General features: G+C 66.9%; 50 protein-coding genes and 1 pseudogene (2 of these 51 running past the window's edge). 14 read left to right on the top strand and 37 right to left on the bottom strand.

Annotated features, from left to right (window positions below):
- The 8 genes from IAG39_RS11105 to IAG39_RS11070 all read right to left on the bottom strand — a co-directional run.
- Nucleotides 1-683, bottom strand: partial view of an ATP-binding cassette domain-containing protein gene (locus tag IAG39_RS11105; protein ID WP_118932522.1) — the 5' portion only. Its footprint begins 4 nt before the window's first position; only the first 683 of its 687 coding nucleotides appear in the window; it begins with the start codon at nt 681-683; the stop codon falls past the left edge of the window.
- Nucleotides 680-1,366, bottom strand: a complete 687-nt coding sequence (modB, locus tag IAG39_RS11100; RefSeq protein ID WP_059372387.1) for a molybdate ABC transporter permease subunit — start codon at nt 1,364-1,366, stop codon at nt 680-682. Before modB ends, IAG39_RS11105 begins: the two co-directional genes overlap by 4 nt.
- Nucleotides 1,367-1,389: 23 nt before the next feature.
- On the bottom strand, nt 1,390-2,148 hold the full coding sequence (gene modA / locus IAG39_RS11095; protein ID WP_118932523.1) for a molybdate ABC transporter substrate-binding protein: 759 nt from the start codon (nt 2,146-2,148) through the stop codon (nt 1,390-1,392).
- Nucleotides 2,149-2,267: 119 nt separating this feature from the next.
- Nucleotides 2,268-2,618 (bottom strand): adenosylmethionine decarboxylase, encoded by a 351-nt coding sequence (gene speD, locus IAG39_RS11090; protein WP_118932524.1) that lies wholly within the window; start codon nt 2,616-2,618, stop codon nt 2,268-2,270.
- Entirely contained in the window at nt 2,615-2,779 is a 165-nt protein-coding gene (locus tag IAG39_RS11085) for a hypothetical protein (protein ID WP_165867829.1), read from the bottom strand. The genes speD and IAG39_RS11085 overlap by 4 nt, the downstream gene beginning before the upstream one ends.
- Nucleotides 2,780-2,783: 4 nt before the next feature.
- Entirely contained in the window at nt 2,784-4,253 is a 1,470-nt protein-coding gene (locus IAG39_RS11080; RefSeq protein WP_118932525.1) for a DUF4178 domain-containing protein, read from the bottom strand.
- Between the two features lie 6 nt (nt 4,254-4,259).
- A complete protein-coding gene (locus tag IAG39_RS11075; protein WP_059372377.1) occupies nt 4,260-5,291 on the bottom strand; it encodes an SPFH domain-containing protein in 1,032 nt (343 codons plus the stop codon).
- 41 nt (nt 5,292-5,332) lie between these two features.
- Nucleotides 5,333-5,719, bottom strand: a complete 387-nt coding sequence (locus tag IAG39_RS11070; RefSeq protein WP_054452914.1) for a DUF350 domain-containing protein — start codon at nt 5,717-5,719, stop codon at nt 5,333-5,335.
- An 89-nt stretch (nt 5,720-5,808) separates the two neighbouring features.
- Between IAG39_RS11070 and IAG39_RS11065 the strand changes: the two genes are divergently transcribed.
- The 3 genes from IAG39_RS11065 (at nt 5,809) to IAG39_RS11055 (ending at nt 10,298) form a co-directional block, all read left to right on the top strand.
- Nucleotides 5,809-7,320, top strand: a complete 1,512-nt coding sequence (locus IAG39_RS11065; protein WP_118932526.1) for a polyamine aminopropyltransferase — start codon at nt 5,809-5,811, stop codon at nt 7,318-7,320.
- The gene (locus tag IAG39_RS11060) at nt 7,320-8,954 is read left to right on the top strand and encodes an NAD(P)/FAD-dependent oxidoreductase (RefSeq protein ID WP_118932527.1); all 1,635 of its coding nucleotides are present in this window, start codon (nt 7,320-7,322) and stop codon (nt 8,952-8,954) included. The genes IAG39_RS11065 and IAG39_RS11060 overlap by 1 nt, the downstream gene beginning before the upstream one ends.
- A 96-nt stretch (nt 8,955-9,050) precedes the next feature.
- Nucleotides 9,051-10,298 (top strand): NAD(P)/FAD-dependent oxidoreductase, encoded by a 1,248-nt coding sequence (locus IAG39_RS11055; RefSeq protein ID WP_118932528.1) that lies wholly within the window; start codon nt 9,051-9,053, stop codon nt 10,296-10,298.
- Nucleotides 10,299-10,346: 48 nt separating this feature from the next.
- Here IAG39_RS11055 and IAG39_RS11050 read toward each other — a convergent pair whose 3' ends face one another.
- From IAG39_RS11050 to IAG39_RS11040, 3 genes are all read right to left on the bottom strand, one after another.
- On the bottom strand, nt 10,347-11,141 hold the full coding sequence (locus tag IAG39_RS11050; RefSeq protein WP_013395026.1) for an ABC transporter ATP-binding protein: 795 nt from the start codon (nt 11,139-11,141) through the stop codon (nt 10,347-10,349).
- Between the two features lie 2 nt (nt 11,142-11,143).
- Entirely contained in the window at nt 11,144-12,034 is an 891-nt protein-coding gene (locus IAG39_RS11045) for an ABC transporter permease (RefSeq protein WP_059372366.1), read from the bottom strand.
- 418 nt (nt 12,035-12,452) lie between these two features.
- Nucleotides 12,453-13,424 carry an ABC transporter substrate-binding protein gene (locus tag IAG39_RS11040; protein WP_059372365.1) on the bottom strand — a complete coding sequence of 324 codons (972 nt, stop codon included), beginning with the start codon at nt 13,422-13,424 and terminating at the stop codon, nt 12,453-12,455.
- Nucleotides 13,425-13,696: 272 nt separating this feature from the next.
- Here IAG39_RS11040 and IAG39_RS11035 point away from each other — a divergent pair, with 272 nt between their 5' ends.
- The gene (locus IAG39_RS11035) at nt 13,697-14,653 is read left to right on the top strand and encodes an aldo/keto reductase (protein ID WP_059372362.1); all 957 of its coding nucleotides are present in this window, start codon (nt 13,697-13,699) and stop codon (nt 14,651-14,653) included.
- A gap of 42 nt (nt 14,654-14,695) precedes the next feature.
- Here the strand turns inward: IAG39_RS11035 and IAG39_RS11030 are convergent, their stop codons facing one another.
- The 11 genes from IAG39_RS11030 to IAG39_RS10980 form a co-directional block, all read right to left on the bottom strand.
- Entirely contained in the window at nt 14,696-15,667 is a 972-nt protein-coding gene (locus IAG39_RS11030; RefSeq protein ID WP_118932529.1) for a Bug family tripartite tricarboxylate transporter substrate binding protein, read from the bottom strand.
- A gap of 184 nt (nt 15,668-15,851) precedes the next feature.
- Nucleotides 15,852-17,393 carry a malonate--CoA ligase gene (locus tag IAG39_RS11025; protein ID WP_118932530.1) on the bottom strand — a complete coding sequence of 514 codons (1,542 nt, stop codon included), beginning with the start codon at nt 17,391-17,393 and terminating at the stop codon, nt 15,852-15,854.
- Between the two features lie 5 nt (nt 17,394-17,398).
- Nucleotides 17,399-18,190, bottom strand: coding sequence for an enoyl-CoA hydratase/isomerase family protein (locus tag IAG39_RS11020; RefSeq protein ID WP_059372354.1), 792 nt, complete (start codon nt 18,188-18,190; stop codon nt 17,399-17,401).
- Between the two features lie 43 nt (nt 18,191-18,233).
- Nucleotides 18,234-19,550, bottom strand: coding sequence for a malonyl-CoA decarboxylase domain-containing protein (locus IAG39_RS11015; RefSeq protein ID WP_165867830.1), 1,317 nt, complete (start codon nt 19,548-19,550; stop codon nt 18,234-18,236).
- Nucleotides 19,501-20,253 (bottom strand): GntR family transcriptional regulator, encoded by a 753-nt coding sequence (locus IAG39_RS11010; protein ID WP_059372344.1) that lies wholly within the window; start codon nt 20,251-20,253, stop codon nt 19,501-19,503. The genes IAG39_RS11015 and IAG39_RS11010 overlap by 50 nt, the downstream gene beginning before the upstream one ends.
- Before the next feature lie 169 nt (nt 20,254-20,422).
- Nucleotides 20,423-21,193 (bottom strand): hypothetical protein, encoded by a 771-nt coding sequence (locus tag IAG39_RS11005; protein WP_059372341.1) that lies wholly within the window; start codon nt 21,191-21,193, stop codon nt 20,423-20,425.
- Nucleotides 21,194-21,226: 33 nt separating this feature from the next.
- Nucleotides 21,227-22,258, bottom strand: a complete 1,032-nt coding sequence (locus tag IAG39_RS11000) for an acyl-CoA dehydrogenase family protein (protein ID WP_118932531.1) — start codon at nt 22,256-22,258, stop codon at nt 21,227-21,229.
- 5 nt (nt 22,259-22,263) lie between these two features.
- Nucleotides 22,264-23,451: an acyl-CoA dehydrogenase family protein gene (locus IAG39_RS10995; RefSeq protein ID WP_118932532.1), complete on the bottom strand. Its 1,188-nt coding sequence runs from the start codon at nt 23,449-23,451 to the stop codon at nt 22,264-22,266.
- A gap of 4 nt (nt 23,452-23,455) precedes the next feature.
- Entirely contained in the window at nt 23,456-24,424 is a 969-nt protein-coding gene (locus IAG39_RS10990) for a Bug family tripartite tricarboxylate transporter substrate binding protein (protein ID WP_059372333.1), read from the bottom strand.
- A 29-nt stretch (nt 24,425-24,453) separates the two neighbouring features.
- Complete coding sequence (locus tag IAG39_RS10985) at nt 24,454-26,544, bottom strand: acetate--CoA ligase family protein (RefSeq protein ID WP_118932533.1); 2,091 nt, start codon at nt 26,542-26,544, stop codon at nt 24,454-24,456.
- Nucleotides 26,541-27,344: an enoyl-CoA hydratase gene (locus IAG39_RS10980; RefSeq protein ID WP_118932534.1), complete on the bottom strand. Its 804-nt coding sequence runs from the start codon at nt 27,342-27,344 to the stop codon at nt 26,541-26,543. Before IAG39_RS10980 ends, IAG39_RS10985 begins: the two co-directional genes overlap by 4 nt.
- 112 nt (nt 27,345-27,456) lie before the next feature.
- Between IAG39_RS10980 and IAG39_RS10975 the strand changes: the two genes are divergently transcribed.
- Nucleotides 27,457-28,227: an IclR family transcriptional regulator gene (locus IAG39_RS10975; protein WP_059372324.1), complete on the top strand. Its 771-nt coding sequence runs from the start codon at nt 27,457-27,459 to the stop codon at nt 28,225-28,227.
- Between the two features lie 62 nt (nt 28,228-28,289).
- Here the strand turns inward: IAG39_RS10975 and bktB are convergent, their stop codons facing one another.
- Nucleotides 28,290-29,471 (bottom strand): beta-ketothiolase BktB, encoded by a 1,182-nt coding sequence (bktB, locus tag IAG39_RS10970; RefSeq protein WP_054452951.1) that lies wholly within the window; start codon nt 29,469-29,471, stop codon nt 28,290-28,292.
- Between the two features lie 155 nt (nt 29,472-29,626).
- On the opposite strand from bktB, the gene IAG39_RS10965 reads away from it, so the two are divergent.
- On the top strand, nt 29,627-30,532 hold the full coding sequence (locus tag IAG39_RS10965; RefSeq protein ID WP_059372321.1) for a LysR family transcriptional regulator: 906 nt from the start codon (nt 29,627-29,629) through the stop codon (nt 30,530-30,532).
- Between the two features lie 81 nt (nt 30,533-30,613).
- Nucleotides 30,614-31,054, top strand: a complete 441-nt coding sequence (locus tag IAG39_RS10960; protein WP_059372318.1) for a CBS domain-containing protein — start codon at nt 30,614-30,616, stop codon at nt 31,052-31,054.
- 30 nt (nt 31,055-31,084) lie between these two features.
- On the opposite strand, the gene IAG39_RS10955 is transcribed toward IAG39_RS10960, so the two are convergent.
- Complete coding sequence (locus IAG39_RS10955) at nt 31,085-31,849, bottom strand: sulfite exporter TauE/SafE family protein (protein WP_059372315.1); 765 nt, start codon at nt 31,847-31,849, stop codon at nt 31,085-31,087.
- A 284-nt stretch (nt 31,850-32,133) separates the two neighbouring features.
- Here IAG39_RS10955 and IAG39_RS31575 point away from each other — a divergent pair, with 284 nt between their 5' ends.
- The 3 genes from IAG39_RS31575 to IAG39_RS10935 all read left to right on the top strand — a co-directional run bounded on the left by IAG39_RS31575 (nt 32,134) and on the right by IAG39_RS10935 (nt 37,357).
- Complete coding sequence (locus IAG39_RS31575) at nt 32,134-33,762, top strand: FxLYD domain-containing protein (protein ID WP_223283364.1); 1,629 nt, start codon at nt 32,134-32,136, stop codon at nt 33,760-33,762.
- Nucleotides 33,763-33,963: 201 nt separating this feature from the next.
- Nucleotides 33,964-36,555, top strand: a complete 2,592-nt coding sequence (acnB, locus tag IAG39_RS10940; protein WP_118932535.1) for a bifunctional aconitate hydratase 2/2-methylisocitrate dehydratase — start codon at nt 33,964-33,966, stop codon at nt 36,553-36,555.
- Between the two features lie 202 nt (nt 36,556-36,757).
- Entirely contained in the window at nt 36,758-37,357 is a 600-nt protein-coding gene (locus tag IAG39_RS10935; protein WP_054452962.1) for a hypothetical protein, read from the top strand.
- A gap of 16 nt (nt 37,358-37,373) precedes the next feature.
- Here IAG39_RS10935 and IAG39_RS10930 read toward each other — a convergent pair whose 3' ends face one another.
- From IAG39_RS10930 to IAG39_RS10895, 9 genes and pseudogenes are all read right to left on the bottom strand, one after another.
- Nucleotides 37,374-39,578, bottom strand: coding sequence for a TonB-dependent receptor (locus IAG39_RS10930; RefSeq protein ID WP_118932536.1), 2,205 nt, complete (start codon nt 39,576-39,578; stop codon nt 37,374-37,376).
- Nucleotides 39,579-39,830: 252 nt separating this feature from the next.
- The gene (locus IAG39_RS31570; protein ID WP_262422101.1) at nt 39,831-40,388 is read right to left on the bottom strand and encodes an MlrC C-terminal domain-containing protein; all 558 of its coding nucleotides are present in this window, start codon (nt 40,386-40,388) and stop codon (nt 39,831-39,833) included.
- Between the two features lie 156 nt (nt 40,389-40,544).
- Nucleotides 40,545-41,338 (bottom strand): annotated as a pseudogene (locus IAG39_RS31565) (M81 family metallopeptidase); the annotation flags it as partial.
- Nucleotides 41,335-42,618, bottom strand: a complete 1,284-nt coding sequence (locus IAG39_RS10920) for a Zn-dependent hydrolase (protein WP_118932537.1) — start codon at nt 42,616-42,618, stop codon at nt 41,335-41,337. The pseudogene IAG39_RS31565 and the gene IAG39_RS10920, both read right to left, overlap by 4 nt.
- A gap of 39 nt (nt 42,619-42,657) precedes the next feature.
- Nucleotides 42,658-43,356 (bottom strand): ABC transporter ATP-binding protein, encoded by a 699-nt coding sequence (locus IAG39_RS10915; protein ID WP_118932538.1) that lies wholly within the window; start codon nt 43,354-43,356, stop codon nt 42,658-42,660.
- On the bottom strand, nt 43,353-44,132 hold the full coding sequence (locus IAG39_RS10910) for an ABC transporter ATP-binding protein (protein WP_059372302.1): 780 nt from the start codon (nt 44,130-44,132) through the stop codon (nt 43,353-43,355). Before IAG39_RS10910 ends, IAG39_RS10915 begins: the two co-directional genes overlap by 4 nt.
- Nucleotides 44,129-45,118 carry a branched-chain amino acid ABC transporter permease gene (locus IAG39_RS10905; RefSeq protein WP_118932547.1) on the bottom strand — a complete coding sequence of 330 codons (990 nt, stop codon included), beginning with the start codon at nt 45,116-45,118 and terminating at the stop codon, nt 44,129-44,131. Before IAG39_RS10905 ends, IAG39_RS10910 begins: the two co-directional genes overlap by 4 nt.
- On the bottom strand, nt 45,118-45,975 hold the full coding sequence (locus IAG39_RS10900; RefSeq protein ID WP_059372296.1) for a branched-chain amino acid ABC transporter permease: 858 nt from the start codon (nt 45,973-45,975) through the stop codon (nt 45,118-45,120). Before IAG39_RS10900 ends, IAG39_RS10905 begins: the two co-directional genes overlap by 1 nt.
- Nucleotides 45,976-46,064: 89 nt before the next feature.
- Nucleotides 46,065-47,264 (bottom strand): ABC transporter substrate-binding protein, encoded by a 1,200-nt coding sequence (locus tag IAG39_RS10895; RefSeq protein ID WP_059372294.1) that lies wholly within the window; start codon nt 47,262-47,264, stop codon nt 46,065-46,067.
- 319 nt (nt 47,265-47,583) lie between these two features.
- On the opposite strand from IAG39_RS10895, the gene IAG39_RS10890 reads away from it, so the two are divergent.
- Entirely contained in the window at nt 47,584-48,417 is an 834-nt protein-coding gene (locus IAG39_RS10890) for a FadR/GntR family transcriptional regulator (RefSeq protein ID WP_054452979.1), read from the top strand.
- 45 nt (nt 48,418-48,462) lie between these two features.
- Here the strand turns inward: IAG39_RS10890 and IAG39_RS10885 are convergent, their stop codons facing one another.
- From IAG39_RS10885 to IAG39_RS10875, 3 genes are read right to left on the bottom strand one after another with little or no spacing between them, the layout of a single operon-like run.
- Nucleotides 48,463-49,449, bottom strand: a complete 987-nt coding sequence (locus tag IAG39_RS10885; RefSeq protein WP_059372289.1) for a Bug family tripartite tricarboxylate transporter substrate binding protein — start codon at nt 49,447-49,449, stop codon at nt 48,463-48,465.
- Between the two features lie 47 nt (nt 49,450-49,496).
- The gene (locus IAG39_RS10880; RefSeq protein ID WP_118932539.1) at nt 49,497-50,999 is read right to left on the bottom strand and encodes an AMP-binding protein; all 1,503 of its coding nucleotides are present in this window, start codon (nt 50,997-50,999) and stop codon (nt 49,497-49,499) included.
- A complete protein-coding gene (locus tag IAG39_RS10875; RefSeq protein WP_054453670.1) occupies nt 50,996-51,883 on the bottom strand; it encodes an SDR family oxidoreductase in 888 nt (295 codons plus the stop codon). Before IAG39_RS10875 ends, IAG39_RS10880 begins: the two co-directional genes overlap by 4 nt.
- Nucleotides 51,884-52,031: 148 nt before the next feature.
- Here IAG39_RS10875 and IAG39_RS10870 point away from each other — a divergent pair, with 148 nt between their 5' ends.
- Both IAG39_RS10870 and acnA read left to right on the top strand, forming a co-directional pair.
- Nucleotides 52,032-52,961, top strand: a complete 930-nt coding sequence (locus IAG39_RS10870) for a LysR family transcriptional regulator (protein WP_118932540.1) — start codon at nt 52,032-52,034, stop codon at nt 52,959-52,961.
- 268 nt (nt 52,962-53,229) lie between these two features.
- Entirely contained in the window at nt 53,230-55,935 is a 2,706-nt protein-coding gene (gene acnA, locus IAG39_RS10865) for an aconitate hydratase AcnA (RefSeq protein WP_059372277.1), read from the top strand.
- Between the two features lie 74 nt (nt 55,936-56,009).
- On the opposite strand, the gene IAG39_RS10860 is transcribed toward acnA, so the two are convergent.
- Entirely contained in the window at nt 56,010-56,786 is a 777-nt protein-coding gene (locus IAG39_RS10860) for a DODA-type extradiol aromatic ring-opening family dioxygenase (RefSeq protein WP_118932541.1), read from the bottom strand.
- Between the two features lie 209 nt (nt 56,787-56,995).
- On the opposite strand from IAG39_RS10860, the gene IAG39_RS10855 reads away from it, so the two are divergent.
- Nucleotides 56,996-57,091, top strand: the 5' end (the start) of a protein-coding gene (locus tag IAG39_RS10855) for a DUF2863 family protein (RefSeq protein WP_059372273.1). Its footprint extends 1,107 nt past the window's final position; 96 of the gene's 1,203 nt are visible here — the first part of the coding sequence; the start codon lies at nt 56,996-56,998; its stop codon lies beyond the right edge, outside the window.

Below are 57,091 nucleotides of genomic sequence, written 5' to 3'. Positions count from 1 at the left end.
ACGCCCACGTCCTCGTCGTGGCGCCGCACCCTGCCCTCGCGCACTTCGAACACTTCGTCGGCCAGCGCGTCCACATCCGCCGGGTCGTGCGTGATCAGCAGCATCGGCACGTCCAGCTGGCGTTGCAAGGCGTTGAGTTCCAGCCGCATCTTGCCGCGCAGCTGCGAATCCAGCGCTGAAAAAGGCTCGTCCAGCAGCAGGATGTCGGGCCGCAGCATGAGGGCTCGCGCCAGCGCCACCCGCTGCTTCTGGCCGCCGGAGATCTCGCTGGGATAGCTGCCCACGATGGAACCCAGCTCGAACGCGTCCACCCAGCGCTGCGCCTCGGGTCCGACCTCGCGCCGGGGCGGGTTGCGCCAGCCGCGGCGCAGCCCGAAAGCGATGTTCTGCGCCACGGTCAGGTGGGGAAACAGGGCATAGTCCTGGAACAGATAGGCGACGCGGCGCGATTGCGCGGGCAGGTTGATGCCAGCGTCGGTGTCGAACAGCACGCGGCCGTTGATCTCGATGCGGCCCGAGTCGGGGCGCAGCAGGCCCGCCACCGCGCGCAGGGTCAGGCTTTTGCCCGCGCCCGAGGGACCGAACAGCGCGATGCGCTTGGCGGACGAATCGAATGCGACGTCCAGCGCGAAGCGCCGCTCGCCGGACACCATCTGCTTGCGCACCTGGATGCTGACGCTCATAGCGCGCTCCCATTGCGCCGGCCGCTGCTGACGGGCACCAGCTTGCCGGCCAGCAGCAGGACCACCACGCAAGTCACCGAGGTGACCAGCACCAGCATATTGGCCGTGGCGTCGTCGCCCGCCTGTACGGCCTCGTAGATGGCGACCGACAGGGTCTGCGTGCGTCCCGGCAGGTTGCCGGCAATCATCAGCGTGGCGCCGAATTCGCCCAGCGCCCGCGCGAAGGCCAGCAGCACGCCGGCGGCGATGCCGCGCGCGGCCAGCGGCAAGGTGACGCGGAAGAAGATCCCCGCCTCGCACACGCCCAGCACGCGCGCCGCGCTTTCCAGCTGGCTGTCGACGTTCTCGAAGGCGGCGCGGGCGGACTTGAACACCAGCGGAAAGGCCACCACGGAAGCGGCGATCACCGCGCCCTGCCAGGTGAAGACCAGTTCGATGCCCCAGCCCGCCAGCGTCTCGCCGATGACGCCGCGGCGCCCCAGCAGCACCAGCAGGTAGTAGCCCAGCACCGTGGGCGGCAATACCAGCGGCAAGGTCAGCAGCGCGTCCAGCAGGTCGCGCCCCGGCCAGCGCCAGCGCGACAGGCCATAAGCCGCGGCCGTGCCCGCCACGGTCGCCAACAGCGTTGCCCAGCCCGCCACTTTCAGGGAAAGCAGCAGCGGCACCCAAACCGGATCACTCATCAATGCCTACGATTCAACAGGTATCAGGGCTTCTGGAAGCCGTAGCGCGACAGTATCGCCTGGCCTGCGGGAGACAGCACATAGGCAACAAAGCTTTCGGCTTCCTTGGCGGCGGTTTCACGCGTGGTGACGGCGATGGGATAGGTCACCGGCGTCTGCGAAGGCACGCGCACCGCGACCTTGACCTTGTCCGCCATGATGGCCGCGTCGGTCGCGAACACGAAGCCCGCGTCGACCTCGCCGCGCGCCACGTAGTCCAGGCTCTGGCGCACGTTCTGGGCCAGCACGCTCTTGGCCTGCACTTCCTTCCAGAGGCCGGCCGCTTCCAGCGCGCCCTGGGTGTAGCGGCCCACCGGCACCGATGCCGGGTTGCCGTAGGCGATGCGCTTGACGTCGTCGCGGGTCAGGTCCTTGAGCGCGGTGATGTTGGCCTTGCTGTCGGCCGGCACGATCAGCACCACCTGGTTGGCGGCGAAGTCCACGCGCGAGGCCGGCTTGACGGCCTTCTCCTCGACCGCCTTGTCCATGGCCTTCTGGTCCGCCGAGGCGAACACGTCGGCCGGGGCGCCCTTGACGATCTGCTGCAGCAGCACGTCGGACGCGCCGAAGTTCAGGATGACCTTGGTGCCGGCATGCTCTTTTTCGTAGCCTTGCGCGACTTCCTTGAAGGCGTTGGTCAGGCTGGCGGCGGCCGAAACCACCAGGTCGCCGGCGGTGGCGTTGGCGCTCCATGCGGCGGCCAGCGCCAAGGACAGCGCCACGATCGGACGGTTGCGGAACATGTTCTTCTCCCAGGGGAATTCGCTAAGTCGGTAACGAAATATATATAGGTATATAACGCCCGTCAATTTGGCCGCCCGAGGGAGGGTTGAGCAAAATCAAGGAGTGGCGGCCGCCGGCTTCAGCCGCGCGCCACCGTGGTCGCGTGCACCGCCTCGGGCGCCAGCCGCGCCCGCAGGTGCTCCAGCGCCAGCTCGGGCCGGGCCGCGCCGCACATGAAGATGTCCAGCGCCGCGAACGCGTGTTCGGGCCAGGTATGAATGCTGATGTGGGATTCGCTCAGCAGGACCACGCCGGTCACGCCCGCGCCTGCGCCGAAATGATGGAAGTGCGCGCTCAGCACGCGCGCGCCCGCCGCCTGCGCCGCGGCGATCAGGTCGCGTTCCAGCGCTTGCGCGTCGGTCAGGCGATCCGCCGGCACGCCGCGGAAATCGGCCAGCACGTGGCGGCCGGGTGTGGCATGCGGGATCACTTGTGGGATCCGCCCGAGGACCAGCCCGACCCGCCCGAGGAACTGCTGCCCCAGCTGCTGCTGGAGCCGCCGCCGCTGGACATGCGCGCGCCCGGGGTGTTGAACCCGGTGGCGAAGATCACCACCACGATGGCGTAGACGGTGTATAGAAGCTTGCCCATTCTGTCATTCGTCCTTGCCGGCCAGTTTGTCCGCCAGCGCCGCCGGGATCCAGAGAAACGCCGCGCCGATCAGCAGCGGGATGATGCCCCCGCTGAAAATGGTGTCGATATTCAGGAAGGCCAGCACGATCATGGCCGTCCAGGCGAACTTGCGATAGCCCCCGGGCTTGCCGCTGAGCGGCATGGCCTTCTGCTTGGCAAGTTCAGGATCGCCAAACCATTCCGCCAACTGCGCCGGCGCCACCGGCCCCGAGGCCGACCAGCCCAGCTCGGATTCGCTCAGCTCGCGGGTCAGCTTCAGGTTGCCGGCCTTGTAATCCGTGATCTTGGTGCTGTCGCCGACCTTGACGCGCCAGTTGAACGCGCCCAACGCCAGTTCCACGCGCGAGGTGTAGTCGTACAGCTTCTGATAGAGCTTGGAGCGCCAGCGCACGCTGCTGGCGTTGTTGTGGCTGGGCCAGGTATCGCATACCTGCACCCGCTCCCAGCCCTCTTCGGTTTCCACCAGCCAGATGAATCCCTTCGCGGGATTGAACAGCAGGTACTCGATCCAGTCGGACGGCTCCTCGGGGTCCGGATCGGCGCACTTCATCAGGCCGATGAGCGTGTAGGACGCGCCGTCGATCTTGGCCACCGCGCCCAGCGGCAACGTGGTCTTGATGGCTTTGACCTTGCGGGCCTTTTCGATGACCTCGGCCGTAGGTCCCGAGCAATCAACGGTGGCCGCACACGAGGGGCAGACCACTTGCGTGGCCATGGCGGCCACGAAGCTTATGGGCCCGCCGCAGTTGGGGCAGTCCAGCGCCTTGATCTGACCGCGGAAACGGCCGGCGGTTTCCTCGACCTGCTCGTTGGTCCGCAGCGATGCCGCCTGCATGGCGGACAGGTCGAATGCCTTGCCGATGTACAGCTCGGGCTCGGGTCCGTCGGAAAAGTCCAGCGTCAGGAACGCGTCCAGGCTGCGGTAATCGGCCACCTTGGCCAACCAGCCGTCGCCCGGCACGAAGGGCAGCTCGCCTTGCGTGCCGCCCGCCTGGCAGGCGCGCACGTCGGCGGCGGTGAAGCGCTGGCCGTCCAGCTTCAGTTCGTCGCCGGGCGCGATATCGTTGAACGCCGGCATGCCCTGCGTGGACTTGACCTTGCGCCGCCGGGTCACGGCGTACTGGCCCGAGGCGTCCGACAGCCAGCCGTCCGAGCCGTCCTCGAACCACAGATACCACTCGTTCCAGAAGCCGTCTTCGTAGCGCAGCTGGATGCGGCCGATCAGGTCGAAGCGCTTGCCTTCATGAGTGCCGGCCGCCCCCAGGCACAAGGGCGAGTAGTCCTCCAGGACCTCGGCGGCCTCGCCGATGCGCTTGACCGACTCGGCGTCCTTCAGCAAGGTGCTGCGGCAGGCGCCGCAGACCGCCATGACCGATGCCGCGGACGTGAACTTGACTGGGGCGCCGCACTGCGGACACAGAACCTGCTGCATGGAGCCTTAGCTGGTGAGTTTCTTCAGCACTTCGGCCTTGGCCGAATCGTAGTCCGCGGCCGTGATCAGGCCTTTGTCCAGCAGATCCTTGAGCTGCTGCAACCGCTGCGCCGGATCCGCGCCCGCGGCGGCGGGCGCCTGCTGGGCAGGTTGCTGCGCGGCCTGCTGCGGCTGCCCCTGGGCGCCGGCCAATCCTGCCGCCATGGTCTGGCCCAGCGCCGCGCCGGCCGCCAGGCCCGCGCCGATGCCGGCGATGCCGCCTTCGTTCTGCGCGGCCATCGGTATGGCCGTGGCGGTCTGGTACTGGGTGAACTTGCCCAGGTCGCCGGCCATGCCCATGGAAATCCGCGTGTCCAGCGCCTTCTGCAGTTCTTCCGGCAGCGAGACGTTCTCGACCGTGAAGTTGTCGAGCTTGACACCGTAGCGGTCGAACACCGGCGCCAGCTGTTCAGCGATGCTTTGCGACATCAGCCCCTGGTTGCCGGCCATGTCCAGGAACGGCACCTTGGAGCCGCCCAGCGCCGTCGTCATCGCCGCGACCACCATGTTGCGCAGCTGCGCTTCCAGGTCGTCGACGGTGTACTCGTCGCGCGTGCCGCTGATCTCGCGGTAGAACTTGGCGGGATCGGAAATCTGATAGGAATAAACGCCGAAGGCGCGCAGCCGCACCATGCCGAATTCGCTGTCGCGCAAGGTCACCGGCTGCGCCGTGCCCCAGCGCCGGCCCAGCTGCAGGCGCGTACTGAAGAAGATCACGTCCGACTTGAAGGGCGACTCGAACAGCTTGTCCCAGTTCTTCAGGTAGGTCAGGATCGGCAGCGTCTGCGTGGTCAGCTTGTACATGCCGGGACCGAACACGTCGGCGACCTTGCCTTCGTTGACGAACACCGCCATCTGCGATTCGCGCACGGTCAGGCTGGCGCCATACTGGATTTCGAAATCCTGCATGGGATGACGCCAGGCGAGCACGCCGTCGCGGTCCTCGTTCCATTGCAGGATGTCGATGAACTGCTTGCGGATGAATGAACCGAGACTCATGAGTCTTTCTCCTGTCAGATCAGGTGCGGCGCGAGCCCGCGTCAGGTCAGGCTGGCGGCGTTGACGATGCCGGCGGCGATGGAAATCGAGCCGATCAGCCCGCCCATGGCGATGTTGTTTTCTTCGATGGCCTCGTTCATGCCGCGCACCGTCTGGGACACGCCCACGTACACGACCAGCTGCACCAGCATGGCCACCAGGCCCCACAGCAGGAACATGGCATAGCTGGCATGGATCGCGATGCTGGAGCACAAGGTGAAGCTGAAGCCCACCAGCGCGCCGCCATACGACAGCGCGGCGGCGATATTGCCTTCGCGGATCAGCTCGAATTCCTTATAGCGCGTGACGGCCGTGTAGACCAAGGTGAAGACACCCAGCATGGCAAGCGCGGACGCCATATAGATAAGATAGGTCACCACCGGATGCATTGCTTCTCCCATTGCCACCCTCCTAATTGCGCGCAGTATATACGGCGCGTTCGATATACTGCGAACGCATTTTTCGTGTCGGACACCTCATGCGCGACCGCATTCTCATCCTTTCGGTATTGATCGTCGCCTCCTGCGGTTTGGGCTATGAGCTCATCAGCAGCGCGCTGGCCAGCTATTTGCTGGGGGATTCGATACTGCAGTTCTCTTCCGTCATCGGCTGTTATCTGTTCGCCATGGGCATAGGCTCGTGGTTGTCAAAATATGTAAGAGACGAAGACGTTTTGAATCGCTTCATCGATGTGGAGCTGCTGGTCGCGCTGTTGGGCGGCGTCTCCGCCGCGGTGCTGTTCCTGGTCTTCTCATGGATGCCCGCCCCCTTTCGCGCGGCGCTGTATGTGGGCGTGTTCCTCATTGGCCTGATGGTCGGCATGGAAATCCCGCTGGTGATGCGGGTGTTCAACCAGCGCAAGACCGAATTCCGCGAAATCGTCAGCCGCGTGCTGACCTTCGATTACCTGGGCGCGCTGGCTGTGTCGCTGGTGTTTCCCCTGTTGCTCGCGCCCAAGCTCGGATTGCTGCGCACCAGCTTCCTGTTCGGCATCCTGAACGCCAGCGTGGCGCTGTGGACCACCTGGCTGTTCCGCGCCGAGATCCCCCGCCCCAGCGAAAAGGCCATCCGCGCCAGCGTCGTGATCGGGTTCCTGGGCCTGGGCTTCATCTATTCCGGCAGCATGACGGCCTGGGCCGAGAAAGGCCTGTACGGCGACGACGTGGTGCACGCGGAAACCACGCAGTATCAGCGCCTGGTGGTCACGCGCTGGCACGACGACCTGCGCCTGTACATCAACGGCAACCTGCAGTTTTCGTCGCGCGACGAGCACCGCTACCACGAAGCGCTGGTGCATCCCGGCCTGCAAGCCCTGCCCTGGGCGCGCAACGTGCTGGTGCTGGGCGGCGGCGATGGCCTGGCGGTGCGCGAAATCCTCAAATACAAGAATATCGAACACGTGACGCTGGTGGATCTGGATCCGGCCATGACCGGCCTGTTTTCCCGCTCCGAGCCGCTGGTCAAGCTGAACCAGGGGTCGTTGAAGGATCCGCGGGTCACGGTCATCAACGACGACGCCGGCCGCTGGCTGGAAACCCATGCCGAGGTCTATGACTACATCGTGGTGGATTTTCCGGACCCGTCCAACTTCGGCCTGGGCCGGCTGTACTCGGTGCCGGTCTATCACCTGATGGCGCGCCACCTGGCCGAGAACGGCTACATGGTGGTGCAGTCCACCTCGCCCTACTTCGCGCCGCGCTCGTTCTGGAGCGTGGACGCCACCTTGAAGGAAGCCGGCCTGAACACCTGGCCGTACCACACCTACGTGCCGTCCTTCGGCGACTGGGGCTTCATTCTGGCCAGCAAGCGCCGCGACTACGAGCCGCCCGCCGCGATCACCGTGCCCACGCGCTACCTGGACCCGGTCACGACGCGCGAACTGTTCCACTTCCCTGCCGACATGCCCGCGCTGGCGATGCCTCCGAACCGTCTGAACGAGCAATCGCTGGTGCGCTACTTCGACGAGGACTGGCGCAAGGTCATCCGCTGATGCGGCGGCGCAGCTTCCTGTTGGGCGCGGCCACGGCCGCGGTCGCCGGCACCGCCGGGTACTACCGTTCGCGCATCGTCGAGACCACGCCGGAAATCCATTACCCGGGCATGCAGGCTGGCCACGCCTTGCGCGACGGGGCGGCCTGGCCGCAGCCCTCGGCCAACCACAAGCGCGACGTCGTGATACTGGGTTCGGGCGTGGCGGGCCTGTCCTGCGCCTGGAAGCTGGCGCGCGAAGGGCACACGGATTTCCTGGTGCTACAGGGTCCCGAACTCGACGGCAATGCAGCCGCCGGCCAGCGCGAGGGCCTGGACTACCCCTTGGGCGCGCACTACCTGCCCCTGCCCTCGATGGCCTCCACGCACATACGCCAAATGCTGGCCGACTTCGGCATCATCGAGCGCGGCGCAAGTACCCTCCGTCCCTACTACGACGAGACCGCGCTGGTGCACTCGCCCCAGGAGCGTCTGCTGCGCGGCGGCCATTGGGAAGAAAACCTGCTGCCCATGAACGGGCTGCCGGAAGCGGACCTGGCGCAGCACCGCAAATTCCTCGCGCTGATCAATCGCCTGCACACGCAGACCGGCAGCGACGGCCGCAAGGTCTTCAGCATCCCGCTCACGCTGTCGTCGCGGGATCCGGCCTGGCGCGCGCTGGACGCGATCACGTTCAAGCAATGGCTGGACCGCGAAGGCTACACCTCGCCCGCGCTGCACTGGTACCTGAACTACTGCTGCCGCGACGACTACGGCGCGCAATACGACGCGGTCTCGGCCTGGGCCGGCCTGCACTACTTCGCCAGCCGCGACGGCCATGCCGAAAATGCGGGCGAAGGCGCCGTGCTGACCTGGCCTGGCGGCCTGTCGACGCTGATGCAGCGCATGCGCGACGCGATCACCAAGAAGCTCGGCCATGCCGATTGGCTGGCCGCCGGCACGGCGGTCCGGGTACAGGAGACGCCCGCCGGCGCGCTGGTCACCTGCCTGGCCTCGTCCTCCGACGCCTACACGGTGCAGGCGCGCCGAGCCGTGTGCGCGATGCCGTTGTTCGTGGCCCAGCGCATCCTGCCCGACATCAGCGCCTATGGCTACGATCCGGCGGTGCACGCGCCGCCGCACGCGCCCTGGATGGTGTCGAACTTCGTCATGGAAGGCTACCCGGCCGAAGCCCCGGGCGAACCGCTGTCCTGGGACAACGTGGTCTATCAAGGCAAGGCGCTGGGCTACGTCGTCTCCACGCACCAGTTGCTGCGCGTGGCCCGCACGCCGCGCTGCGTCTTCACGGCGTATCACGCGCTCGGCGGACAGACGCCCCAGGCCGCGCGCGAATGGCTGACCCGGGCCACCCCGGAAGAGCTGCGGGCCGAGGCCGCATCCGACCTGGTCGCGGCCTACGGCAAGGAATTCTGGCGCCATGCGCGCCAGCTGGAAATCACGGTGCGCGGCCATGCCATGGCCTCGCCGCTGTGCGGCTACCTGTCCAATCCGGGACTGGCCGCGCTGCGCGACGTGGACGGTCCGATACTGTTCGCGCACTCGGACCTATCGGGCTATTCCGTGTTCGAGGAAGCCTCGTGGTGGGGCGTGGCCGCCGCGGGGCGCATCATGGGCCAAAAGCCGCCGCAGGCCTGAAGTTCGCGCGCCGCGTTTTCTCCGGCCGCCTGCAATACAATTCCGCGAGCTTGCCGGGCATCACGGCACCTCCTGACCGGACTCAGATAAAAAGACATGGGAAAACACGTCGTTGTCCTAGGCGCGGGTATCGTGGGCGTCTGCTGCGCCCTGGAACTGCAGCGCCGCGGCCTGTCCGTCACGCTGGTGGACCGGCAGGAGCCAGGCCTGGAAACCTCGCTGGGCAACGCCGGCGTGATTGCGCGCAGTTCGCTGATGCCATTCAACCACCCCGGCTTGTGGGCGCAGTTGCCGCGGCTACTGAAAAACGACACCGTGCAGTTCCGCTACAAGCTGAGCTATCTGGCGCAGAACCTGGGCTGGGCCGCCCGCTTCCTGCTCAACGCCCGGCCGGCGGTGTTCAGGCAGACCGTGGAGGCGCTGGACGGCCTGATCCGGCTTTCGGCGCCCGAGCATCTGCGGCTGCTGAACGAGTCGGGCGCGGCGCACCGGCTGCGCGATACCGGCTGGATTTTCCTGTACCGCTCGGAACAGGGCTGGAACAGCGGTGAACTGTCGCGTAAGACCTTTGCCCAGTACCAGGTGCCGACCCAGGTCCTGCAACCCGCGGAACTCGCGGAGATCGAACCCGCGCTTGCGCCCATCTTCCGCCGCGCCCTGTGGATCCAGGGCTCGTATTCCGTCAATGATCCGCACGAAGTGGTCGCGGCCTATGCCGGCCTGTTCCGCCGCTCGGGCGGCGCGTTCCAGCGCCTGGCCGCCAGCGCCATCCGCCGCGAAGGCCAGGGCTGGGTCGTGCAAGGCGCGCAGGGGTCGGAATCGATAGCGGCGGATCGATTGGTGGTCGCGCTGGGTCCCTGGTCGAAGGGACTCTTGAAGACGGCGGACATAGATCTGCCCATGGCGTTCGAGCGCGGCTACCACATGCATTACAGCGGCGCAGAAGGCGCCGGCCTGACGCGCCCGGTCTACGACACCGGCGGGGGCTACGTGCTGTCGCCCATGGCGCGCGGCCTGCGCCTGACCACGGGCGTGGAACTGGACGCCTGCGAGGCACCCGCCCGGCCGCTGCAGCTGGACCTGGCGGAAGCGCGGGCCCGCGAGGCGTTTCCGCTGGACCGGCGGCTGGATGCCGAGGCGTGGCTGGGGCGGCGCCCGACGCTGCCCGACAGCCGGCCGATGATAGGCGAAGCGCCGCGCCATCCCGGCCTGTGGTTGGCGCTGGGCCACCAGCACATCGGCTTCAGCACCGCGCCCGGCACGGCGAAGATACTGGGCGAATTGATGTGCGGCGACGGCGCGGTCTCGCGCCATGAGGCATTCCGGCCCGGCCGGTTCATCTAGAACGGCGGGAAGCCGCCGGCTGCGGTTCACGCGGCCGGCGCCTGGCGCTTATCCCAGCAACAGGGCGTCGTCCGAGATCTTCTCTCCGCGCACGCGCTCGAACATGGCCAGCAGATCCGGCACGTCCATGCCGCGGCGCTCGTCGCCCGACACGTCCAGCACCACTTGCCCCTGATGCAGCATGACGGTGCGGTCGCCCACGTCCAGCGCCTGGCGCATGCTGTGGGTCACCATCATCGTGGTGAGCTGGCTTTCGGCGACGATGCGGGCGGTCAGCTGCAGCACGAAGTCCGCGGTGCGCGGGTCCAGCGCCGCGGTGTGCTCGTCCAGCAGCAGGATGCGCGAAGGCTGCAAGGCCGCCATCAGCAGGCTGACCGCCTGGCGCTGGCCGCCCGACAGCAGGCCGATGCGGTCGGTCAGGCGGTTTTCCAGCCCCAGGCCCAGCGTGGCCAGGCGCTCGCGGAAGCCTTCCTTCATGGAGGCCTTGACCGCACGGCTGTAGCCGCGGCGCGCGCCGCGCATCTGCGCCAGCGCCATGTTCTCTTCGATGGTCAGGTCTTCGCAGGTGCCGGCCATGGGGTCCTGGAACACGCGGGCCACGCGGCCCGCGCGCGCCCACACAGGCTGGCGCGTGACGTCGACGCCGTTGATGTCGATGCGGCCGGAGTCGACCGGCAGGTCGCCCGAGACTGCATTCAGAAAGGTGGACTTGCCGGCGCCGTTGGAGCCGATGACGGTCACGAACTGGCCCGACGGGATCTCCAGCGACAGGCCGCGCAAGGCGCGCGTCTCGATGGGCGTGCCGGCGTTGAACGTGATCTTGAGGTCTTTTGCGGACAACATATTCAGCTCCCCTTCTTGCCGAGGAGGCGGCGCTTGAGCATGGGAATGACCAGGGCGAACGTGACCAGCACCGCGGTGACGAGGTTCAGGTCTTGCGCCTTCAGGCCGATGAAATCGCTGTTCAGCGCCAGCGCGATGAAGAAGCGGTAGACGATGGCGCCGATGATGACGGCCAGCGTGGCCAGCACCAGCTTGCGCGACGGCAGGATGCTTTCGCCCACGATTACGGCGGCCAGGCCGATCACGATGGTGCCGATGCCCATCGAAATGTCCGAACCGCCCTGGGTCTGGGCGAACAGCGCGCCCGCCAGCGCGACCAGCGCGTTGGACAGCGCCATGCCGCCCAGGATCATGCGGCCGGTGTTGACGCCCTGGGCGCGGGCCATGCGGCCGTTGGAGCCGGTGGCGCGCACCGCCAGGCCGGTCTGCGTGGCGAAGAACCAGTCCAGCGCCAGCTTGGCCAGGATCACGATGACGATCAGGATCAACGGACGGGCGACGTAGTCCGACAGCCATTCAGGCTGCAGGATGGTGAAGACGGTGGGTTCGGTGATCAGCGGAACGTTGGGCTTGCCCATGATGCGCAGGTTGACCGAGTACAGCGCGATCATCATCAGGATGCTGGCCAGCAGATCCATGATCTTGAGCTTGACGTTGAGCCAGCCGGTGACCAGCCCGGCCGCGGCGCCAGCGATCGTCGCGATGACGGTGGCCAGGAACGGGTCGGTGCCCGAGGCGATCAGCGTCGCACAGACCGCGCCGCCCAACGGGAAGCTGCCGTCAACGGTCAGGTCCGGGAAGCGCAACAGGCGGAACGAGATATACACGCCCAGAGCCACCAGGCTGAAGATCAGGCCGATCTCCAACGCACCTAACAACGAGAACAATGACATGGGTCAAATCCAATCAGTGAGAAGCGGGCATATTAAGAACTTGCACGAAGGCAAGAAACGAGCATATTAAAGAGTTGCCGCGTCGGATATCTTGCGTTTCGGGGTCAGTTTTACCCCAGCTTTCGCAAGAAACGTTTCCCCGCAGGGGATTTTCTCCGGTTTCCTGCCAAAGCCCTCCCGTGCCGGACGGCCGGGCCGCCAGCATGAGTCTGCAGGACCATTCAGGGAGCAAAAACGCCGGGCGGGCACAACGCCGTAAGGCGGGCCGCCGGCCATTCAAGACCAGCACATTGCGCCGGGCCGCGAGCATCTTGTGAATGCTGCCGCCCTGAAGACCATGGGGTAAGGCAAGACACCAGAACATAAAACAAGCCCCGCTCATGCCGGATAGGCATGGCGGGGCGGGTACGGCTGACTATTACTTCACGACCACCGCGGCCGACTTGATGATCGCATCGGACAGGGTCACGCCCTGCTTGGCGGCGGCGCCCGGGTTCACGTAGAGCTCGAGCTTGGAGATGGTTTCCGAGGGAATGGCGCCAGGCTTCTCGCCCTTCAGGATGCGCACCACCACCTTGCCCGTCTGCACGCCCAGGTCGCGGTAGTTGATGCCCAGGGCGGCGATGCCGCCGCGCTTGACGCTGTCGGTGTCGGACGCGATCAGCGGGATCTTGGCGTCGTTGCCGACCTTGACCAGCGACTCGTAGGCCGACACGACGTTGTTGTCGGTGTTGGTGTAGATGACGTCGACCTTGCCGATCAGGCTGCGGGCCGCGGATGCCACGTCCACCGAGCGCGGCGCGGCCGCTTCAACCAGGCTCATGCCCGACTTCGGCAGGATTTCCTGCAGCTTCTTCACGACCACGACCGAGTTGGCCTCGCCCGGGTTGTAGACGATGCCCACGCGCTTGGCGTTGGGGACGATTTTCTTGATCAGTTCGACCTGCTTGTCCAGGGCCAGCAGATCCGACACGCCGGTCACGTTGGTACCCGAGGCGTCCATGCTGGAGACCAGCTGGGCGGCGACGGGATCGGTCACGGCGGAATACACCACCGGTACGTCCTTGGTGGCGGCGACGACGGCCTGGGCCGACGGCGTGGCGATCGCGACGATGGCGTCAGGCTTGTCGCCGACGAACTTGCGCGCGATCTGGGCGGCGGTGCCGTTGTTGCCCTGGGCGCTCTGGTATTGCCACTTCAGGTTCTTGCCCGGTTCATAGCCGGCTTGCTTGAGGGCGTCCTGCACCCCGTCGCGCACGGCGTCCAGCGCCGGATGCTCGACGATGGCGGTGACCGCCACGGATTTCTGCTGCGCGGACACAGGCGCGGCGATAGCCATCGCCAGCGCCATGGCGCCAACCGTCAGAAAATGTTTTTTTCCGATCAGCATAGATAAGCTCCTTGAACCCTTGTTTTTGCTCATTATTACGGCGCCGCTGGCGGCTCCCCGCCGGCCGGACTAGCCATAAAGCCGTATAGTCTAACTTGCCGCCCACCCAAAGCGTTTCGGGGGAATCCCTGAAATGGTGCATGCCGCAATCGCATGCCCCGTAACTGGGCGCAGCGGCGTCAATATACTGAAAAGCCCGGAATCGCATCGGCCGGAACAGCAAAAACCGGACGTCTTCCGCGCCGCCAACCGCAGCATCCAGAGGCCTCACCATGATCAAACGCGCATTGGGCCGTTCCGGCCTGCAGATTCCTCCCCTCACCTTCGGCGGCAACGTCTTCGGCTGGACCGTGGACGAAGCCGGCACGTACTCGCTGCTGGACGCGCTGGTGGACGCCGGCCTGAACTTCATCGACACGGCGGATGTGTATTCGCGCTGGGTTCCGGGCAATCAGGGCGGCGAATCCGAGACCCTGATCGGCAAATGGCTAAAGCGCTCGGGCAAGCGCGACCGCGTGCTGATCGCCACCAAGGTCGGCATGGAAATGGGGCCCGACGCCAAGGGCCTGGCGCCGGCCTACATCCGCCGCTCGCTGGAAGCCTCGCTGGCCCGGCTGCAGACAGACCACATCGACCTCTACCAGTCGCACCAGGACGATCCCGACACGCCGCTGACCGACACCCTGGCCGAATACGCGAAGCACATCGAGTCCGGCAAGGTGCGCGCCATCGGCGCCTCCAACTACACCGCGGTGCGGCTGTCCGAAGCGCTGATCGCGAGCGAACGGCACAGCCTGCCGCGCTACGAGAGCATCCAGCCGGAATACAACCTGTACCGCCGCGAACCCTTCGAGTCCGGGCTGCAGAGCCTGGTGAAGACGCAGCAGATGGGCACCATCAACTATTACGCCCTGGCCAGCGGATTCCTCAGCGGCAAGTACCGCAGTCCCGCGGACGCGGGCAAGAGCCCGCGCGGACGCAAGATCGTCGACACTTATCTCAACGACCGCGGCTACCGCATCCTGAAAGCGCTGGACGAAGTGTCCGAGGACGCCGGCTGCACGCCCGCCCAGGCCGCGCTGGCCTGGCAGATCGCGCAGCCCGGCATCACCTCGCCCATCGTCAGCGCGACCTCGCTCGAACAACTGGACGAACTGGTCAAGGCGGCCAGCCTGACGCTGACGCATGATCAGCTGGCCAAGCTGAGCCAGGCGAGTGAATGGCGGTGAGGGAAGGCGCGCGCCACGTGGCGCACGCCTGACTCGCGGCCATCAATCCAGCTTCACCCCCGAGTCCTTCACCACCTTGGCCCAGCGCTGGACCTCGCTATCGACGAACTTGCCGAACTCAGGCCCGGTCAGCGTAGGCACCGCCGAACCGTTGCCCGCCCAGGTTTCCTTGATCTTCGGCGCATTCAGGGCCTTGGTGATCTCGGCGCTCATCTTGTCCACCGCTTCCTTGGGCGTGCCCGCGGGCGCCCAGATCGCGTACCAGGTCGACACCACGTAGTTCGGCACGCCAGCCTCGGCAGCGGTGGGCACGTCGGGCAACGATTGCGAGCGTTCGGTGGCGGCCACGGCCAAAGGCTTGATCGTGCCGGAACGGATATGGCCGGCGGACGAACCGAGGCCGTCGAACGCCAGGTCCACCTGTCCGCCGATCAGGGCCGACAGCATGGGTCCCGCGCCCTGATAGGGCACGTCCACCAGCTTGATGCCCGTCTGCATGGCGAACAGCTCGCCGGCCAGGTGGTGCGTGCTGCCCTTGCCCGCGGTGCCGAAGTTGATTTCCCCCGGGCGCTTCTTGGCGTAGTCGATCAGTTCCTGGACCGTCTTCACCGGCAGCTTGGCCGGATTGATGACGATGACCTGCGGCGGCTGCGCAACCAGCGCGACCGGCACGAAGTCCTTCTGGATGTCGTAATTCAGGTTCTTGTACAGCGAAGGGGCCAGCGCATGGTGCGCGCCGCCCATGAAGAAGGTGTAGCCGTCGGGCCTGGCCTTGGCCGCGACGCCCGCGCCCACGGTTCCGCCCGCCCCGCCCTTGTTGTCGATGACCACGGGCTGGCCCAGCTGCGTGGTCAGTTGCTGGGCCAGCGGACGGGCAAAGGTGTCCGTGCCGCCGCCGGCGGGGAACGGGACGATCAGCGTGATCGGGCGTTCGGGCCATTGCGCGGCGGCGACGCCGCCGAAACCCAGGGCGGCCACGGCGAATACGGCCGCGGCGGTGGTGCGATATTTCATATTGTCTCCTCTTGCTGCAGCATGGGGACGGCGCGGTTATGTGCGTCTCGTCTCTTGAAGTTCTTGTAGGGAATGGGCTGCTGGGACCTGCATGTTTTTGGGGGGATAGTCTCCTGAATGGGGGCCGGCGCGGCGCGCCCGGCCGGAAAGGCCGCTTCCCGACGGGAAGCGGTCCTGGCGAATGTCAGAGCGCCTTGTAGGTTTCGCGCAGCACGTTCTTCTGCACCTTGCCCATCGTGTTGCGCGGCAGTTCGCCGATGATGTGCACGCGCTTGGGCACCTTGAAATTGGCGATGCGCGATTTCAGTTCCGCCTGCATCGCATCCGCGTCCAGCGCCGCGCCGTCCTTGGGCACCACCACCGCCACCACGGCCTCGCCGAAGTCGGCATGCGGCACGCCGATGACCGCCGATTCGGCCACGCCGGGCATGTCGTCGATCAGCGTTTCGATTTCCTTGGGGTACACGTTGAAGCCGCCGGAAATGATCAGGTCCTTGCTGCGGCCCACGATGGACAGGTAGTCGGCGGGTACGTCGCGCCCGGCGGACTCGCCGCCCCAGCGGCCCACGTCGCCGGTCTTGAACCAGCCGTCGGCGGTGAATTCCTCGGCGGTCTTTTCCGGCATGCGCCAGTAGCCCGAGAACACGTTCGGCCCGCGCACCTGCACGTTGCCGATCTCGCCGGGCGCGAGCGCGATGCCGGCATCGTCGACCACGCGTACCTGCACTTGCGGCAGGGCGCGGCCCACGGTGCCCGCGAGGCGTTCGCCCAGCTTGGCGTCATAGGGGTTGGAGGTAAGCATGACCGTCTCGCTCATGCCGTAGCGTTCCAGGATGGCGTGGCCGCTGCGCTTCTGGAAGTCCGAGAAGGTTTCGGCCAGCAAAGGCGCCGAGCCCGAGATGAAGAGACGCATGTTGGCGCAGACGCTGCGGTCAAAGCGCGGGTCGGCCAGCAGACGCACGTAGTACGTCGGCACGCCCATCATTACGGTGCTCTGCGGCAGGTAGCGCAGGGCCTGGTCGACATCGAGCTTGGGCAGCCAGATCATCCTGGCCCCAGCCAGCAAGGCGCCGTGCGAGGCCACGAACAGGCCATGCACGTGGAAGATCGGCAGCATGTGCAACAGCACGTCGTCCGAGCGCCAGCCCCAGTAGTCGTGCAGCACGCGGGCGTTGGCGGCGAGGTTGCCATGCGACAGCATCGCGCCCTTGCTGCGCCCGGTGGTGCCGGAGGTGTACAGGATGGCGGCCAGGTCGTCGGGCTTGCGCGCCACGGTCTTGAAGGTCTGAGACAGGCCGCCGGCGGCATCCAGCAGCGTGCCGCTACGGTCCTCGTCCAGCGTGTACACATGCGCGGTGCCAGCCTTGTCTGCCGCGCGCTGCACCCAGTCCAGGTTCTTGCTGGCGCAAACCACCACGGCCGGCTCCGCGTTGCCCAGGAAGTACTCGATTTCCGATTCGCGGTAGGCGGTATTCAGCGGCAGGTAGACCAGGCCGGCGCGCAAGGTGGCCAGGTACAGCAGCAGCGCTTCGGGCGACTTTTCGACCTGCACCGCCACGCGCGAACCCGCCGGCAGCCGCAACGAGGTCAGCAGGTTGGCCAGGCACGCCGTGGCGCGATCGATGTCGTCCCAGGTGTATTGCAGGTCGGGCGTTTCCAGCGCGACTTTGCTGCGGTCTTTGGGAAAGCCGCCTTGCAGGACAGCATATAGATTAGCGTTGCTCACCTTGTCTAGTCTCCGGAAAAGGAAGGGTCCACGCCGGCCAGGAAAGCGCGCACGCCCTCCTTGTGGTCCCGGCTGTCGGCGTACGAGAAATAATCCTGGTATTCGTCTTCGGTCAAGGCGCCGCCCGCGGCGAGCCTGCGCGACAGGCGCTTGTTGATGCGGGCCGCCAGCGGCGCGCCCGCCGCGATGCGCTCGGCGCTGCGTTTCGCCGCGTCGGCCACCTGATCGTCGGCAACGATGCGCGTCAACAAGCCCAGTTCGCGAGCCTCGGCGGCGCCGAACACGCGGCCTTCGAGCAGTATCGCCAGGGTGGCGGCGCGTCCGACCAAGGCCAGCAGGCCGCTCATTTCGTCAGGCGCCATGGGAAATCCCAGGCGGTTGATCGGCACGCCGAAACGCGCGGATTCTCCAGCGATCCGCAGATCGCACTGGCTGGCTATTTCCAGGCCGCCGCCCACGCACACGCCTTCGATCTGCGCCACCACGGGCTGCGGACACAAGGCCACCGCCTGCAAGGCAGGCGCCAGTACCTCGCGGTGGTAGCGCTGCACGCCGGCCATGTCGCCGCGCTGCGCGGGGAATTCGCGGATGTCGGCGCCGGCGGCGAAATTGCCGCCCTCGCCGCGCACGATCACGCAGCGCACCGCGTCGTCCTGCGCGATGCGGCCGAACACGTCCCGCAGTTCATGCCACATGCCCACGGTGATCGCATTCAGGCGCCCCGGGTGCGATAGCGTCACCCGGGCCAGATCGCCCTCGCGTTCCAGCAGCACGCGGCCGGCCACGTTGTCCGTCATGTCTCCTGCCCTCATTCTTATGTTGTTGCGCCGCGCGCGGCGTTTATCCCACGCGTCCCACGCCGCGGCTGACCTGGGGCTTGCCCTCGCCCAGCAGGGCCAGGTTGTCGTCCAGCTCGTCAAGGTCGTAAAGGTAGTTCACCATCAGGCCGCAGGACTGCTTGAGCCCCTTGGGCGAGGTATCGGCGGCCCAGTTGAGCCGCTCGATGCGCGCGCCGTTGCCCAGATGGAAGCGCGCCACCGCATCCACCGGCATGCCGTTCTTCATGGACTGCAGGTAATTGGCCGTCAGGCGGAAACCCGCGCGCTTGACCACGTCCGCGGCCTTGCCCTGGGCCGCCTTGGCCAGGCGCGCAACCCAGCGCCGGCCGTCGGGCACGCCCTCGCGCTTGCGCGACTTGGCGCGCACCTTGTCCTCGCGCACGATGGCCTCTACCGCCTCGGCGTCCAGCTTGGCCAGCCAGTCGGCGAAGCCCGGGATGGGCGACAGCGTGGCGAAGGACTTCAGCTTGGGCAGTTCATGCAGCAGCTGCTCCACCACGCGCTTGAGCAGGAAGTTGCCGAAGCTGATGCCCTTCAGGCCGGGCTGCGTGTTGGAGATGGAATAGAAGATGGCCCAGCGCGCCTTGTCCAGATCCTGCGGCGGCAAGGTGCTGTCCAGCAGCACCTGCACGTTGTCGGCCATCTGGCTGGCGAAGGCCACTTCCACGAAGATGAGCGGCACGCCCGGCATCTGCGGATGGAAATAGGCGTAGCAGCGGCGGTCCGGCGAAACGCGGCGGCGCAAGTCGTCCCAGGAGGTGATCTCGTGCACGGCTTCGTAGAGAATCAGCTTCTCCAGCAGCGACGCCGGCGAATCCCAGGTCAGCGGCCGCAGCTCCAAGAGGCCCACGTCGAACCAGGCGGACAGCAGGCCTTCCAGGTCCTTGTCCAGCATCTGGATGCCCGCCACCTGCTTGCGCCAGCGCAGCATGTCCGCGCGCAGCTCGACCAGGAAGCGCAGGCCCTGGGGCTGCGCATTGAAACGCTTGAAGAGGCGCACGCCCTCGCCGCCTTCGCCAGCGTAGCTGCCGCGCGCCTGCGCCAGCGCGGTCAACATCAGCCGGCGGTCCTTGCCGTCCGCGGCGCTGTACTGCTCGCACCAGCGGCGGGCCAGCTTGTTGGCGGCCACGTCGGTCAGGCGAGCCTCGAACAGCCGCCGTATTTCGGATTCGCTGGGCAGTCGGCCGCGTTCCCACAGCTTGCCCAGGCGGGACATCAGGCCCGCGCTTTCAGCAACGGCCGCCGCATCGACGGTATCGGCCTCGGGCTCAGGCGTGCGTGCGCCGCGCGCGGGCGCGAGATTGGCGGGTGCGGACATGGGCGGGCTCCTCGATGACGATGGGATCGGACGGCGCCGCATCGGCGGCATCCGCATGGCTCAATGCGCGCAGCGCTTCCAGCTGCCGCATCAGGTGGTTGTGCGCGAGCGCCTGCGCGGCCTCGCTGTCGTGCGCCTTGAGCGCGTCAAATATGGCCAGGTGCTCGGCGCAGGACTGTTGGATGCGGCCGGGTTGCGACAGGCTGCGGTGGCGCGACAGGCTCAGCACCTTGCGCAGATTGCCCACCATGTCCGACAGCCATTGGTTGCCGGCCAGAGCCTGCACTGCTTCGTGGATCAGGTAGTTGGTCTTGTAATAGGCGTCGATGCGGCCGGCCTGGGCATGGCCCGCCAGCGCCGCGTGCAGGGGTTCCAGCTCGGCGAGTTGGGCATCGCTGGCCTTGCGCGCGGCCTCGAAGGCGCAGCGCCCTTCCAGCATGGCCATCAGCGGAAAGATGTCTTCCAGGTCTTGCGCCGAGAGCTCATTGACGAAACAGCCGCGGCGCGGCTCCAACCGCACCAGCCCTTCGGTGGCCAGCACCTTGAGCGCCTCGCGCAAGGGGGTGCGGGAGATGCCCAGCTCGCCCGCCAGGCGCAATTCGTCGATCCATTCGCCGTTGCGCAGGGAACGCGCGTGGATCATGCCGCGCAGGCGGTCCGCGACTTCCAGGTAGAGGGCTTGCCGGACGATGGGTAGGGTCATGGTTCAGCGGTCAGGACTGCACCGTAATTCATAATTATGAATAAGGCCATGATAGAGCCGGATGCGGGAAAAAGGAAACCCCTTGCGCGTCGGTGGCTACCCTAAGAGAAAAAAGGCCCCCGCCGTGCGGAGGCCCTGCGATCTGTCCCCGGAGAAATTGAGAGGGACGTCAGAAGTGCAGCACCCCGTCGACCGCGTGGCGGGTCAGCGAACGGGCCCAGCGGCGCGCCGGCAAGCCGTATTTGGCCTCGACCACCTCGGCCCGCGCCAGCAACTCGGCGGGAGTGACTTCCAGGCGCGGGCCGGAGAACGCCAGCACGATCTGGTTGCCCGCCTCGACCTCGGGCAGCAGCACGATGCGGTCGTCGAAGGCCTTGGACAGGTTGTCGATGTTCTTGCCGAAGCTCTCGTGGCGGCCGAACAGGTTCACGGCCAGCACGCCGACCTCGCCCAGCACGCGGCGGCAGTCGCGGTAAAACTTGACGCTGTCGCGCACCGGCCCCTCGGCCATGGCGTCGTACAAGTCCACCATCAACACCGGGCAGCGCCCCGCGTTGAGCGGATCGGCCACCCAGGCGCCGGCGTCGGCGTGTTCGACTTCGAGGCGGTTCGCGCCGGGCAGGCGGAAGAACATATGGCAAGCCGCCGTCACGCGCGGATTCCATTCCACCGCCAGCAAGGGGCTGCGCGTGTGCTTCACGCAATAACGCGCCAGCGAGCCGGCGCCCAGCCCGAGCATGCCGATGGCTTCGTCCTTGGGCGGCTCCAGGAACAGCAGCCAGGCCATCATCTGGGCGGTGTATTCAAGCACCAGCTCCGACGGGTTCTTGATGCGCATGGCGCCCTGGACCCAGACGGTGTTGAAGTGCAGATAGCGGACGCCGTCCACCTCGGACAGGGTCGGCTGGTCCAGCTCGGAAGGAAAGTTCGATTTGTGCATGGCGGCGATTGTAGGTCGGACGCCGCCTCTGCGTCAGGCGGCCAGCCGGCCGTCCCCGCTCTCCCAGATGCGTTCCAGCAGTTCCGCCCGGGACGTTTCGGCTTGCAGGCTGGCCGCCAGACGCAGCACCCGCTTCAGGTAGAGGTGCGCGTCGCACTCCCAGGTGACGCCCAACGCGCCATGGACCTGGATGGCGTTCTGCGCCGCGCGCCTGCCCGCCTCCACCGCAAGCAATGGCGCGAACAGGCTGTCACGTTCCGCCGAGGCGGCGCCCGCGTCATGCGCCGCGACCGCCGCCACTCCCGCCAGCCTGGCGTCGTCCAGGGCCATCCAGTCTTCCGCCAGCCGATGCTTGATCGCCTGGTTGGCGCCGATGGCGCGGTCGAATTGGCGGCGTTCGCGCGCATGGGCCGCCGCCATGTCCAGCGCGGCCGAGGCCGCGCCCAGCAGTTCGGCCGAACGCAACAGTCGCAGGCGGGTGCGCAGCCGCTCCCAGGTTCCCGCCTCGACCTCCAGGTCGACGCTGTCCAGCACTTGCGGGCGGGCCACGCGCGCCACTGGCATGGTGGGATCCAGCCGCGCCTCGCCGGACGCGGGCGCCAGCGCCTCCAGGCGCAGGGCGGTGGCGTTCAAGCGCCGCACGGCCAGGGCGCGCACGCCCTCACCCGCGCCTTCGATGAAGACCGATCCATCGGGGCGGACGGCGGCGTCGGCAAAGTAGGTATCGCCCGTCATCACGGGGAAGGCCCATTGCGCGGCCGGCCCCGCCGCGCACAGGGTCGGCAGCACCGCCATGTTGGCCGCCAGCGGCAGGCTCAACAGGTGCCGCCCGGCGGCTTCGGCCACGATCCAGGCTTCGCGCATGCCCAGCCCCAGCCCGTCCTGCCCGGCCGGCGCCAACAGCGCCGGCCAGCCCTGGGCGGCGATTTCGCGCCATTGCGCCAGACGCGCTTCATAGGGTTTGCCGGCCGCGGCGCGGGCCGCGGCTGGCGGATGGCGGTCGGCCAGAAAACGCCGGGCCGCGTCATCCAGCATGCGCTGGTCTTCGGTCGGATGCAGATCCATGAGGTTCAAGCCTTGGGCAGGCCGAGCATCTGCTCGGCAATGATATTGCGCTGGATTTCGGAGGTGCCGGCCAATATGGTTTCGGCGCGCGACCACAGGTAGGCGTGCGTCAGTTCGGCGGCATGCGCGTCGCTCGCGTCGTCCGCCAGGCAGGCATCCTCGCCCAGCAGTTGCAGCGACAGTTCCAGCAGCCGCTGATGCGCCTCGCTCCAATGGATCTTGGTGGACGACCCCTCCGGCCCCGGCGGATCGCCGCGCATCGCGCCCGCCAGCGCGCGCTGCGACTTCAGCGCCAGCACGTGGCTGTCGGCCGCAAGCCGCGCCCACTGATGGCGCACCGCGGCCGAAGACGCCGGCACGTGGCCGTAGGCATCGGCGCGCAACGCCAGTTCGCGCACCTGGCGCAGTTCCTGCGCGAAGCGCACCAGCCGCGGGATGAAGTAGGTGCCGCGCTCGAAGCTGGCCGCGGCCATGGCGATCTTCCAGCCCTGGTTCGGCGCGCCCAAGAGGCAGTCTTCAGGCACGAACACATCCTCGAAGAACACCTCGCAGAATTCGGCCTCGCCCGTGATCTGCCGGATGGGCTCGACCCGCACGCCCGCGCTGCGCATGTCGACCAGCAGGAAGCTCAGTCCCTTGTGCTTGGGCGCCTGCGCATCGGTGCGCGCCAGCACGAAGCACCACTGCGCACGGTCGGCGAACGAGGTCCAGATCTTGTGGCCGTTCAAGCGATAGCCGCCCGGCGCAGCCTCCGCCCGCGTACGCACCGCCGCCAGGTCGGAACCTGCGCCCGGTTCCGAATAACCCTGGCACCAGACCTCGCGGTTCGACAGGATGCCGGGCAGAAAGCGGCGCTTCTGCGCCTCGGTGCCGAAATGCAGCAGGGTCGGCGCCAGGATGCCGTGCCCGATCAGGTTCACGCCCAGCGGCGCGCCGCAGCGCGCGTGCTCTTCGTGGAACACCGCCTGCCGCGACAGCGGCAGGGCGCGCCCCCCGTGCTCCTTGGGCCAGCCCAAACCGGACCAGCCGTTGGCGCACAGGGTGTCTTCCCATGCCCGCCGGAAATCGAGGCTGCGCGGCTCGGCCCCGCCCGGCCAGTCCTTGACGAAACCGGCGTAGGCCGCTGCCAGCCAGCCGCGCAGGCCCAGGCGGAACGCCTCGTCTTCCCGCGCGGCGTTTTCCAACTGCGTCATGCCATTACTCCAGGCGGATGTTCGAATCGCGCGCGACCTTGGCCCAGGTGGTCACGTCCTGGCGGATGAAAGCGGCGAAGGTCTTGGGGTCGCTGCCGATGATGTCCAGCCCCAGGCCCGTGAACTGCGCCTTGACGTCGGGCTGTTGCAGGATCTGCGCCAGGTTGCTGTAGATCTTGTCCACCACCGGCTGCGGCGTGCGCGCCGGCGCCACCAGGCCCAGCCAGGGCATGGCCGAATAGCCCGGCAGGCCCGAAGCCGCGACGGTCGGCAGGTCCGGCACCGAGGCCGAGGGCTGGGCGGTGGTCACGGCCAGCACGCGCAGCTTGCCGTCCTTCACAAAGGGCCCGGACGAGGCCCAGGCGTCGAACATGACCTGCAGGCGGCCCGCCACCAGATCGTTGAGCGCCGGAGCGCTGCCCTTGTACGGGATATGCGTCATCTGCACGCCCGCCATGCTGTTGAAGAGTTCGGCCTCCAGATGGGTCGAACTGCCCGTTCCGACCGAGCCGTAGCTGACCTTGCCCGGATTCGCCTTCAGGTAGGCGATCAGCTCGCCCACGTTCTTGGCCGGCACCGAGGGATGGACTTCCAGCACGTGCACCACCGAGGCCACCTGGCTGATGGGCGCGAAGTCCTTGATCGGGTCGTAGTTCACCTTGGCGTAGATGCTGGGCGCGATGCCCAGCGACGACGCCGCCATCAGCAAGGTATAGCCGTCGGGCTCGGCGCGCGAGACGTAGTCGGACGCGATCATGGTGCCGCCGCCCGGCTTGTTTTCCACGATTACCGGCTGGCCCAGCTTGCCGCTGAGCTTTTCCGCCAGCAGGCGGCTCATGATGTCGGTCGCGCCGCCTGGCGAGAACGGCACCACGATGCGTATTGGGCGGTTGGGATAGCTGTCCTGGGCCATGGCCGGACCCGTGACGCCGATGCAAGCCAGCGCGACGCCGGCCAATAGTCTCTTCATCATGCTTGTCTCCTCCTGGGATGGATTGCGCGCTAGGCGCTACGGGTTGCGGGCAGGATCAGCGCGTCCAGTACTGCAACGCCCTGTCCCGCCTCTTTGATCAGCAATGGATTGACTTCGATTTCCGCCACATGCGCGGGCGCGGCAAGCAAGGCATTGCCCACGGCCACGATGCTGCGGCACGCGGCCGCCACATCGGCCCGGGGCTTGCCGCGATAACCGTCCAACAACGCGTAGGCCTTGAGTTCCCGCAGCATTTGCAGCGCAATGTCCTCGTCCACCGGCAACAGGCGGTGGCTGGTGTCCTGGTACAGCTCGGTCAGCACGCCGCCCAGCCCCACGGTCAGCACCGGGCCGAAGACGGGATCGCGCGTGGCGCCGACGATGATCTCGGCCACGCCGCGTTCCATCTTCTGCACCATCACGCCGTCGATGCGCGCGCCCGGCTGCGCCGCGGCCGCCGCCCGCGTCACCTCGCCGTACGCGCGGCGCACCGCGTCGTCGTCGGCCAGGTTCAGCGCCACGCCGCCCGCCTCGGTCTTGTGCGCGATGTCGGCGCTCAGTACCTTCAAGGCCACCGGATATCCGGCCGCCCGCGCCTGCGCCACGGCGTCATCCGCGTTCGCGGCCACGTTGACCCGCGCTTGCGGCAGTCCGAAAGCAGCCACGTATCCGCGCGCATCCGCTTCATTGCCGGGCAGGGCCGGCACCGCTGGCGCGTCCAGTTGGGGCGCCGCCGCGATGCGCTTGACGCCGCGCGCCTCGCACCACAGCAGGTAAGGCGCCAGGGCCGCGACGGCGAGACCCAAGTCCTCGAACACGGCCACCTCGGCATCGCGCAAGGCTGCGCGGCTCTGGGCCAGGCCGGTGTCGATGGCGACAAACAGGCGCTGGTGCCGGCGCGACACGTCCGTCAGCGCGTCGGCCATGCGGTCCAGCATGTAGCCGGGCGCATAGACGACGACGGCGTCGATCGCGTCGGTGGTGGCCAGCGCTTCCAGCACGGTGTGCACGAACGCGGGATCATTGACCACGTTGCCGGTCACGTCCACCGGATTGCCGACCATGCCGTAATCGGGAATCCCGCCGCGCAATACCGCCTGCAGTTCCGGCGGCAGATCGGGCAGCTCCAGCCCCGCGCCGATGAACTTGTCCGCCAGGATGGCGCCCAGCGCGCCCGACATGGTCAGCACCGCGACGCGCTTGCCCGCCGAGCGGTGACGCAGCGTGGCCAGGCTGGCCAGATGCGCCATCTGCGCGAAATCGGTGGCCTCGATCACATTCAATTGGCGGAAGGCCGCCCCGTACACGCGCCGGTCCCCGGCCAGCGCCGAGGTATGCGACTGCACCGCCTGCGCGCCCTTGTCCGTGGTGCCGGCCTTCAGCGCAATCAGCAGCTTGCCCTGGCGCTCCAGCTCGCGGCAGGCGCGCTTGAAGCGGTCGCCGTCGCGCAGCTGCTCGATGTAGCCCAGCACGATTTCCGTCTGCGGATCCGCCGCCAGGTATTCCAGGTACTGCGAGAAATCCAGGCAGGCTTCGTTGCCGGTATTGATGAAATGCGAGAACGGCAGGTCCAGCCGGCGCGCGATCGCGTACACCGCCGCGCACACGTTGCCGCTCTGCGTCAGCAGGCTGACCTTGCCCGGCCCCGTCTGCGCCGGCGCGGTCTTGAAGACCGAGGCGAACGCCGTGTAGGCCTGCATGTTCAGATTGGCGAAGCCCATGCAGTTCGGACCGGCCACGGCCATGCCGCTTTCCGCCACGAATGCCTCCAGCTCGTCCTGCAGGCGCGCGCCCTCGCCGCCCGCTTCGGCAAATCCCGCCGCGTAGACGATGGCGGCGCGCACGCCCCTTGCGTGGCAACGGCGCAGCATGGGCGTGACGTCCGCCGCCGCGATGGCCAGCACCGCCAGGTCCACGGGCTCGGGCAGGGACTCGATGTCCGGCCAGCAGCGGCGGCCGAACACTTCCTGGTACTTGGGATTCACGGGATAGATGCCGCCCGCGTAGCCGAAGCGCGTCAGCAGGTCCAGCGGCATGCCGCCGATGCGTCCGGCGTCGGCGCTGGCGCCGATCATCGCGATCGAGCGCGGGTTGAGCAAAGGGTCCAGAGAGAGGGTCATGCGGCTTCACCCTTCTTGTTGCGCTGGATGGCCTGGGCCAAGCCGCGGTCGCGCACGGCCTGGAACTCTTCGCTCATGTGCGACAGCTGGTGCGTATCGAAATGCGCCGACAGGGCGGTGCGGAAACCCTGCGCGTCCGCGGTACGGTTCAACGAGCGCTTGATAAGGCGCAGGCCGAAAGGCGGCGCCTGGGCGATGCGCTGCGCCAGCGCCAGGGTCGCGGCGTCCAGCTCGGACTCGGGCACCACGCGGTTCACCATGCCGATGCGCAGCGCTTCCTGCGCATCCACCTTTTCGCCGGTGTAGAGCATTTCCTTCGCCTTGCGCAGCCCCATGACCCAGGGATGGATCAAGACCTCGGTGGCGGCGGCCGCCAACGTGTGACCAACGGGATCGGAAAAGTACGCCGTGTCGGAACACACCACCAGATCGCACATGTTCGCAATCATGAAACCGCCCGCCACGCAGGCGCCCTGCACTTGCGCCACCGTCGGCTTGGGAAAGTCCCAGATGCGCATGCAATAACCGTAGTAGCGGCGCGACTCGTAATCCCAGCGCTCCTCCACCGTGAAATCGGCGCGCTTGGCCTGGGCTTCCTTCAGGTCATGGCCCGCGGAAAAGTGCGCGCCGCGGCCGGCCAGCACCACGACCCGCACCGAGTCGTCCTGTTCGGCGCGCGTCAACGCGTCATCCAGCTCGTCCAGCATTTGCTGGCTTTGGGCATTGCGCGCGGATTCGCGCGCCAGGCTGATGCGGCATACCGAGTCGTGCCGCTCGACGGCCAGGGTGGCGTATTCCATGGTCTCCTCATCCTTGTTCTGCCGCGCCTTGAGAGGCGGCGCGGTCGACTGGATTGAATTAACGCACCTTGAATCCTAAAATACAAAATATTCGATCACTATTTCCCATATTATGAACAACAGCGGTTCTACAGGCGGTACCCAGAGCATGCGGCGCGCCCTGGGCCTGCTGCGCGTACTGGCGCAGCACCAGGAAGACGGCATAGACCTGCAGGGCGTCATGGCCGAGGCCGGGCTGGAACGCTCCACCGCGCACCGCCTGCTCAGTTGCCTGCTGGAAGAACAATTCGCCGAGCGCGACGCCAAGACCCGGCGCTACCGCCTGGGCGTGGATTCCATGCAATTGGGATTCGCGGCGCTGCGGCGCACGCCGCTCCTGGACGCGTTGCGTCCGTTCGCGCAAAAGCTCGCGCGCCTGTCGGGCGACACGGTATTCCTGGTGATACGCCAGGGCGACTACGCCCTGTGCCTGCTGCGCGAGGCTGGCTCATTCCCCGTCAAGGTATTCACCATCGACCAGGGGGAGCGGCGTCTTTTGGGCGTGGGCGCGGGCGGCCTGGCGCTGATGGCCGCCCTGTCCGACGAGGAAATCGCCGCGCTGTACGCGCGGCACTCCGCCGCCTACGCGCAGATCGGCGCATCCAGCGCCGGCTTGATGAAATCGGTCAGGCAGGCGCGCGCAGCGGGCTATTCGGAAATCGTGGACACCATCACGCCCGGCGTGTCGGGCGTGGGCGTGGCATTCCGGGTGTCGGAACTGACCTGGGTGGCATTCAGCTTCGGCGCGATCAGCAGCCGGCTGGACGCGCCGCGGCGGGCGCAGATGGGCGCGCTGCTGCGCGCCGAGTGCCAGGCGTGGGCCCAGGATTACCTGGAAAAATAAAGCCCCCTCGCGCAGCGAGGGGGCTGACTAGCGGCTGGGCGCCCCAAGGCGCCCCTGCCGCTTCAGATCCGTTCGAAGATGGCGGCAATGCCCTGGCCGCCGCCGATGCACATGGTGACCAGCGCATAGCGCCCGCCCACGCGCTGCAGTTCGTGCAGCGCCTTGACGGTGATGATCGCGCCGGTGGCGCCGATGGGGTGGCCCAGGCCGATGCCGCTGCCATTGGGATTCACCTTGGCCGGATCCAGCTTCAGCTCGCGCGACACGGCGCAGGCTTGCGCCGCGAACGCTTCGTTGGCTTCGATCACGTCCAGCTGGTCCACCGTCAGGCCGGCGCGCTTGAGCGCGGCCTGCGTGGCCGGCACCGGACCGATGCCCATGATGTTGGGGTCCACGCCCGCGTGGGCGTAGGCCACCAGGCGCGCCAGCGGCTTGACGCCGCGCTTGGCCGCGACCGAGGCGTTCATCAGCACCACGGCGCCCGCGCCGTCGTTCAGGCCCGAGGCGTTGCCCGCCGTGACCGTGCCGTTTTCCTTCTGGAACACCGGCTTCAAGCCGGCGAGGTTTTCTGCCGTGACGTCGCGGCGCACGTGTTCGTCAGTGTCGAACACCACTTCGCCCTTGCGCGACTTCATCACCACCGGCACGATCTGGTCGCGGAAGTAGCCCGCGTCGATGGCGGCCGCGGCGCGGCGATGCGATTCCGCCGCCACGGCGTCCTGGTCCTGGCGGCTGATGCCGAACTTGGCCGCCACGTTCTCGGCGGTGACGCCCATGTGCATGCGGCCGAACGGATCCGACAGCGCGCCGGTCATCATGTCCAGCATGACGCTGTCGCCCATGCGCGCGCCCCAGCGCTGCGCCGGCGCGATGTAGGGTGCGCGGCTCATGCTTTCAGCGCCTGCGCCGATGGCGATTTCGGCGTCACCCAGCATGATGGTCTGCGCGGCGGACACGATGGCTTGCAGGCCCGAACCGCAAAGGCGGTTGACGTTGAAAGCGGGGGTTTCCTTGGCGATGCCGGCGTTCATGGCCGCCACGCGCGACAGGTACATGTCGCGCGGCTCGGTGTTGATGACGTGACCCACGGCGACGTGGCCGACCTCGTCGCCCTTGACGGCGGCGCGTTCCAGCGCGGCCTTGATGACGGTGGCGCCCAGGTCGCAGGGCGGCACGTCTTTCAGCGCGCCCCCGAAATCGCCGATGGCGGTACGGACTGCGGAAGCGACGATGACTTCATTCATGGTGTTTCCTCCTTGTAATGCGTTCCATCATACCGCCGCCATCTTGTGCCCGGTGCATGCGCGGCCTGAACGCCCGATACCGAAGGGATAGCACCAATACCCCCATTGATACGAACTTCATATCATCCATGCCCAACGCCATCCGGAGCGCCCCCATGGATTTCCGTCATCTGCAGCAGTTCCTGGTCCTGGCCGAAACGCTGAATTTCCACCGCGCGGCCGAAAAACTGCACATGTCGCAGCCGCCCCTGTCCGTCTCGATACGCAAGCTCGAAGAGATGGTGGGCGTGCCGCTGTTCCTGCGCGGCCGCCAGGGCGTGAAACTCACCGAGGCGGGCCTGGCCGCGCTGGACGAGGCGCGCCGCGCCCTGTTCCACGCCGAGCAGTTCCGGCAGGCGGCGCGCGCCGGCGCCGCGGGCGAAGGCGGCACCGTGCGCATCGGTTTCGTGGGGTCGGCCACGCACGGCGTGCTGCCGCGCATTCTGCCGCAGTACCGGCAACGCTATCCCGGCGTCACCGTGGTGCTGCGCGAAGCCACTTCCATACGCATCATGCAGGAACTCGAAGAAGACACGCTGGAGATCGGCATCGTGCGCGTGCCGGTGGCGATGGGATCGAACGTGCGGCTCGCGCCGCTGACGACCGAGAACTTCGCGCTGGCCGTGCCCAAGACGCATCCGCTGGCGCGGCGCGGCCGCATCCGCCTGGCGGATCTGGCCGACGAAGCCTTCATCATGTACACCGCCACCGAGGCTGCCGGCCTGCGCATGGCCGCCATCAACGCCTGCCAGCTGCGCGGCTTCACGCCCCGCATCACGCAGGAAGCGGTGCAGGTACAGACGCTGCTCAGCCTGGTGGAAAGCGGCCTGGGCGTGGCCCTGGTGCCCGCGGGCGGGCGGCGCCTGCCCGGCACCAACGTCGTCTACAAGACGCTGGCCGATTTTCCCGCGGATGCAACGATCGGCATTTCGATGGCATGGAACCCCGCGACCGAACGCAGCGCCACGCGCAACCTGCGCGAAATGGCCAGCCAGGCGTTCCGGGACAAGAACGCGAAATAAGCGCGCCGCTTGCGGCAACACGGCCGCCAGGCTTAGGATGGAGCATGGGTTTTATCCTCACCAGCGATCCGGGAGCGCATCGTGAAGACAGTTGCTGAGATACTCAGGGAAAAAGCCAATCATTCCGTCGTGACGGTTTCGCCCGACGCGTCGGTTTTCGAAGCCGTCAAAATCATGGCGGAACGCAGCATCGGCGCCGTGGTGGTGGTCCAGGGCGACGCGGTGCTGGGCATGCTGACCGAGCGCGACTACGCCCGCAAGATCGTGCTGCAGGACCGCTCCTCGCGCACCACGAAAGTGCGCGACATCATGACCGATTCCGTCTATTACGTCAGCCGCGCGGACACGCGCGAACACTGCATGGCAATGATGACGGAGCGCCACTTCCGTCATCTGCCTGTCATCGAGGACGGCAAGCTGGTCGGCCTGCTTTCCATCGGCGACCTGGTCAAGGACGTGATGAGCGAACAGAAGTTCATCATCCACGAGCTCGAACGCTACATCACCGGCGAACGCGGCTGACGCCGCGCGGTCCATGCGACGGACTCGCGGCTAGCCCGCCGCGAGCGCCTTGAAAGCCGGCACGATCAAGCCCATGCCGGCCGCCAGCAACAGCACGAACACCATGCGCTTGACGGTCTTCATCGAGCCGGCCGTGCTGTAGCGGCGCGCCACCCAGGTGACGCCGATCACAATCGGCAAGGCCAGCAGGCTCAACCAGAACGACGAGGCCATGAAGGCCCCCTGCCCGGTCACGAGCGCCAGGCGCACGATCGCATTGAGCGAAAACAGAATCAGCAGGCTGTTGCGGATGGCGGCCAGCGGCAGGGGCTGGCGGTACAGGTGATAGACCATGGGCGGCCCCGCGCTGGAAAACAGTCCGCCGAGCACGCCCGAAATCGCGCCGAAGAACACGAACGAACCGCGCGAGGACACATGCGACAGCGGCTGCGCGCGGGCGATCAGCAGCACCGCGCAGCCCAGGATGGTGCAGCCCAACAGCAATTGCAGCAGCACGCCCATGGAGCCGCTGATCCAGGCCAACGCGGCCACCCCCGCCCCCACGCCGACCAGGCTGCTGGCCATCGCGGGCCGCATCAGCGACCAGTTCACCTGCGGCTTGGCGCGCGCCAGCGTCACGGCCGCGTTCACCAGCGACAGCACGCTGACCACGTTGGCCACTTCGGACACGGAAGCCAGCTGGAACACGCCCGACAGGCCCAACAGCACCAGCCCGAAGGCGAAGCCCGTCATGGTCTGCGCATAGGTGGCGAGCGCCACGCAGGCGAGAAACAGCAAATATTGGGAAATGCTCATGCTAATGGGAGAGCCTGACCTGCCTCGGCTCTGCCCGGGGCGGCGCGTTGCGCGGCGCGGGAGCGGATCGACGGGGAACAGCGTTAGGGGTTTCGGATCGGTTTTTTCCGCCGGCGATCATAGCACCGGGACGCTCGGCCACACACTTTGTCACAACTGGATGCGCTCGTGCACCATGCCCGGCGCGCCCTGCCGCTATCCTTGCCGCCCTGTAAATCCCTTGCGCCTTGCTCCCGCCGCGCCATCCGCCGCGCCGTCTGGATACGGCGCGCTCGGCTGCGAGAATGACGCCCAAACAGACCACGATCAACACGGTGACGCTGACCTGCTCGACCTGCGGCAGCGCCCAATTCACCAAGCTGGACACCAACGAATACCGCTGCAGCCATTGCCACGCGGTCACGCTGGTCGAAGACAACGTCGCCCAGCGGCTGGAGAAGATCCTGCGCGGGATGCAGCAGCCGGCTCCCAAGCCGCAGCTCGGTCCGCGCGCCATCGCGGCGATCGCGGTCGCCGTCGCCGCCGTGTTCGTGGTCCCGCTGGTCGCCTCCATGCTCGGTTCCAAGCCGACCATCACGCGGCAACCGCCGGCGCCGCCTCCCATCGACGCGTCGCTGGTCAAGCTGACGGACGTGCAGGAGATCCGGGTCCGCGACCGCACGCAGCTGGTCATGATCATGCGCAACGAGACCGGCAAGAAGATCGACGTGCCGCGCGTCACGGCCTCATTCTTCCAGGGCGACCTGTCGCTGCCGTCGAACTCCGGCTCGGCGCCGGCGCGTTCGCTGCAGCCGGGCGAGTACACGCCCGTCATCATCTCCACCCCCAGCCAGGCCTATAGCCGCTATACGCTGCAGGTCTCGCAGCCGACGTTGGCGCGGGACAGGAACAACGACGTGGCCGCCAGCAAGATACAGCTGGTGCGCAACGACGGCACATATCGCCTGGTCGGTCTCTTGAAGAACAACGGCGCCAACGCCGCCAACAGCAGCCAGATCACGGTGATGCTGTACGGCGAGGATGGCAAGCTGATCGGCACCGGCAATGGCTACGGCGCCGCCAGCCCGCTGGCGCCAAACGCGCTGACCTCCTTCGACGTGCGCTGCGAGATGCTGGCCGAGGGCCGGGTCGCCTCCTACGATTACATGGTGCAAAGCGAAAGCCACGCCACCTCGCCAGGCGCGTCCAAGGAGGAAGCGCTCCCCAGCCGCATCGTGCGCGTCAGCCCGGCCGACGCTCGAATCATCGAACACGTGCGCCTGACCACCGAGGAGCTGCTGGATCCGGACTTCGCCCTGTTCGACGCCAGCGCGCTCAAGCTGTCCGCGCCGCGCCGCCTGCTCGACGAGATCGAGCGTCCGGTCCTGTATGCCGAACTGGTCAACACCAGCGACCAGTTCGTCGCCCTGTCGCCCAAGGCCAATATCGCGGTGTTCGATGGTTCCAACCGGCTGGACCTGCGCCAGGCCTGGAACCTGCCGGCGCGCCTGTACCCCGGCGAACGCGTGCCGGTGGCGCTGACCGGCCGCGTCGACCGCTACACCGAGGTCAAGACCGACTGGCTGCCCGCCAAGCGCGCCGCGCTGCCCGGCCCCCGCCCCAAGCTGGCGATCACGGTCGAGAATACCGAGGCCCAGGTCGGCACCGGCACCCTGAACTTCAGCTACCGCTTCCGCTACAAGTACGTGACCGTGCACGGCCGCGTGCGCAACGACAGCCAGGCCGAGGTCGAGAACGTCAAGGTCTGGATCAGCCTGTACGACGCCCAGGACAAGCTGACCGGCGCGGTTTTCCAGGAATTGCGGCTGCCCAGGCTCAAGCCGGAGGAAAGCGCGCCGTTCCAGGTCGACGTCAAGCAGTACGGCGGCAATTTCGCCCGGGTGGGCGTGGTGTACGACGCCGGGCCGCGCTAGGCCGCTCTGACGGAACGCTCCCGGCCGGCGCCGCCCGCCGGCCTTCCCGGCGCCGCCCCGGGCGCACCGGCCCGTCGCCCTTAAGCAACAGCTATGGACCCAAGTCTTATATAAGATATAAGACATTTGCTTGCGTCCCCCTGTTCCCTCTACAATTCGGCGAACAACCCTTCTTCCAACCCGACTTTGAGCAGGCCTCACATGCTGGATAATTACCGCCAACACGTTGCCGAACGCGCGGCTCTGGGGATCCCCCCGCTGCCCCTTACGGCCAAACAAACCGCTGAACTGATCGAACTGCTCAAGAACCCGCCCGCTGGCGAAGAGCAGAACCTGGTCGACCTGCTGACCCACCGCGTGCCGGCCGGCGTGGACGACGCCGCCAAGGTCAAGGCTTCGTACCTGGCCGCCGTGGCCCTGGGCAAGGAAGCTTGTGCGCTGATCAGCCGCGCCAAGGCGACTGAACTGCTCGGCACGATGCTGGGCGGCTACAACATTGGCCCGCTGGTCGACCTGCTGGACGACGCTGAAATCGGCACCATCGCCGCCGATGCGCTGAAGAAGACCCTGCTGATGTTCGACGCCTTCCACGACGTGAAGGAAAAGGCGGACAAGGGCAACGCCAACGCCAAGTCCGTGATGCAGAGCTGGGCCGACGCCGAATGGTTCACCAGCCGTCCGGAACTGCCGCAAAGCCTGACCATCACCGTCTTCAAGGTGCCCGGCGAAACCAACACCGACGACCTGTCGCCGGCTCCCGACGCCACCACCCGCCCCGACATCCCGATGCACGCCCTGGCGATGCTGAAGAACAAGCGCGACGGCGCCGCGTTCGAACCGGAAGAAGACGGCAAGCGCGGCCCGGTCAAGTTCATCGAATCCCTGAAGGAAAAGGGCCACCTGGTCGCCTACGTCGGCGACGTGGTCGGCACGGGTTCGTCGCGCAAGTCGGCCACCAATTCGGTGCTGTGGTTCACCGGCGAAGACATCCCCTTCGTGCCGAACAAGCGTTTTGGCGGCGTGTGCCTGGGCAACAAGATCGCCCCGATCTTCTACAACACCATGGAAGACGCCGGCGCCCTGCCGATCGAACTCGACGTTTCCAAGATGGAAATGGGCGATGTGGTCGAACTGCGCCCCTATGAAGGCAAGGCATTGAAGAACGGCGAAGTCATCGCCGAATTCGAAGTGAAGTCCGACGTGCTGTTCGACGAAGTGCGCGCCGGCGGCCGCATTCCGCTGATCATCGGCCGCGGCCTGACCGCCAAGGCGCGCGAAGCGCTGGGCCTGCCGGCCTCGACGCTGTTCCGCCTGCCCAAGGACCCGGCCGACACGGGCAAGGGTTACACGCTGGCCCAGAAGATGGTCGGCCGCGCCTGCGGCCTGGCCGAAGGCAAGGGCATCCGCCCGGGCACCTACTGCGAACCGAAGATGACCTCGGTCGGCAGCCAGGACACCACCGGCCCCATGACCCGCGACGAGCTGAAGGACCTGGCCTGCCTGGGCTTCTCGGCCGACCTGGTGATGCAGTCGTTCTGCCACACCGCCGCCTACCCCAAGCCCGTGGACGTCAAGACGCACCACACGCTGCCTGAATTCATCAGCACCCGCGGCGGCGTGTCGCTGCGTCCGGGCGACGGCGTGATCCACTCCTGGCTGAACCGCATGCTGCTGCCCGACACCGTCGGCACCGGCGGCGACTCGCACACCCGCTTCCCCATCGGCATCTCGTTCCCGGCCGGCTCGGGCCTGGTCGCCTTTGCCGCCGCCACCGGCGTGATGCCGCTGGACATGCCGGAATCGGTGCTGGTCCGCTTCAAGGGCAAGCTGCAACCCGGCGTGACCCTGCGCGACCTGGTCAACGCGATCCCGCTGTACGCCATCAAGCAAGGCCTGCTGACGGTGGCCAAGCAAGGCAAGAAGAACATCTTCTCCGGCCGCATCCTGGAAATCGAAGGCCTGCCCGACCTGAAGGTCGAACAAGCCTTTGAACTGTCGGACGCTTCCGCCGAACGTTCGGCCGCCGGCTGCTCGGTGCGCCTGAACAAGGAACCGATCATCGAGTACATCAACAGCAACATCGTGATGCTGAAGTGGATGATCGCCAACGGCTACGAAGACGAGCGCACGCTGGGCCGCCGCATCAAGGCCATGGAAGCCTGGCTGGCCGACCCCAAGCTGCTGGAGCCGGACGCCGACGCCGAATACGCCGCCGTGATCGAGATCGACCTGGCCGACGTGCACGAACCCATCGTGGCCTGCCCGAACGACCCCGACGACGTGAAGACTCTGTCGGAAGTCGCCGGCGCCAAGATCGACGAAGTGTTCATCGGCAGCTGCATGACCAACATCGGCCACTTCCGCGCAGCCTCCAAGCTGCTGGAAGGCAAGCGCGACATCCCGGTCAAGCTGTGGGTCGCTCCCCCGACCAAGATGGACGCCACCCAGCTGACCGAGGAAGGCCACTACGGCGTGTTCGGCACCGCCGGCGCCCGTACGGAAATGCCGGGCTGCTCGCTGTGCATGGGCAACCAGGCGCAGGTGCGCGAAGGCGCGACCGTCATGTCGACCAGCACCCGCAACTTCCCCAACCGCCTGGGCAAGAACACCAACGTGTACCTGGGTTCGGCCGAACTGGCCGCCATCTGCTCGAAGCTGGGCCGCATCCCGACCAAGGACGAGTACATGGCCGACATGGGCGTCATCAACAAGAGCGGCGACCAGATCTACCAGTACCTGAACTTCGACAAGATCGCGGACTACAAGGACGTGGCTGACGTCATCGAAGTCTAAGCATCGGGCGCAGCAGCCTGGCTGCATCGCCTGCAAGACGGCCCCGGAGCAATCCGGGGCCGTTTTTCTTTGCCTGGCGCATGCGGCACAGGTCTGAAAATTTCAGGGACGGAACTTTTTCTGCGATACGTTTTCATACAATCGCGGTAACTTGTGACATCCGCCCCCCACCCCTGCCCCGATCTCCGGAGGAAGACCGCCAATGACCCGGCTTTTGCTGCCGCCGCTGCTATTGCTGGCGCTCGCCGGCTGCGCCACCGCGCCGCCCTCGAATCCCGAGAACATCTGCGCCATCTTTCGCGAAAAGCCGGACTGGCACGATGCCGCCTTGAAGGTGCAGAAGAAATGGGGCGCGCCCGTGCCGGTGCCCATGGCCATGATGTACCAGGAATCGTCCTTCAAGCATGACGCGGTGCCGCCGCGCTACTACTTCCTGGGCTTCATCCCCTGGGGCCGCGTCAGTTCCGCCTACGGCTACGCCCAGGTCAAGGACGAGACCTGGGACGATTACAAGAAAGATGCGGGAGGCTGGGGTTCCAGCCGCGACGACTTCGCCGACGCGCTGGATTTCATGGGCTGGTACATGAACAAGACCCAGCGCATCAACGGCGTGTCCAAGTCCGACGCCTATGGCCAATACCTGAACTACCACGAGGGCTGGACCGGCTACCGCAACCGCAGCTATGACCGCAAGGCCTGGCTCAAGACCGTATCGCAGAAGGTGCAGGCGCGGGCCCAGAAGTTCGCCGCGCAGTACAAGAGCTGCGAGAGCGATCTCACGCGCGGCGGCTGGTTCTGGTGAACGCCGCCGCCTGAACTCAGAAGTCCATGCTCGCGCTGAGCGAGAAGGTACGCGGTCCGCCCAGCACCAGATAGCCGTTGCCGGGATATCCGCCCACCGACGACCAGTAGTTGCGGTTGGCGATGTTGTCCACGCGGGCGCGCAGCGTCACGACGTGGCCGTCCACGTCCATCATGTAGCGCAGGCCCGCATCGAAGCGGGTCCAGCCCGGCACCTTGAGCGTGTTGGCGTCGTCCGCGTAGGACGCGCCGGTATAGACCACGCGGCCGTCCACCGCCAGGCCCGGCACGCCGGGAATGTCCCATTCCACGCCCATGTTGGCCTGGAAGCGCGGCACGCCGATCACGCGGTTGCCGTCGATGGAAGGGTTGCCGGTGGAGCGCTGCGTGGCATCCAGCCAGGTCAGGCCGCCCAAGAGGCGCACGCTCTTGATGGGTTCGCCGTACATCGTGAGTTCGACGCCCTGGTGGCGGTCCTTGCCCGAGGTCGTCAGCTCGTTGCTGGCGTTATACATGGCGCGCGGCTTGTCGGTGGAGAACAAGGCCAATCCTGCCCCCATGCCATCTCCCTCGTACTTCGCGCCGATTTCCTTCTGCTTGGAGACAAACGGCGGCAGGCTCTGGCCGGCGTTGGGCACCGGCTTGCCGCCGGCATTGGCCGGAGCGGTCGGCCCCGCGACCAGCGCCTCGATGTAGTTCGCATACAGCGAAACGCTGGGCGCGACCTTGACGACCAGACCCGCGGCGGGCGAATTATGGCTGGCGTCGTACGCGCCGCTTTCCTTGCCGGTGTTGTACGCGTAGTCGCGCTGCGACAGCCGCTGATGGCGGATGCCGGCCGTGAGCAGCACCTTGTCGTCCAGGAACGACAACGTGTCGCCGATGGCGTAGCTGCTCAGACGGGTGCGGCCTTGCAGCGCCGGATCGTCCAGGTCATTGCCGCGCAGCGCGGTGGCGCTGAATGGCGGCTTGTCATACGAAATCGGGTTGTAGATGTTGGTGGGATACGTGTTCTGCCAGTCCATCACATAGGCATTTTTCTTCTTCAGGTCGAAGAAGGATGCCGACACGACGAACTCGTGGCCTACCGGCCCCGTGCGCAGTTTGCCGCGCAGGCCCAGTTCGCCCGTGTTCACGCTGTCTTCGCGGGTATTGTCAAAGCGGTAGAAGGTGCCCGCGCCCGTGCTGCCGTTGGTCAGCGTGACGTTGCCCAGCGAATTTGCTTCGTCGCTGCGGCGCATGCCAAAGGCCGCATAGGCGGTCAGCTTGTCGCTGAAATCGTGTTCGCCGCGCACGGTACCGAAAACATCGCGCTCGTTCGAGTACGACCAGGGCTGCGCATAGTTGGAGCTGGCGTCGGGCGCGTCCGGCACCTTGGTGACGCCGGCGCCCAGCGTCACGTTGGGCCGCGCGCGCTTGAGCTTGTTCTCCTGCCAGCCGATGTCGGCAGACAAGCGCGTATCGGCCGAACGCCAATCCAGGCCCAGCGATACCAGGCTGGTGCGCGAATGTTCATCGTCGATGCCGGTGTCGCCGCTGCGCTGCGCGGCGTTCAAGCGGATGCCGGTGCTATCGCCAGGGCCAAAGCGGCGGGCGATGTCGGTGGACAACTGGAACTGCCCGCCGCTGGACACCCCGGTGGTGACGCGGGTCAACGGTTCGTTCGGCGCGCGCTTGGGTACCAGGTTGATCACCCCGCCGATGCCGCCGCCGCCGGGAGCCGCGCCCGTCAGGAAGGTGGAGGCTCCACGCAGGACTTCCACGCGCTCGAACAGTTCGGTGGCGATGTACTGGCGCGGCAGCAGGCTGTAGAGGCCGTTATAGGCCACGTCGTCCGAACCCAGGATGAAGCCGCGGATGAAGTACGACTCCTGGAAGTTGCCGAAACCGCGCGCCACGCGCACGCCCGGGTCGTTCTGCAGCACGTCGCCCACGCTGCGGGCCTGCCGGTCCTGGATCAGTTCATTGGTATAGCTGGTGATGCTGAACGGCGTGTCCATGATGTCTTGGGTGCCGAACAGGCCGATGCGGCCGCCGCGCGCAACCTGTCCGCCGGCGAAGGGCTCGGCCAGGCCGCCGGCCGAGGCATCGGCGCTGGCCTCGACCTTGATGGCGTCCATGGAAACGACGGAGCCGGCCTGATCGGACGCGGATTGGGCTTGGACAACGGGGAGATAGCACGGCAGCGCGGCGGCCATGCAGACAAGAGTTCGGATTTTCATGTCGGGAAGTTCGCAGGCAGAGATCAAAATCCCGATGGGGTCACGCGCGCACTAAGAATTACGGATGCGTCTGGAATGTGCCGGAAGGCCGGGGCCTTGCCGGGCCGGCTGCACCAAAGGGGACTGGAATTACTGAGCGCCCCATTCTACGACAAACGGAATCATTCTCATTTATGTTACTTTTTGTTTGAGAATGTCCGTTGCCCGGGCGCCACAGCTGCAGCGTGCGGCGCCCTCCTCTTTCCGGCGGGTTTATCGGCCGCCCGCGCGAGGATCGTAGTCCGCCGCCGCCATGGGTTCCAGCGGATACAGCGGCCGCGAGCGCCTGCGGAATTCGAACAGCGACCAGTCTGAGCTGGTCACGCCAGGGCTGTCGCATTCGACCAGCGCCTGGGAGATCGGCACGAACACCGGGCGGCAGTACATGCGCGACTTCACCAGCACGTAACGGGCGCGGGACGGATCCAGTCCCAGGCTCTGGAACACGCCCAGATCCCAGGGTTCGTGGGTCTGTTCGGTCAGCACCAGTTGCGCAGCGCCTATGTCCAGCACCGCGCTGCGGCCCATGCAGGCCAGTTGCCCGGTATAGGTGGGACCGGTGATCACGTACTCGCCATTGCTGAGCGCGCGCACGGTGCCGCGCAGCGTGACGGGCTGCGCCGCCCGGCCGATCTCGCCGATGGCGCGCTTGTTGCCCACCGGCAGCTCGACGGTGGCGCCGACGCCGGCGCGGGTCAGCTCGGCCACGGCTTCGGGGTCGCAAAACAGCCCGGCCTGAATCCCTTCCAATCCGGCATCCAGCGCAGCCATCAGCACGTCCAGGGTGTCGCAGGTACCGCCGCTCATGCAGTTGTCGCCATGGTCCAGCAGCAGCACCGGCTTGCTTGCGCCTTCGGCCAGGACCTTGGCGCGCGCCAGCGACTCGGCCAGCGGCTCGCTGTCGTAGAAGAAGCCGTCGCGCTGTTCCCAGATCAGGGCGGCGATCTCGCCCGCCACGCGCTCCGCCTCGGCGCGGTCGCCGTCGGCCACCACGACCACGCTGACGCAGGGATGCGGGATGTCGGCCAAACCGAAGCCCGCCAGCACCGATACGCCCAGCGTCCCCGCGGCCTCGGCCTGGCACGCCGCTGCGACGGCTGCGCGCATGGCGCCTTCGGCCGTGTTGCTGCGCAGGGAATGCGACACCAGCGGCAGACGCCGCCATGCCATGACCGGCTTGCACCCGCCGTCCATGCCGCAAACAGCAGCCTGCCGGCGTGCTCGCCGGTTTCGTACATGTCGATGTGGGGATAGGTCTTGAAGCTGACGATGACGTCGGCGTTGTCCATCATCTTCTGCGTGACGTTGCCGTGCAGGTCCAGCGCCACGGCTACCGGCACGTCCGGCGCGGCGGCGCGCAGCCGTTCGAGCAGGTCGCCCTCGCCGTCGTCGGTGCTCTCCACCGCCATGGCGCCATGCAGGTCCAGCAGGATGACGTCGCAGCCCCGGGCGGCGGCCACGATGCGGTCGCATAGCTCGGCATAGGCTTGGCCGTCGACGCGGCCGCTGGGATAGGCGGTGGCCGACACGGGCGTGACCAGCTCGGCGCCGCGCGCTTCGGCCAGGTCGATGAACGCCGACATCGCGGTGCGCTTGCCCTTGTTCTCCTCATAGGCCGCCGCATCGTAGGCGGGGCCGCCGTTGCCGAAGGCGGATAGCGGCGTCGGCACCGGCGAGAAGGTGTTGGTCTCGTGATTCAGCCTCGCGATCAGCGCCTTCATTGCGCGCCCCCATCAGAAAACTGGATATGCCCGCAACAGCGCAACATGGCATGCAGCAGCACATTGCAGCCCGCCTCCAGATGCTCGGGCTGCGCGTCCTCGATCTCGTTGTGGCTGATGCCGTCCTTGCACGGCACGAAGATCATGGCGGTGGGCGCCACCCGCGCCATGTAGACGGCGTCATGGCCCGCGCCGCTGATCACGTCCAGCGCATCCAGGCCCAGCGTGCGCGCGCCGTCGCGGATGGCCTGCACCAGCCGGGGCTCGAAGGGCTGCGGCGGGAAGTACACGACCTCCTTGCTGTCGACCTGGAAGCGGCCCGGCTCGGCCAGTTCCTCGCAGGCGCGCGCAAATGCCGCGGCCATGCTGTCCAGCGTGGCATCGTCGGCGGCGCGCAGGTCCACGGTAAGCGCCACGCGGCCCGGGATCACGTTGCGCGAGTTCGGGAAGCTGTCGATGCAGCCCACCGTGCCGCGGCCATGCGGCGCATGCTCCAGTGCAATCCGGTTGACCTCCAGCACCAGCCTGGACGCGGTCAGCAAGGCGTCGCGGCGCAGTTCCATCGGCGTGGGCCCGGCATGCGCCTCCTGGCCGGTGATGGCGACGTCGTACCAGCGCTGCCCGAGGGCACCCTGCACCGAACCGATGGTGATGCCGCGGTCTTCCAGGATGGGGCCCTGCTCGATGTGCGCCTCGAAGTAGGCGCTGACATCGCCGGGCCGCGCCGGCTCCGGCCCGGCATAGCCGATGGCGCGCAGCGCTTCATCCACGCTGACGCCGTCGCGGTCGCGCACGGCCAGCGCGTGCTCCAGCGTGAACGCGCCGGCGTACACGCCGGAACCCATCATCACGGGCACGAAGCGCGAGCCTTCCTCATTGGTCCACACCACCACTTCCAGCGGCGCTTCGGTGGCGATGCCGCGCTCGTGCAGCGTGCGCAGGACCTCGATGCCTGCAAGCACCCCATAATTGCCGTCGAATTTTCCGCCGGTGGGCTGGGTGTCGATATGGCTGCCGGTCATCACGGCGGGCAAGTCATCGCGCAGGCCGGGGCGGCGCATGAAGATGTTGCCGATGGCGTCCACGCGCACGCTGCAGCCCAGCTCCCGGGCCCAGGCGCAGACCAGGTCGCGGCCCTGCCGGTCCAGTTCGCTCAGCGCCAGCCGGCACACCCCGCCCTTGTCGGTGGCGCCGATGCGGGCCAGCTCCATCAGCGAATTCCAGAGGCGGCTGCCGTCGATGCGGATGCCGCTGACGGCCTCCAGTGCGTTCATTTCCATGGTGTTTCCCTTGCTTCGGTTGCGCGGCGCAGGCGGTCCCTAGACGCCCACGCCCAGGTATCGGTCCTTCACGTTTTCGTCCGCCATGAAGTCCGCGTTGCTGCCTTCGTAGACGATGGATCCCTGCTCGATGATGAAATGGCGGTCGGCCAGCTGGGTGCAGACTTCCAGGTTCTGCTCCACCAGCAGGATGGTGACGCCGGCCTGCTTGATGGACTTGATCTGCGCCACGATCTCCTCGACGATCACCGGCGCCAGGCCTTCGACCGGCTCGTCCAGCATCAGCACGCGCGGATGGTTCATCAGCGCGCGCCCGATGGCCAGCATCTGCTGTTCGCCGCCGGACAACTGGCCGCCGCCATTCTTGCGGCGCTCCTTCAGGCGGGGAAAGATGCGGTAGATGTCTTCCAGCTGCCAGGGCGAATCGCGGCGCATGCCCAGCTTGAGATTTTCCTCGACCGTCAGCAGCTTGAAGATGCCGCGGTGCTCGGGCACCAGGCAGACCCCCATGGACGCGATCCTGTGCGCCGGCAGCCCGGCGATGTCGCGCCCGCCGTAGCGCACCGCGCCCCCCTTGGGCGCGATCACGCCGGCGATGGTCTTGAGCGTGGTCGACTTGCCGGCGCCGTTGCGCCCCAGCAGCGTCACCACCTGGCCCCGCGGCAATTCGAGCGACACGCCTTGCAGGATATGGCTCTTGCCGTAATAGCTGTGTACGGCGTCGACATGCAGCATCATGCCCGGCCTCCCGTGATCATGTTGCCCAGGTACGCGGCGCGCACCCGCTCGTCGCTGCGGATCGCGGCAGGCGTGCCCTCGACCAGCACGCGGCCCTGCTGCATCACCGTGATCGTGTCGGAGATGTCCATCACGATGTTCATGTTGTGCTCGATCAGTACGACCGTGTGGTCGTCGCGCAGGCTGCGGATCAGGCGTTTCATCTCATCCAGGTCGTCCACCCCCATGCCGGAGGTGGGCTCGTCCAGGAAGATCGCGCGCGGCCTGGCGGCCAGCGCCATGCCCACTTCCAGGCGCCGCTGCTGGCCGTGCGACAGCGCGCCCGCCGCCACCTGGGCCAGCCGCGACAGGCCCAGGCGCTCCAGCGCCGCGTCGACAACCTCACGCTGCGCCCGCGGGCCCGTGGGCGGATGCCAGCAGTCGAAGGCGCCGGCGCGATGCGCGCCCTGAGCCGCCAGCCGCAGGTTTTCCCGCACCGACAGGTTGGCGAACAGGCTGGTGACCTGGAAGGAGCGCGCGATGCCGCGCTGCACCCGTTGATAATCGGCTTCCTGCGTCACGTCATGGCCGTCGAACACGATGCTGCCCTCGCTGGTGCGCAAGGTGCCTGTCAGCGTATGGAACAGCGTGGTCTTGCCGGCGCCGTTCGGGCCGATGACGGAATGCACCGTGCGCGGCTGCACCTGCAGATCCACCCCATGCAGGGCCACGAACTTGCCGAAGCGCTTGACGATGCCCCTGGCCTGCAGCAGCGGCGCGGAATGTTGCGGATTCATGCGCGTCCCTCCTTGGCGGCCGGCTCGGCGCCGGCAGGCTTGCGCCGCAGCGCCAGCCAGATGCGTTCTCCCAGCCCCCACAAGCCTTTCTGCATGAACAGGCTGACCGCGATCAGCAGAAAGCCCAGCAGCATCAGCCAGCGCGGCCACAAGGTGGAAAGCCAGTCCGCGAACAGCACGTAGAAGGCCGCCCCCAGCACGGAAGCGAACAGGTTGCCGGTGCCGCCGATGACCGTCATGACCAGGATCATCTCGCTACTGTGGTATTCGATGCTGGACAGCGGCGCGATGCCGGTCATCATTGCCAGGAAGGCGCCCGCCAACGCGGTCACGGCGCCCGAGATCGCGAAGGCCGACAACTTGAAGAGGCGCACGTTGTAGCCCACCGCCATGGCGCGCGCCTCGTTGTCGCGGATCGCCAGCAGCGTGCGGCCGAACACCGAGTTGGTCACGCGCAGCAGCAGCCAGAATATCGCCAGGAAGCACACCGCCACGAAGGCGTAGAACTGCCAGGGCGTCGCCAGCGGCATGAGCTGCAGGCCCGCCACCGACAGCGCCGGACGCGGCACGTCCAGCAGGCCATTGTCGCCCCCGGTCAGGTCAGGCAGGCTGTACGCCAGGAAATAGAACATCTGCGCGAAGGCCAGCGTCAGCATCACGAAGTAGGTGCCGCGCTGGCGTATCGCGAACCAGCCCACCAGCGTCGCGCCCAGCGCGCCCACCGCCATCGCCGCCAGCAACGCCAGCGGCATCGGCAGGCCGGTGCGCGTCAACAGGATGCCGACGGCATAGCTGCCCAGGCCGAAGAAGATGCCCTGGCCGAACGACAGCAGCCCGGTGAAGCCCAGCAGCAGATTGCAGCCCAGCACCGCCAACGCGTAGATCAGCACTTCCGTGGCCAGCGAGCCCGACTGCATGCACAGCGGCAACAGCAGCACCACCGCCAGCGCCAACAGCAATTGGGCATGAGATTTCAAGCGCGTCATCATCCTCTCCCCATCAGGCCGTGGGGACGCAGCAGCAGCACCGCCGCCATCGCCACATAGATCATCAGCCGCGCGCCTTCCGGCCACAGCGTGCTCATCACGCTCTGCACCACGCCGATCAAGAGGCCGCCGACCAGCGCGCCGAAGAAGCTGCCCATGCCGCCCACCACCACGATGACGAAGGCGATACCCAGAGCCTCGATGCCCATGAACGGCTCGACGCCGCGGATCGGCGCGGCCAGCACCCCGGCCAGCGCGGCGGTCGCCGCGCCCAGCGCGAACACCAGGCTGAACATGCGGAACACGTTGATGCCCAGCATGGACACCATCTCGGTGGATTCGCTGCCGGCCCGCACCGCGCTACCCAGCCGCGTGCCTTCCAGCACGTACCAGAGCAGCAGCGAGAAGACGGCGGTGAAACCGATCACGAACAAGCGGTATTTGGGATAGATGAAGCTGCCCCACATGACCACGCCCTGCAGGGCCGAAGGCGCGGCGACGTTGTCGCCTATCGGCCCCCAGATCACGATGACCAGTTCCTGCAGGACCAGCGCCAGCCCGACGGTGATCAGGATATGGAATTCATGCGCCTGCGCGTAGACGTGGCGCAACAGCGCTTTCTCCAGGACCCAGGCGCCGGCGCCCACCAGCAGCGGCACGATGGCCAGCGCGAGCCAGAAATTCAGGCCCCACTGGATGGCCTGGAAACAGAAGTAGGCGCCCAGCAGATAGAACGCCCCGTGGGCGAAGTTCACGAAGCGCAACAGACCGAAGACGATGGACAGGCCGACTGCCAGAAGGAAGTACAGCATGCCTACCCCGATCCCATTGATGATCTGGAGGAGATAGACGTTCATGGGTATGCCCGATGGAGGTAACGGAAGGCCGCGGGGCGCGCGGCGGCCGCGGACGCAACGCGCCCACGGCCGCCCGCCTCAGGGGCGGGCTACAGCTTGCAGCCGGTTTCCGCGGGCGGCAGGAAGGAGCGGCCGCTATGCACGATCTCGGCGTAATCGTCCTTGTCCTTCATGTCCTTCTTGGCGCGGCCTTTGAGCAGGTAGTAATTCTTCAGGACCTGGTGGTCTTCCTTGCGGATTTCCTCCTTGCCCGTCAGGCCTTCGTAGGCCATGCCCTCCATGACGGCAATCACCTTGGCCGGGTCGGCGCTGCCGGCCTTGACAATGGCGTCCAGCATGATGCGGGTGCAGATGTAGGAGCCTGCCAGGCTGTAGTTGGGATTGGCGCGCGTCTTGTCGCGGGACAGCTGCACCAGTTCCTTGTTGAGCGGCGAGTCGATGCCGTGCCAGTACTGCGCGCCGAAGTACACGCCTTCGCACAGGTCGGCGCCCAGGCCCTCGAATTGCTCCAGGCCCGAGGCCCAGGCCACCAGGATGGTGCAGTTCTGCTTCATGCCGAAGCTGACGGCCTGGCGCAGCGTGTCCGAGGACTGCGAGCCGAAGTTCAGGATCAGCAGCACGTCCGGCTTGGCGGCCATGGCGTTGGTGAGATAGCCGCTGAACTCCTTCTCGGTCAGCGAGTGATAGCTGTTGCCCACATGCTCGATGCCCTTTTCCTTGAAGATCGCCTTGGCCGCGCTGAGCAGGCCGTCGCCGAATACGTATTGCGGCGTGATGGTGTACCAGCGCTTGGCGTTGGGCAGCTTTTCAAGCAGGGGACGCACGGTCTGCTCGATGGCGCCGAAAGTGGGCACGGACCAGCGGAAGGTGGCCCGGTTGCAGTCCTTGCCCGTGATTTCGTCCGCGCCCGCCGTGGTGATGAAGACGCCGCCGGCGCGTTCCACTTCCTTGCCCATGGCCAGCGCTTCGGACGACAGGATGCCGCCGGCGAAGAATTTGACGCCCTTCTGTTGCGAGACTTCCTGGACCTTGCGCACCGCCGTGGCCGGCTTGCCCTCGGTGTCCAGCACGGTATAGGCCAGCGGCCGGTCGAGCGCGCGGCCATACTGCTCCAGCGCCAGTTTCATGCCCAGGTCGGCGTATTTGCCATTGGCGGCAAAGGCGCCCGACATGGGCACCGGACACCCGAACTGAATGGCGTCGGCTTGCGCCAGCGCGGACCGGGCGGTCCAGAGTGATCCAGGCACGGCGCCAAGCGCGGCCAATTTCAGCAGGTTGCGGCGATTCAAGATGGTTCTCCCTGGCTGCCGCTGGCGGTGCCGCGGCATATTGACGATGTCGAGCGCGCACCATGCGCGTCCCCATTCCGACTCTGTCTGCTCCAAGCTCCCGTGCCAGGGCTGCCGCCGCGTGGGCGTACTCGCAAGTCCTGGCCTCATGCCTATACTGCGACTACCATCCTATTTATCATGATAAATAGGATTATTATCATGATCAGTTTGGCGAGCCGGATCTGTCAATAGAAGGCGCATCAGGTATAACCCGGGGTCCGCGCAGAACCCGCCCGGGGCATGCCCCGCGCACACCACGCAGCAACGGAGGAACGCAATGGCGTTCAACAGTCACGACCTACAAGCCGCGGGCGCGTCGAGTCCGCCCAAGCGCAGCGACCTGGTCGCCGAAGAGATCAAGCGGTTGATCACGGCCAAGAACCTGTTGCCCGGCGACAAGCTGCCGCGCGAGAGCGAGCTGCAAAGCATGTTCTCGGTCAGCAAGAGCACCATGCGCGAAGCGCTCAAGTCGCTGGAGGTGCAGGGCTTGGTCAAGGTCAGCACCGGGCCGGGCGGCGGCGGCACCGTGGTCGAGGTGCCGCTGGACCGCACTTTCCAGCTGATGCAGAACTACCTGTTCTTCAAGGAAGTGCGGATCGAGGACATCTACCAGGTGCGCAAGCTGCTGGAGCCTGAGCTCGCCGCCAGCGCCGTGCCGTTCCTGACGGACGCGCATTTCGCTGCGCTGGAGGAAAACATCGCCTGCTGCGACCCGTCGGCCGAGCACGTCGATGACCCGCTGGCCCAGCGCCAGGAAGAAATCAATTTCCACGACATCTTCGCGGCGGCCTGCCCCAATCCGTTCCTGCGCTTCAGCTGCGAGATGACCAATGAAATGATTCGGCAGCTGACCGTGTTCGACAACGAGATGCCGCTGTCCGAGCAGCAGCGTTTCGGCAGCGCCAACACGGGCTTTCACCGCAAGATCCTGGCCGCGGCGCGCGAGCGCGACGTCGAAAAGGTGCGCGACTTGATGAGCGAACACATGCAGGACGCGATGCGTTCGGTCAAGCGCATGCACGGCAAGCTCGAAGGCCGGCTGATCCTGGATTCAGAGATGTCCCGGCGCAACGTCACGCGCAAGGCGCGCCGCGGCGGCAAGAAGGCCTGACGGCGCCGGCGACCAGGCGGCGTGGGCCGGCCGGCCGTTGCCGCCTCAGTCCAGCTTGATGTGATTGGCCTCGATCACCGCGCCCCAGCGCTGGCGGTCTTCCTGCACGTAGGCATCGATTTCTGCCTGGCTGCGGGGCGCCTGGATCACCAGACCCAGCGGCTCGAAGCGACCGCGAAACGCCGGATCCTTCAGCACCTTGTCCAGCGCCGCCTGCAAGCGCTGCGCCTCGGCCTGCGGCACGGCGCGCGGCACGGCCAGGCCGAACCAGGTGGCGGCGCGGAATCCCGGAAAGCCGCTTTCCGCCACGGTCGGCACCTCGGGCAGCACGGCCAGGCGCTCGCCGGTCGTGACGGCCAGCGCCTTGATCTTGCGTTCCCGCACCAGCGGCAGCGAGGTGCTGATCACGTCCACCATGAGCTGCGTGTCATTGCCCATCAGCGAGGTCAGGGCCGGCGCGCTGCCGTTGTACGGAATATGCGCCACGTCCATGCCAGTGCGCGATTTCAGCAGTTCGGTCGCCAGCTGCAGCGGATTGCCTATGCCCACGGAGGCGTAGTTCAGTTTGCCGGGCCGAGCCTTGGCATAGGCGACGAACTCGGCCAGCGTGCCCGCTGGGACCTCGTTGTTCGCCACCACCACCAGCGGCAACTCGGCGGCGATGCCGAACACGCGGAAGTCGCGCGCGGCGTCATAGGCGATGCGCTGGTAGAGCATGGGATTGAGCACCATGCTGGCATTGCTGGCGAGGAAAACCGTGTATCCGTCCGGCGCCGACCTGGCCACCTGGGTCGCCGCGACCATGGTATTGGCGCCGGGCTTGTTCTCCACCACCACGGTTTGCCCGAGGTCGCGCGACATGCCTTCGGCCAGCACCCGCGACAACTGGTCCGCGGAGCCGCCCGGCGTGTAGGGCACGACCAATTTGATCGGTTTGTCCGGAAATGCCGCCAGCGCGGCGGCCGGAGCCGCGAGCGCGACGATCGCCGCGGTCGCGATGCGACGCAGCCTGAGGTTCAGCCTGATTGCCATGCCTGTCTCCCTTGTGGGTTTTGTTATCGCGGCGATACGCCGCCCTGCTATACCTGGCGCTGCCTGCCCGCCCAGAACTCGGCGCGCAGCCGGCGCTTGGCGATCTTGCCGTTGTCGTCGCGCGGCAGCTCCGACCGCAGTTGCAATTCGCGCGGCACCTTGTAGCGCGCGATCCGTTCCCCCAGCCATTGCGTCAGCGTCCCGGGATCGGGCGAGGCGCCCGCCGCGGGCTGCACCAGCGCCATCAACCGCTCTCCGTACTCGTCGTCAGGCACGCCGAACACCGCGCAATCCGCCACGCCCGGATACTGCATCAGCTGATGCTCGACCTCGGCCGGATAGATGTTCACGCCGCCCGAGATGACCAGGTCCGATTCGCGGTCGCACACGTAGAGATAGCCGTCCGCGTCCAGATAGCCCAGGTCGCCCAGGCCGATGAGTCCGTCCTTCTCCACGTCGGCGCGGGCCTGCGGGTTGTTGCGGTAGGTGAAGTCCGCGTAGGCCGGCTGGCGCACGTGGATACGGCCGACCTGGCCCGCCGCGCAGGGCGAGCCGTCTTCGGCATAGATCCTGACCTGCGCGCCGCCGATGGGCCGGCCGGCGCTGCCGGGGCGGGCAAGCGCTTCGTGCGAATCGATGACCGTGACCATGCCCGCCTCGCTCGACGCATAGGTTTCATGGATGACGGGACCCAGCCATTCGATCATGGCGCGCTTGATTTCCGGCGCGCAGGGCGCGCCGGTCGAGGCCACGAAGCGCAGCGACGACAGGTCATGCGCGGCGCGGGTGGCGGCGTCCAGCCTCAAGAGGCGCACGTACATGATGGGCACCAGATACACCGTATCGATGCGATGCGCCTCGATCAGGCGCAGGACTTCCACCGGATCGAACCTGTCCGTCAGCACGAAGGTCTCGCAGACCCGCAAGGCGACCTGCGCGAATACGCTGGGCGCGCTGTGGTAGATCGGCGCGGGCAGCAGCGCGCGCGATCCTGGACGCAGGCCGTAGGCCGCCTCCACCACCGCTTCGACCTGTTCCAGGTGGCGCGCCAGATGTTCCAGCGGGAACGGCGCGCGCACCACGCCTTTGGGCCGGCCGGTGGTGCCCGAGGTATAGGCCATGTGGCCGCGCGGCGCCACGCGCGGGCCGTCGTAGGGCTGCTGGCGGTCGCGCCAGGCGTCGTAGTCCGCAGGGCCGGACTGCGACGCGCCGGGACCGGCCAGCAGCACCGGCAGACTGGCGGGCAACGCATCGCGCAGCGGCAACCACAGATCAGCATGGGCGATCAGCAGGCGGGCGCCGCTGTCTTCGATGAGGAATGCCGCTTCCGCCGCGGTGAAGTGCCAGTTGATCGGGCAGTAGTAGCAGCCCAGCCGCTTGCAGGCCTGGATGATCTCCAGATAAGGCAGGCCGTTGCGCAGCAGCACGGCGATCACATCGCCTTCGCGCACGCCCATTGCCGCCAGGCCGGCGGCGACCTGTACGCCGCGCGCGGCCAGCGCCGCGCCCGACAAGTGTTGGCCGCCCGCGTGGATCGTGCTGTCCGTCATGCGCCCCCCGTGCTGCGCTGCGCCTTGTCCTGCGCGGTGCGCGCTTCGATGGCCTGGCGCGCGGCGGCCCAGTCCGCGTCGCTCCATTCGGCGTATTGCTTGAAGTAGGCGCCGTTGGCCAGATAGTCGCCGCCGTCCAGCGCAATGGTCTGGCCGTTAATCCAGTCATAGCCCGGACTCAGCAGGAACGCCGCCAGCTCGCCGATGTCATGCCCCGTGCCCAGGCGCCGCATCGGATTCTGCTGCGTCTGCGCATCCGCGCCCGAGTCCTTGGGCCGCAGCCGCGCGCTGGCCCCTTCGGTCGGAATCACGCCCGGCGCGATGGCGTTCAGCCGGATGCCGTGGCGGCCCCATTCGATGGCCAGCGACTTGGTCATGGCGTCTATGCCGGCCTTGGACATGGCCGAGGGCACCACGAAGGGCGAACCGGTCCAGACCCAGGTCACCACGATGGACAGCACGGCTCCGCCCGTGCCTTGGGCGATCCAGCGCTTGCCGACGGCCTGGGTCGTGTAGAAGGTGCCGCGGAACACCGTGTCGGCGATGGCGTTGAAGCCGCGCGGCGACAGTTTCTCGGTGGGACTGATGAAATTGCCCGCGGCGTTGTTGATGAGGCCGGTCAGCGGACCATGCCCGGTCCAGATGGCGTCGACCGCGGCGTCCACGGCCTCGGCATCCCGGATATCCACCGCCTGGACGTGGACCTCGGCGCCGTAACGTGCGCGCAGCCCGGCGGCGGCTTCTTCCAGCACCGCGGCGCGACGTCCCCACAGGTGCAGCGCAGCGCCCAGCGACGCCAGGCGCTCGGCCATGGCATAGCCCAGGCCGGTGCCGCCCCCGGTGACGAGGATGCGCTCGCCGCGGAACAGATCGGCGCGGAACATGGTTTGCGGGACGGTCCCGCCGGGCTGGTTTTGGGGCATGGCCTGGTCTCCTTGGTGATGGAGGCCAGAATATCAACCGCCGCCACGCCGCGACAATCCCGCAGCTTGCGTAAACTATGTTTCCTCACAGTCAACAATAGGACCGCGCATGCCCGCCCTGCCCGCGCTGGACCTCAACCTGATACAGCTGTTCGTGACCATCGTCGATGCCGGCACGCTGAGCGAGGCGGCGGTGCGCCACGGCGTGACCCGGTCGCATGTAAGCCGCAACCTGCAGAAGCTGGAACGCGCCTTCGGCGCCCAGCTCATCCGCCGCAGCACCCGGCGGCTGGAGCTGACGCAGCAAGGCTCGGTGCTGTACGAGCACGGTGCGCGCATGGCGCGCGAGGTCGAATCCGCCCGCCATGCGCTGCAAAAGCTCGGCACCGAGCCTGCGGGCCACGTCCGGCTGAGCATTCCCACCGGCCTGGGAGAGCTGGACCAATTGCGCCCGCTGCTGGTGAGCTTCGCCTTGCGCCATCCTGCGCTGACGCTGCGCGTGCTGTTCTCGAACCGGGTGAGCGACCTGATTTCGTCGGAAATCGACGTGGCGCTGCGGGTGATGACGACGCCCCCGCAGGATTACGTGGCGCGCGCGCTGGGCGACGTGAAATGGGTGCTGTGCGCGGCGCCTTCCTATCTGCAGCAGTTCGGCCCGCCCGCCCATCCGCGCGACCTCGGCCGCCTGCACTTCCTGGGTCCGCCCGACCCCAGGCCCCAGGTCACGCTGCGGCTGCGCCGCAAGGACCAGCTGCATGAGGCCAAGCTCGCGCCGCGGCTGCAATCGGAGTATTTCCCGTTCCTGGCGCAAGCCGCCCGCGCCGGCGCGGGCGTGGCGCTGCTGCCGGCCTACGTGGTGCACGAGGATCTTGCCGCGGGACGACTGACGCCGGTGCTGCCGGCCTACCAGGCCATGGGGCCAGGCGACAAGCTGTTCATCCTGACCACGCCCAACCCCTACCCCTCGACCGCACAGCGCGCGGTGGTCGATTTCCTGCGTACCGAACTGACCGTGCTGCTGCGCGATTTTCTTGCGTAGACCCGCGTCGCCTCGCTGGGCCGCAACATGCGCGTAGGACTTTCTTGATAAAAGAGGCTTGCGACCCGCGCACGCCTCGGCCAGAGTATCGGTTTGGGCCAACGACCGCCCGCCCCTGATTGCAGTAGGGGAACTTTGGCGGTTCGCTCAAGTCTTATATAAGATATAAGACATACGGCCGCGCAGGCATCAGTCTCACATAGAATGACAAATGCGCAAAAACGCCAGAAAATGCCGGCTTCAACCGGGCAAAACCACGGAGTCCATCATGCCGCACAACACCCTAGACACCCTCAAGAATTTCAAGATCGGCAATAAATCCTGTCAGTACTATTCGCTGCCGGCGCTGGGCAAGTCCCTCGGCATCGACGTGCAGCGGCTCCCGGTTTCGATCCGCATCGTGCTGGAATCCGTGCTGCGCAACTGCGACGGCAAGAAGGTCACCGAAGAGCACGTCAAGCAGTTGGCCAACTGGCAGGCCAATGCCCGCCGCGAAGACGAAATTCCGTTCGTGGTGGCCCGCGTGGTGCTGCAGGACTTCACCGGCGTGCCGCTGCTGGCCGACATCGCGGCCATGCGTTCCGTGGCCGACAAGATGGGCAAGAGCCCCAAGAGCATCGAGCCGCTGGTGCCGGTGGACCTGGTGGTGGACCACTCGGTCATGATCGACTACTTCGGCACCAAGAATGCGCTGGACCTGAACATGAAGCTGGAATTCAAGCGCAATCAAGAGCGCTACCAGTTCATGAAGTGGGGCATGCAGGCGTTCGACACCTTTGGCGTCGTGCCTCCGGGCTTCGGCATCGTCCACCAGGTCAACCTGGAATACCTGGCGCGCGGCGTGCACCTGGACAAGAAGAACAACGTCTACTACCCGGATTCCCTGGTGGGCACCGACAGCCACACCACCATGATCAACGGCATCGGCGTGGTGGGCTGGGGCGTGGGCGGCATCGAAGCCGAGGCCGGCATGCTGGGCCAGCCCGTGTACTTCCTGACCCCCGACGTGGTCGGCGTGGAACTCAAGGGCAAGCTGCGCGGCGGCGTCACGGCCACCGACCTGGTGCTGACCATCACTGAAATGCTGCGCCGCGAGAAGGTGGTGGGCAAGTTCGTCGAATTCTGCGGCGAAGGCACCGCCAGCCTGTCCGTGGCCGAACGCGCCACCATCGGCAACATGGCGCCGGAGTACGGCGCCACCATGGGCTTCTTCCCGGTCGACGAGCGCACCATCGACTACTTCCGCGGCACCGGCCGCACGGAAGACGAAATCGCCGCCTTCGAGGCCTACTTCAAGGCCCAGAAGATGTTCGGCGTGCCCAAGGCGAAGGACATCAATTTCACCAAGCTGCTGACGCTGGACCTGTCCACCGTCGCGCCGTCGCTGGCAGGTCCGAAGCGCCCGCAAGACCGCATCGAGATCGGCAACGTCAAGAACACCTTCATCGACCTGTACTCCAAGCCGGTCGCTGAAAACGGCTTCAATCAGCCGGCCGAAAAGCTGGAGCAGACCTTCACCACCAGCGCCGGCACCAAGGTCAAGAACGGCGACGTCCTGATTGCCGCCATCACGTCCTGCACCAACACCTCCAACCCCAGCGTGCTGCTGGCGGCCGGCCTGCTGGCCAAGAAGGCGGTGGAAGCCGGCATGACCGTGCCCAAGCACATCAAGACTTCGCTGGCCCCGGGATCGCGCGTGGTCACCGAATACCTGACCAAGACGGGCCTCTTGCCCTACCTGGAAAAGCTGGGCTTCGACGTGGCCGCCTACGGCTGCACGACCTGCATCGGCAACGCCGGCGACCTGACCCCGGACCTGAACGAGGCCATCACCGGCAACGACCTGATCTGCTCGGCCGTGCTCTCGGGCAACCGCAACTTCGAGGCCCGCATCCACCCGAACATCAAGGCCAACTTCCTGGCCTCGCCCCCGCTGGTCGTGGCCTACGCCCTGGCCGGCACGGTCACGCGCGACCTGATGACCGAGCCCGTGGGCCGCGGCAAGAACGGCGACGTGTGGCTGGGGGACATCTGGCCGACCACCGAGGAAATCGAATCGCTGCTGAAGTACGCCCTGGATCCCAAGGCGTTCGAGGCCAACTACGGCCAGGTCAAGAGCAACCCGGGCAAGCTCTGGGAGAACATCAAGGGCGTTACCGGCGACACCTACAACTGGCCTGATTCCACCTACATCGCCGAACCGCCCTTCTTTGACGGCTTCGGCATGACGCCGGGCGCGATGCCGACGGTCAAGAACGCCCGTGCGCTGGGCGTGTTCGGCGACTCGGTCACGACCGACCACATCTCGCCGGCCGGCTCCATCAAGGAAACCTCGCCCGCAGGCAAGTGGCTGAAGGAAAACGGCGTCATGAAGGCCGACTTCAACAGCTATGGCTCGCGCCGCGGCAACCACGAGATCATGATGCGCGGCACCTTCGCCAACGTGCGCATCAAGAACCTCATGATTCCGGCGCTGCCGGACGGCAGCCGCTTCGAGGGCGGCGACACCCTGTTCCAGCCCACCGGCGAACAGATGTCCATCTATGACGCGGCCATGAAGTACGTTGGCGCGGGCACCCCCACCGTGGTGTTCGGCGGCGAAGAGTACGGCACCGGCTCGTCACGCGACTGGGCGGCCAAGGGCACCCAGCTGCTGGGCGTGAAGGCCGTGATCACCCGCAGCTTCGAACGCATCCACCGCAGCAACCTGGTCGGCATGGGCGTGCTGCCCCTGCAGTTCAAGGGCTCGGACAGCGTGCAGTCGCTGGGCATCACCGGCGAGGAAACCTACGACATTTCCGGCCTGGAAAACGGCATCAAGCCGATGCAGGACGTGACGCTGACGATCACCCGCAAGGACGGTTCGAAGCAGGACGTGACGGTGCTGCTGCGCATCGACACCCCGATCGAGGTGGACTACTACCAGCACGGCGGCATCCTGCCTTTTGTGCTGCGCCAGCTGCTGGCTGCCTGATCGCCTGACCGGCAAGGCAATGGCCCGGGAACCGCGAGGTTCCCGGGCCATTTTCATTGCGGCCGCGCTTCGAATCAGTCCGCGAACTCGTAGGCGTCCATTGCCAGCGCGCCGTACGAGATTTCATCGGTCAGGCGCTGAAAACCGGTTCCGCCCGCTCCCAGCGCCACGTACAGGGGCATCAGGTGGTCGTCGTGCGGATGAGCCTGCGACGCGCCTGGCGCCAGCGCCTGCCAGTCCAGCAGCGCCGGCAAGTCATGGCCGCCCAGCTTGTCCGCGTACCACTGCTGGAAGGCCGGCACGTAGGGCAGCGCGGGCGCGTCCTGCGGCATGCGCACGTGGCGCAGGTTGTGCGTCAGCGAACCCGAACCGATGACCAGGATGTCCTCGTCCCGCAGCCGGGCCAGCGCGCGGCCCAGCTCCAGCTGGCCAGCCGCATCCCGCCCCATGTCCAGCGACAGCTGCACCACTGGCACGTCCGCGTCCGGATAGAGGTAGCGCAGCGGCACCCAGGCGCCATGGTCCAGCGGGCGACGCGGATCCAGGTCGGCCGCGATGCCCGATTCGGCCAGCAGGGTTTGCACCCGCGCCGCCAGTTCCGGCGAGCCGGGGGCCGCGTACTGCAATTGATAGAGTTCCGGCGGAAAACCGCCGAAATCGTGCCAGGCCACCTGGCGGTCGCGGGTGGACAGCGCCAGACCCTCGCCCATCCAGTGCGGCGACACGACCAGGATGCCCTTGGGCTTGCGGCCCTGCGCGGCGCTCCAGGCGGCAAGCGCCGGGCCGGTCTGTCCAGGCTCGACGGCGAGCATGGGGGATCCATGGGATACGAAAAGCGTAGGCCAACGCATGGCGGCGCCTCCTGATATTGAGTAGATGAGGGTATTTTCCGCCGGTTCCTATCAGCAATAAACCACCTTGATTGGCATTATCTGTTGCTGATTTGGCATCAATACATTTGTACCGCCATGGCTGGCGCGCCTCACGGGGGCTGCGCGCCGCCGTCCGCGCCGGGCGTTAAACTACACAGTTGCACACTTACTGGACGCTCCCCGAAGTTATGGCCCGATCCCGCAGCCAATCCGCTCCCCGCCTCACCCGTGACGCCGCCAAACTGGTCGCGCTTGCCCAGGCGCTCAACCGCTCGGGCAGCCGC

Origin of the sequence: Achromobacter xylosoxidans, from assembly GCF_014490035.1 — a bacterium.
Lineage (GTDB): Bacteria > Pseudomonadota > Gammaproteobacteria > Burkholderiales > Burkholderiaceae_B > Achromobacter > Achromobacter bronchisepticus_A.
The sequence above is the reverse complement of the archived record's forward strand: the minus strand, read 5'-3'. Positions and strand labels throughout refer to the sequence as shown.

Coding starts and splice junctions, on each gene's coding strand:
- IAG39_RS11060 (WP_118932527.1), top strand. CDS start 7,320: ATGCGGCGGCGCAGCTTCCTGTTGGGCGCGGCCACGGCCGCGGTCGCC.
- IAG39_RS10910 (WP_059372302.1), bottom strand. CDS start 44,132: ATGAATCCGCAACATTCCGCGCCGCTGCTGCAGGCCAGGGGCATCGTC.
- IAG39_RS11030 (WP_118932529.1), bottom strand. CDS start 15,667: ATGAAATATCGCACCACCGCCGCGGCCGTATTCGCCGTGGCCGCCCTG.
- IAG39_RS11045 (WP_059372366.1), bottom strand. CDS start 12,034: ATGTCATTGTTCTCGTTGTTAGGTGCGTTGGAGATCGGCCTGATCTTC.
- modA (WP_118932523.1), bottom strand. CDS start 2,148: ATGTTCCGCAACCGTCCGATCGTGGCGCTGTCCTTGGCGCTGGCCGCC.
- IAG39_RS10900 (WP_059372296.1), bottom strand. CDS start 45,975: ATGAACGTCTATCTCCTCCAGATCATCAATGGGATCGGGGTAGGCATG.
- bktB (WP_054452951.1), bottom strand. CDS start 29,471: ATGAATGAAGTCATCGTCGCTTCCGCAGTCCGTACCGCCATCGGCGAT.
- IAG39_RS11020 (WP_059372354.1), bottom strand. CDS start 18,190: ATGACGGACAACGTGGCCGGCCGCGTGCTGCTGGAACGCGAGGGCGAT.
- IAG39_RS10870 (WP_118932540.1), top strand. CDS start 52,032: ATGCCCGCCCTGCCCGCGCTGGACCTCAACCTGATACAGCTGTTCGTG.
- IAG39_RS10880 (WP_118932539.1), bottom strand. CDS start 50,999: ATGACGGACAGCACGATCCACGCGGGCGGCCAACACTTGTCGGGCGCG.
- IAG39_RS11035 (WP_059372362.1), top strand. CDS start 13,697: ATGATCAAACGCGCATTGGGCCGTTCCGGCCTGCAGATTCCTCCCCTC.
- IAG39_RS10995 (WP_118932532.1), bottom strand. CDS start 23,451: ATGACGCAGTTGGAAAACGCCGCGCGGGAAGACGAGGCGTTCCGCCTG.
- IAG39_RS10975 (WP_059372324.1), top strand. CDS start 27,457: ATGAACAACAGCGGTTCTACAGGCGGTACCCAGAGCATGCGGCGCGCC.
- IAG39_RS31575 (WP_223283364.1), top strand. CDS start 32,134: ATGACGCCCAAACAGACCACGATCAACACGGTGACGCTGACCTGCTCG.
- IAG39_RS11050 (WP_013395026.1), bottom strand. CDS start 11,141: ATGTTGTCCGCAAAAGACCTCAAGATCACGTTCAACGCCGGCACGCCC.
- acnB (WP_118932535.1), top strand. CDS start 33,964: ATGCTGGATAATTACCGCCAACACGTTGCCGAACGCGCGGCTCTGGGG.
- acnA (WP_059372277.1), top strand. CDS start 53,230: ATGCCGCACAACACCCTAGACACCCTCAAGAATTTCAAGATCGGCAAT.
- modB (WP_059372387.1), bottom strand. CDS start 1,366: ATGAGTGATCCGGTTTGGGTGCCGCTGCTGCTTTCCCTGAAAGTGGCG.
- IAG39_RS10990 (WP_059372333.1), bottom strand. CDS start 24,424: ATGATGAAGAGACTATTGGCCGGCGTCGCGCTGGCTTGCATCGGCGTC.
- IAG39_RS11055 (WP_118932528.1), top strand. CDS start 9,051: ATGGGAAAACACGTCGTTGTCCTAGGCGCGGGTATCGTGGGCGTCTGC.
- IAG39_RS10915 (WP_118932538.1), bottom strand. CDS start 43,356: ATGATGCTGCATGTCGACGCCGTACACAGCTATTACGGCAAGAGCCAT.
- IAG39_RS11005 (WP_059372341.1), bottom strand. CDS start 21,193: ATGCACAAATCGAACTTTCCTTCCGAGCTGGACCAGCCGACCCTGTCC.
- IAG39_RS10930 (WP_118932536.1), bottom strand. CDS start 39,578: ATGAAAATCCGAACTCTTGTCTGCATGGCCGCCGCGCTGCCGTGCTAT.
- IAG39_RS10955 (WP_059372315.1), bottom strand. CDS start 31,849: ATGAGCATTTCCCAATATTTGCTGTTTCTCGCCTGCGTGGCGCTCGCC.
- IAG39_RS10935 (WP_054452962.1), top strand. CDS start 36,758: ATGACCCGGCTTTTGCTGCCGCCGCTGCTATTGCTGGCGCTCGCCGGC.
- IAG39_RS11015 (WP_165867830.1), bottom strand. CDS start 19,550: ATGTCCGCACCCGCCAATCTCGCGCCCGCGCGCGGCGCACGCACGCCT.
- IAG39_RS10885 (WP_059372289.1), bottom strand. CDS start 49,449: ATGGCAATCAGGCTGAACCTCAGGCTGCGTCGCATCGCGACCGCGGCG.
- IAG39_RS10875 (WP_054453670.1), bottom strand. CDS start 51,883: ATGTTCCGCGCCGATCTGTTCCGCGGCGAGCGCATCCTCGTCACCGGG.
- IAG39_RS11040 (WP_059372365.1), bottom strand. CDS start 13,424: ATGCTGATCGGAAAAAAACATTTTCTGACGGTTGGCGCCATGGCGCTG.
- IAG39_RS10985 (WP_118932533.1), bottom strand. CDS start 26,544: ATGACCCTCTCTCTGGACCCTTTGCTCAACCCGCGCTCGATCGCGATG.
- IAG39_RS10890 (WP_054452979.1), top strand. CDS start 47,584: ATGGCGTTCAACAGTCACGACCTACAAGCCGCGGGCGCGTCGAGTCCG.
- IAG39_RS11000 (WP_118932531.1), bottom strand. CDS start 22,258: ATGGATCTGCATCCGACCGAAGACCAGCGCATGCTGGATGACGCGGCC.
- IAG39_RS10980 (WP_118932534.1), bottom strand. CDS start 27,344: ATGGAATACGCCACCCTGGCCGTCGAGCGGCACGACTCGGTATGCCGC.
- IAG39_RS11010 (WP_059372344.1), bottom strand. CDS start 20,253: ATGACCCTACCCATCGTCCGGCAAGCCCTCTACCTGGAAGTCGCGGAC.
- IAG39_RS11065 (WP_118932526.1), top strand. CDS start 5,809: ATGCGCGACCGCATTCTCATCCTTTCGGTATTGATCGTCGCCTCCTGC.
- IAG39_RS10965 (WP_059372321.1), top strand. CDS start 29,627: ATGGATTTCCGTCATCTGCAGCAGTTCCTGGTCCTGGCCGAAACGCTG.
- IAG39_RS31570 (WP_262422101.1), bottom strand. CDS start 40,388: ATGGCTGCGCTGGATGCCGGATTGGAAGGGATTCAGGCCGGGCTGTTT.
- IAG39_RS11075 (WP_059372377.1), bottom strand. CDS start 5,291: ATGAGTCTCGGTTCATTCATCCGCAAGCAGTTCATCGACATCCTGCAA.
- IAG39_RS10860 (WP_118932541.1), bottom strand. CDS start 56,786: ATGCGTTGGCCTACGCTTTTCGTATCCCATGGATCCCCCATGCTCGCC.
- IAG39_RS11070 (WP_054452914.1), bottom strand. CDS start 5,719: ATGCATCCGGTGGTGACCTATCTTATCTATATGGCGTCCGCGCTTGCC.
- IAG39_RS11085 (WP_165867829.1), bottom strand. CDS start 2,779: ATGGGCAAGCTTCTATACACCGTCTACGCCATCGTGGTGGTGATCTTC.
- IAG39_RS11080 (WP_118932525.1), bottom strand. CDS start 4,253: ATGCAGCAGGTTCTGTGTCCGCAGTGCGGCGCCCCAGTCAAGTTCACG.
- IAG39_RS10920 (WP_118932537.1), bottom strand. CDS start 42,618: ATGGAAATGAACGCACTGGAGGCCGTCAGCGGCATCCGCATCGACGGC.
- IAG39_RS10905 (WP_118932547.1), bottom strand. CDS start 45,118: ATGACGCGCTTGAAATCTCATGCCCAATTGCTGTTGGCGCTGGCGGTG.